Origin of the sequence: Priestia endophytica (assembly GCF_026790145.1) — a bacterium.
In the GTDB taxonomy this organism is placed as follows: Bacteria; Bacillota; Bacilli; order Bacillales; family Bacillaceae_H; genus Bacillus_I; species Bacillus_I endophytica_A.
The window spans coordinates 1-57,671 of record NZ_JALAMS010000054.1 but is presented as its reverse complement, the minus strand read 5'-3'; the positions used below and the strand labels follow the sequence as shown (position 1 = coordinate 57,671).

59 protein-coding genes, 1 pseudogene and 1 riboswitch (1 of these 61 running past the window's edge) are annotated in these 57,671 nt (G+C 35.3%); of the genes and pseudogenes, 27 read left to right on the top strand and 33 right to left on the bottom strand.

Translation table 11 applies throughout. The features are described 5' to 3' along the window. Both MOC86_RS25065 and MOC86_RS25060 read right to left on the bottom strand, forming a co-directional pair. Positions 1–838, bottom strand: partial view of an AEC family transporter gene (locus tag MOC86_RS25065; RefSeq protein WP_268586625.1) — the 5' portion only. Its footprint begins 65 nt before the window's first position; only the first 838 of its 903 coding nucleotides appear in the window; the start codon lies at positions 836–838; the stop codon falls past the left edge of the window. A 419-nt stretch (positions 839–1,257) separates the two neighbouring features. After that, positions 1,258–1,647: a hypothetical protein gene (locus MOC86_RS25060; RefSeq protein WP_268586624.1), complete on the bottom strand. Its 390-nt coding sequence runs from the start codon at positions 1,645–1,647 to the stop codon at positions 1,258–1,260. Between the two features lie 111 nt (positions 1,648–1,758). On the opposite strand from MOC86_RS25060, the gene MOC86_RS25055 reads away from it, so the two are divergent. After that, on the top strand, positions 1,759–2,172 hold the full coding sequence (locus tag MOC86_RS25055) for a thiol-disulfide oxidoreductase DCC family protein (protein ID WP_268586722.1): 414 nt from the start codon (positions 1,759–1,761) through the stop codon (positions 2,170–2,172). A 24-nt stretch (positions 2,173–2,196) separates the two neighbouring features. Further along, positions 2,197–2,676 carry a hypothetical protein gene (locus MOC86_RS25050; protein WP_268586623.1) on the top strand — a complete coding sequence of 160 codons (480 nt, stop codon included), beginning with the start codon at positions 2,197–2,199 and terminating at the stop codon, positions 2,674–2,676. 181 nt (positions 2,677–2,857) lie between these two features. On the opposite strand, the gene MOC86_RS25045 is transcribed toward MOC86_RS25050, so the two are convergent. The 4 genes from MOC86_RS25045 to MOC86_RS25030 all read right to left on the bottom strand — a co-directional run bounded on the left by MOC86_RS25045 (position 2,858) and on the right by MOC86_RS25030 (position 4,741). After that, on the bottom strand, positions 2,858–3,313 hold the full coding sequence (locus MOC86_RS25045; protein WP_268586622.1) for a hypothetical protein: 456 nt from the start codon (positions 3,311–3,313) through the stop codon (positions 2,858–2,860). Positions 3,314–3,684: 371 nt separating this feature from the next. After that, positions 3,685–3,954: a hypothetical protein gene (locus MOC86_RS25040; protein ID WP_419146683.1), complete on the bottom strand. Its 270-nt coding sequence runs from the start codon at positions 3,952–3,954 to the stop codon at positions 3,685–3,687. A gap of 179 nt (positions 3,955–4,133) precedes the next feature. After that, complete coding sequence (locus tag MOC86_RS25035; protein WP_268586621.1) at positions 4,134–4,319, bottom strand: M20/M25/M40 family metallo-hydrolase; 186 nt, start codon at positions 4,317–4,319, stop codon at positions 4,134–4,136. Positions 4,320–4,426: 107 nt separating this feature from the next. Beyond that, on the bottom strand, positions 4,427–4,741 hold the full coding sequence (locus MOC86_RS25030) for a contact-dependent growth inhibition system immunity protein (RefSeq protein ID WP_268586620.1): 315 nt from the start codon (positions 4,739–4,741) through the stop codon (positions 4,427–4,429). Positions 4,742–4,834: 93 nt separating this feature from the next. Here MOC86_RS25030 and MOC86_RS25025 point away from each other — a divergent pair, with 93 nt between their 5' ends. Continuing rightward, positions 4,835–5,113, top strand: a complete 279-nt coding sequence (locus tag MOC86_RS25025) for a tyrosine-type recombinase/integrase (RefSeq protein WP_268586720.1) — start codon at positions 4,835–4,837, stop codon at positions 5,111–5,113. A 73-nt stretch (positions 5,114–5,186) separates the two neighbouring features. On the opposite strand, the gene MOC86_RS25020 is transcribed toward MOC86_RS25025, so the two are convergent. Together MOC86_RS25020 and norA are read right to left on the bottom strand one after the other, a co-directional pair. Beyond that, the gene (locus MOC86_RS25020; RefSeq protein ID WP_268586619.1) at positions 5,187–5,540 is read right to left on the bottom strand and encodes a hypothetical protein; all 354 of its coding nucleotides are present in this window, start codon (positions 5,538–5,540) and stop codon (positions 5,187–5,189) included. 111 nt (positions 5,541–5,651) lie between these two features. Beyond that, the gene (gene norA / locus MOC86_RS25015) at positions 5,652–6,842 is read right to left on the bottom strand and encodes a multidrug efflux MFS transporter NorA (RefSeq protein WP_268586618.1); all 1,191 of its coding nucleotides are present in this window, start codon (positions 6,840–6,842) and stop codon (positions 5,652–5,654) included. Between the two features lie 586 nt (positions 6,843–7,428). Here norA and MOC86_RS25010 point away from each other — a divergent pair. From MOC86_RS25010 to MOC86_RS24995, 4 genes are all read left to right on the top strand, one after another. After that, positions 7,429–8,016 (top strand): TetR/AcrR family transcriptional regulator, encoded by a 588-nt coding sequence (locus MOC86_RS25010; RefSeq protein ID WP_113753979.1) that lies wholly within the window; start codon positions 7,429–7,431, stop codon positions 8,014–8,016. A gap of 22 nt (positions 8,017–8,038) precedes the next feature. Next, positions 8,039–8,383, top strand: coding sequence for a DMT family transporter (locus MOC86_RS25005; protein WP_268586617.1), 345 nt, complete (start codon positions 8,039–8,041; stop codon positions 8,381–8,383). Beyond that, on the top strand, positions 8,383–8,697 hold the full coding sequence (locus tag MOC86_RS25000) for a DMT family transporter (protein ID WP_268586616.1): 315 nt from the start codon (positions 8,383–8,385) through the stop codon (positions 8,695–8,697). Before MOC86_RS25005 ends, MOC86_RS25000 begins: the two co-directional genes overlap by 1 nt. A 682-nt stretch (positions 8,698–9,379) precedes the next feature. Then, the gene (locus MOC86_RS24995; RefSeq protein WP_268586615.1) at positions 9,380–10,585 is read left to right on the top strand and encodes an MFS transporter; all 1,206 of its coding nucleotides are present in this window, start codon (positions 9,380–9,382) and stop codon (positions 10,583–10,585) included. A 277-nt stretch (positions 10,586–10,862) separates the two neighbouring features. On the opposite strand, the gene gucD is transcribed toward MOC86_RS24995, so the two are convergent. Continuing rightward, positions 10,863–12,329, bottom strand: a complete 1,467-nt coding sequence (gene gucD, locus MOC86_RS24990) for an alpha-ketoglutaric semialdehyde dehydrogenase GucD (protein WP_268586614.1) — start codon at positions 12,327–12,329, stop codon at positions 10,863–10,865. A gap of 96 nt (positions 12,330–12,425) precedes the next feature. Beyond that, on the bottom strand, positions 12,426–13,304 hold the full coding sequence (locus MOC86_RS24985; protein ID WP_268586613.1) for a dihydrodipicolinate synthase family protein: 879 nt from the start codon (positions 13,302–13,304) through the stop codon (positions 12,426–12,428). Between the two features lie 471 nt (positions 13,305–13,775). Between MOC86_RS24985 and MOC86_RS24980 the strand changes: the two genes are divergently transcribed. Continuing rightward, the gene (locus tag MOC86_RS24980; RefSeq protein ID WP_268586612.1) at positions 13,776–14,321 is read left to right on the top strand and encodes a helix-turn-helix domain-containing protein; all 546 of its coding nucleotides are present in this window, start codon (positions 13,776–13,778) and stop codon (positions 14,319–14,321) included. A 133-nt stretch (positions 14,322–14,454) separates the two neighbouring features. Here MOC86_RS24980 and MOC86_RS24975 read toward each other — a convergent pair whose 3' ends face one another. From MOC86_RS24975 to MOC86_RS24960, 4 genes are all read right to left on the bottom strand, one after another. Next, entirely contained in the window at positions 14,455–15,675 is a 1,221-nt protein-coding gene (locus MOC86_RS24975; protein ID WP_268586611.1) for an NAD(P)/FAD-dependent oxidoreductase, read from the bottom strand. Continuing rightward, positions 15,672–16,004 (bottom strand): (2Fe-2S)-binding protein, encoded by a 333-nt coding sequence (locus MOC86_RS24970; protein ID WP_268586610.1) that lies wholly within the window; start codon positions 16,002–16,004, stop codon positions 15,672–15,674. The genes MOC86_RS24975 and MOC86_RS24970 overlap by 4 nt, the downstream gene beginning before the upstream one ends. Next, positions 16,001–16,273, bottom strand: coding sequence for a (2Fe-2S)-binding protein (locus tag MOC86_RS24965; RefSeq protein WP_268586609.1), 273 nt, complete (start codon positions 16,271–16,273; stop codon positions 16,001–16,003). The genes MOC86_RS24970 and MOC86_RS24965 overlap by 4 nt, the downstream gene beginning before the upstream one ends. Before the next feature lie 73 nt (positions 16,274–16,346). Continuing rightward, positions 16,347–18,008: a sigma-54 interaction domain-containing protein gene (locus MOC86_RS24960; RefSeq protein ID WP_268586608.1), complete on the bottom strand. Its 1,662-nt coding sequence runs from the start codon at positions 18,006–18,008 to the stop codon at positions 16,347–16,349. Between the two features lie 385 nt (positions 18,009–18,393). Here MOC86_RS24960 and MOC86_RS24955 point away from each other — a divergent pair, with 385 nt between their 5' ends. The 4 genes from MOC86_RS24955 to MOC86_RS24940 all read left to right on the top strand — a co-directional run bounded on the left by MOC86_RS24955 (position 18,394) and on the right by MOC86_RS24940 (position 23,311). Next, positions 18,394–19,569, top strand: coding sequence for an NAD(P)/FAD-dependent oxidoreductase (locus tag MOC86_RS24955; RefSeq protein WP_268586607.1), 1,176 nt, complete (start codon positions 18,394–18,396; stop codon positions 19,567–19,569). Then, complete coding sequence (locus MOC86_RS24950; protein ID WP_268586606.1) at positions 19,566–20,603, top strand: proline racemase family protein; 1,038 nt, start codon at positions 19,566–19,568, stop codon at positions 20,601–20,603. Before MOC86_RS24955 ends, MOC86_RS24950 begins: the two co-directional genes overlap by 4 nt. Further along, positions 20,600–21,553, top strand: coding sequence for a proline racemase family protein (locus tag MOC86_RS24945; RefSeq protein ID WP_268586605.1), 954 nt, complete (start codon positions 20,600–20,602; stop codon positions 21,551–21,553). Before MOC86_RS24950 ends, MOC86_RS24945 begins: the two co-directional genes overlap by 4 nt. Positions 21,554–21,811: 258 nt before the next feature. Next, on the top strand, positions 21,812–23,311 hold the full coding sequence (locus MOC86_RS24940) for an alanine/glycine:cation symporter family protein (RefSeq protein ID WP_268586604.1): 1,500 nt from the start codon (positions 21,812–21,814) through the stop codon (positions 23,309–23,311). A gap of 294 nt (positions 23,312–23,605) precedes the next feature. On the opposite strand, the gene MOC86_RS24935 is transcribed toward MOC86_RS24940, so the two are convergent. From MOC86_RS24935 to MOC86_RS24915, 5 genes are all read right to left on the bottom strand, one after another. Next, positions 23,606–25,231: a mannitol dehydrogenase family protein gene (locus MOC86_RS24935; RefSeq protein WP_326847762.1), complete on the bottom strand. Its 1,626-nt coding sequence runs from the start codon at positions 25,229–25,231 to the stop codon at positions 23,606–23,608. 39 nt (positions 25,232–25,270) lie between these two features. Continuing rightward, on the bottom strand, positions 25,271–26,701 hold the full coding sequence (uxaC, locus tag MOC86_RS24930; RefSeq protein ID WP_268586603.1) for a glucuronate isomerase: 1,431 nt from the start codon (positions 26,699–26,701) through the stop codon (positions 25,271–25,273). Positions 26,702–26,973: 272 nt separating this feature from the next. Next, positions 26,974–28,074, bottom strand: coding sequence for a mannonate dehydratase (uxuA, locus tag MOC86_RS24925; protein ID WP_268586602.1), 1,101 nt, complete (start codon positions 28,072–28,074; stop codon positions 26,974–26,976). Positions 28,075–28,286: 212 nt separating this feature from the next. Then, complete coding sequence (locus MOC86_RS24920) at positions 28,287–29,840, bottom strand: MFS transporter (protein WP_268586601.1); 1,554 nt, start codon at positions 29,838–29,840, stop codon at positions 28,287–28,289. Positions 29,841–30,334: 494 nt separating this feature from the next. Then, on the bottom strand, positions 30,335–31,006 hold the full coding sequence (locus MOC86_RS24915; protein WP_268586600.1) for a GntR family transcriptional regulator: 672 nt from the start codon (positions 31,004–31,006) through the stop codon (positions 30,335–30,337). Positions 31,007–31,344: 338 nt separating this feature from the next. Here MOC86_RS24915 and MOC86_RS24910 point away from each other — a divergent pair, with 338 nt between their 5' ends. From MOC86_RS24910 to MOC86_RS24900, 3 genes are all read left to right on the top strand, one after another. Next, on the top strand, positions 31,345–32,511 hold the full coding sequence (locus MOC86_RS24910; protein ID WP_268586599.1) for a Gfo/Idh/MocA family protein: 1,167 nt from the start codon (positions 31,345–31,347) through the stop codon (positions 32,509–32,511). A gap of 70 nt (positions 32,512–32,581) precedes the next feature. After that, complete coding sequence (locus MOC86_RS24905; protein WP_268586598.1) at positions 32,582–33,679, top strand: Gfo/Idh/MocA family protein; 1,098 nt, start codon at positions 32,582–32,584, stop codon at positions 33,677–33,679. A gap of 184 nt (positions 33,680–33,863) precedes the next feature. After that, on the top strand, positions 33,864–34,139 hold the full coding sequence (locus MOC86_RS24900) for a hypothetical protein (protein ID WP_268586597.1): 276 nt from the start codon (positions 33,864–33,866) through the stop codon (positions 34,137–34,139). Positions 34,140–34,233: 94 nt separating this feature from the next. Here MOC86_RS24900 and MOC86_RS24895 read toward each other — a convergent pair whose 3' ends face one another. Then, positions 34,234–35,424, bottom strand: coding sequence for an amidohydrolase (locus MOC86_RS24895; protein WP_268586596.1), 1,191 nt, complete (start codon positions 35,422–35,424; stop codon positions 34,234–34,236). Positions 35,425–35,799: 375 nt separating this feature from the next. Between MOC86_RS24895 and MOC86_RS24890 the strand changes: the two genes are divergently transcribed. Beyond that, complete coding sequence (locus MOC86_RS24890; protein WP_268586595.1) at positions 35,800–37,263, top strand: aldehyde dehydrogenase family protein; 1,464 nt, start codon at positions 35,800–35,802, stop codon at positions 37,261–37,263. Between the two features lie 113 nt (positions 37,264–37,376). Here the strand turns inward: MOC86_RS24890 and MOC86_RS24885 are convergent, their stop codons facing one another. Both MOC86_RS24885 and MOC86_RS24880 read right to left on the bottom strand, forming a co-directional pair. Further along, entirely contained in the window at positions 37,377–38,015 is a 639-nt protein-coding gene (locus MOC86_RS24885) for a spore coat protein (protein ID WP_243520799.1), read from the bottom strand. A gap of 120 nt (positions 38,016–38,135) precedes the next feature. Then, on the bottom strand, positions 38,136–38,858 hold the full coding sequence (locus MOC86_RS24880) for a DUF421 domain-containing protein (RefSeq protein WP_268586594.1): 723 nt from the start codon (positions 38,856–38,858) through the stop codon (positions 38,136–38,138). A gap of 419 nt (positions 38,859–39,277) precedes the next feature. Between MOC86_RS24880 and MOC86_RS24875 the strand changes: the two genes are divergently transcribed. Next, a complete protein-coding gene (locus MOC86_RS24875) occupies positions 39,278–39,745 on the top strand; it encodes a DUF2243 domain-containing protein (RefSeq protein ID WP_268586593.1) in 468 nt (155 codons plus the stop codon). Beyond that, complete coding sequence (locus MOC86_RS24870; protein ID WP_268586592.1) at positions 39,738–40,520, top strand: cytochrome c oxidase assembly protein; 783 nt, start codon at positions 39,738–39,740, stop codon at positions 40,518–40,520. Before MOC86_RS24875 ends, MOC86_RS24870 begins: the two co-directional genes overlap by 8 nt. A 358-nt stretch (positions 40,521–40,878) precedes the next feature. On the opposite strand, the gene MOC86_RS24865 is transcribed toward MOC86_RS24870, so the two are convergent. Continuing rightward, on the bottom strand, positions 40,879–43,050 hold the full coding sequence (locus tag MOC86_RS24865) for a Z1 domain-containing protein (protein WP_268586591.1): 2,172 nt from the start codon (positions 43,048–43,050) through the stop codon (positions 40,879–40,881). A gap of 129 nt (positions 43,051–43,179) precedes the next feature. On the opposite strand from MOC86_RS24865, the gene MOC86_RS24860 reads away from it, so the two are divergent. Further along, a complete protein-coding gene (locus tag MOC86_RS24860) occupies positions 43,180–43,968 on the top strand; it encodes a histidinol-phosphatase HisJ family protein (protein ID WP_268586590.1) in 789 nt (262 codons plus the stop codon). Positions 43,969–44,018: 50 nt separating this feature from the next. Here the strand turns inward: MOC86_RS24860 and MOC86_RS24855 are convergent, their stop codons facing one another. The 3 genes and pseudogenes from MOC86_RS24855 to MOC86_RS24845 all read right to left on the bottom strand — a co-directional run bounded on the left by MOC86_RS24855 (position 44,019) and on the right by MOC86_RS24845 (position 46,010). Continuing rightward, positions 44,019–44,897: an alpha/beta hydrolase gene (locus tag MOC86_RS24855; RefSeq protein ID WP_268586589.1), complete on the bottom strand. Its 879-nt coding sequence runs from the start codon at positions 44,895–44,897 to the stop codon at positions 44,019–44,021. A gap of 173 nt (positions 44,898–45,070) precedes the next feature. After that, a pseudogene (locus MOC86_RS24850) lies at positions 45,071–45,580 on the bottom strand (YbhB/YbcL family Raf kinase inhibitor-like protein). A 109-nt stretch (positions 45,581–45,689) separates the two neighbouring features. Beyond that, positions 45,690–46,010 (bottom strand): hypothetical protein, encoded by a 321-nt coding sequence (locus MOC86_RS24845; protein ID WP_268586588.1) that lies wholly within the window; start codon positions 46,008–46,010, stop codon positions 45,690–45,692. A 249-nt stretch (positions 46,011–46,259) separates the two neighbouring features. Between MOC86_RS24845 and MOC86_RS24840 the strand changes: the two genes are divergently transcribed. The 5 genes from MOC86_RS24840 (at position 46,260) to MOC86_RS24820 (ending at position 49,703) form a co-directional block, all read left to right on the top strand. Next, positions 46,260–46,565, top strand: a complete 306-nt coding sequence (locus MOC86_RS24840) for a hypothetical protein (protein ID WP_268586587.1) — start codon at positions 46,260–46,262, stop codon at positions 46,563–46,565. Positions 46,566–46,628: 63 nt separating this feature from the next. Next, entirely contained in the window at positions 46,629–47,591 is a 963-nt protein-coding gene (locus MOC86_RS24835) for a superoxide dismutase (protein ID WP_268586586.1), read from the top strand. A gap of 415 nt (positions 47,592–48,006) precedes the next feature. After that, positions 48,007–48,699, top strand: coding sequence for a hypothetical protein (locus MOC86_RS24830; protein ID WP_268586585.1), 693 nt, complete (start codon positions 48,007–48,009; stop codon positions 48,697–48,699). A gap of 101 nt (positions 48,700–48,800) precedes the next feature. Continuing rightward, positions 48,801–48,845: riboswitch (PreQ1 riboswitch) on the top strand. An 8-nt stretch (positions 48,846–48,853) separates the two neighbouring features. After that, on the top strand, positions 48,854–49,342 hold the full coding sequence (locus MOC86_RS24825) for a QueT transporter family protein (RefSeq protein WP_268586584.1): 489 nt from the start codon (positions 48,854–48,856) through the stop codon (positions 49,340–49,342). Positions 49,343–49,475: 133 nt separating this feature from the next. After that, on the top strand, positions 49,476–49,703 hold the full coding sequence (locus MOC86_RS24820; protein WP_419146682.1) for a hypothetical protein: 228 nt from the start codon (positions 49,476–49,478) through the stop codon (positions 49,701–49,703). 160 nt (positions 49,704–49,863) lie between these two features. Here MOC86_RS24820 and MOC86_RS24815 read toward each other — a convergent pair whose 3' ends face one another. From MOC86_RS24815 to MOC86_RS24800, 4 genes are all read right to left on the bottom strand, one after another. Continuing rightward, complete coding sequence (locus MOC86_RS24815) at positions 49,864–50,268, bottom strand: C1q-like domain-containing protein (protein WP_268586718.1); 405 nt, start codon at positions 50,266–50,268, stop codon at positions 49,864–49,866. Positions 50,269–50,532: 264 nt separating this feature from the next. Next, positions 50,533–50,745, bottom strand: coding sequence for a hypothetical protein (locus tag MOC86_RS24810; RefSeq protein WP_268586582.1), 213 nt, complete (start codon positions 50,743–50,745; stop codon positions 50,533–50,535). 608 nt (positions 50,746–51,353) lie between these two features. Then, positions 51,354–52,106: a TerC family protein gene (locus tag MOC86_RS24805; protein ID WP_268586581.1), complete on the bottom strand. Its 753-nt coding sequence runs from the start codon at positions 52,104–52,106 to the stop codon at positions 51,354–51,356. A 680-nt stretch (positions 52,107–52,786) separates the two neighbouring features. Continuing rightward, on the bottom strand, positions 52,787–53,098 hold the full coding sequence (locus MOC86_RS24800; protein WP_268586580.1) for a hypothetical protein: 312 nt from the start codon (positions 53,096–53,098) through the stop codon (positions 52,787–52,789). Between the two features lie 173 nt (positions 53,099–53,271). On the opposite strand from MOC86_RS24800, the gene MOC86_RS24795 reads away from it, so the two are divergent. Further along, on the top strand, positions 53,272–53,613 hold the full coding sequence (locus tag MOC86_RS24795) for a helix-turn-helix domain-containing protein (RefSeq protein WP_268586579.1): 342 nt from the start codon (positions 53,272–53,274) through the stop codon (positions 53,611–53,613). Positions 53,614–53,972: 359 nt separating this feature from the next. On the opposite strand, the gene MOC86_RS24790 is transcribed toward MOC86_RS24795, so the two are convergent. The 3 genes from MOC86_RS24790 to MOC86_RS24780 are packed head-to-tail and all read right to left on the bottom strand — an operon-like array spanning position 53,973 to position 55,960. Further along, positions 53,973–54,305 carry a hypothetical protein gene (locus MOC86_RS24790; protein ID WP_268586578.1) on the bottom strand — a complete coding sequence of 111 codons (333 nt, stop codon included), beginning with the start codon at positions 54,303–54,305 and terminating at the stop codon, positions 53,973–53,975. A 20-nt stretch (positions 54,306–54,325) separates the two neighbouring features. Then, on the bottom strand, positions 54,326–54,664 hold the full coding sequence (locus tag MOC86_RS24785) for a hypothetical protein (protein WP_268586577.1): 339 nt from the start codon (positions 54,662–54,664) through the stop codon (positions 54,326–54,328). 24 nt (positions 54,665–54,688) lie between these two features. Continuing rightward, the gene (locus MOC86_RS24780; protein ID WP_268586576.1) at positions 54,689–55,960 is read right to left on the bottom strand and encodes a polymorphic toxin type 50 domain-containing protein; all 1,272 of its coding nucleotides are present in this window, start codon (positions 55,958–55,960) and stop codon (positions 54,689–54,691) included. A 497-nt stretch (positions 55,961–56,457) separates the two neighbouring features. Here MOC86_RS24780 and MOC86_RS24775 point away from each other — a divergent pair, with 497 nt between their 5' ends. Further along, positions 56,458–56,796, top strand: a complete 339-nt coding sequence (locus MOC86_RS24775; RefSeq protein WP_268586575.1) for a hypothetical protein — start codon at positions 56,458–56,460, stop codon at positions 56,794–56,796. Between the two features lie 257 nt (positions 56,797–57,053). Beyond that, complete coding sequence (locus MOC86_RS24770; RefSeq protein WP_268586574.1) at positions 57,054–57,233, top strand: hypothetical protein; 180 nt, start codon at positions 57,054–57,056, stop codon at positions 57,231–57,233. Positions 57,234–57,671: the final 438 nt, after the last annotated feature.

Sequence of the window (57,671 nt, the reverse complement as noted above, 5' to 3'; positions counted from 1 at the left end):
CGCTTGAAACAAAATCAGGATCTGTATTAAACTGGACAGCATACATTGTCGTGTTAGCAGCTGTTGGCATTGCGGCCATAATGATGATAATTTGTTTCATCATCTCATCAAGGGGTAAAAAAAGGGTAAATATATAGGAGACACATGGAGAAATACAAAGTTTAATAAGAATAGAGAGAGTAACTTTGCTTTTTTGGATGCTCCGAAGCGAGATTTTAGCAAGCTGCATGCCTAAAATGATCATAACAGTAGGAATGGTTGCATCAGCCACTAAATCAACGGCTTTTGTAAGAGCGTCACCTATTGGAATATGGCAAATTTGAAAAAGCGTTCCTGCAATTGCTCCATACACCGTTGGCATGCGTCTTACCGAGCGAATTGCGAACTTTATACCATCCCCTTCTTCTCCGCCCTTTGCAGCATAATATACCCCGACTGTACACATTACAAGCTGCTGAATGACCATTAAAATAATAGCAAAGTCAAAACCAACCGTTCCAAAGAGCAGAAGCGCTACTGGAGTTCCGTAATTTCCGTTATTCATAAAAGAAGATGCTAATATCATCCCACATGTTTCGGCCCTCGAGTATTTTTGAACAAAAGCTATTATATACACGATAAGGATTAATACAAAACAAAGAGCAAACGTATATACCGTCAAATATAAATAGTCTAAGTTAAACTCTATTGTATAAAAAGTTCTAAAAACTAATAATGGAGACATTAAATATAGTGTCATTGTTGAAATCGTTCTCGTGTCAAAGCCAATCTTTTTCTCTCCGATAAACCCAATGAGAAATATGCTAAACACCGGTAATACAACTGTGAAAAATGTCATTTTATTCACCTTTATTATCATTATTTAAAGCTATGTAACAAGCTTTCCTAACACTTTAAAAGCAATCTACATTATTTATAGATTGCTTTGTGAATGAAATACGCTCTTTCTGTTTCAACCTATTTATTCTTTTCGAAAGCATCAATGAGTTTGCTAACATATGTAGCATCTGCTTGTGCTTCCCCATTTTCCCCTTATTCAATAACTTAATAAACAGAATATTAAATCAACTTTATTTAATATTATATTTCTCTCCTTATAAACAATCAACAGTTATCGTTTTTATTTTCATCAAGTGTATGAAAAGTGTTTCATTTTAAAACAAATTCACCAATCTCCATTTTCATATCAAAAAAACACCCTCAAACTGAAGGTGTTTTCTCATAGATAAAATCATTAACTTTCATTGTAACATAGTCTTACTTACTATTCTTTCCTCTTTCTATCTCCCATTCTCTTAAACGTGTGCGAATATTGTACGCCGTTTCTGTAGGATCTTCCATTTGAAAAATCACATATCTGTATTTTTTATGCCCTGTGAGCTCAATCATAACAAGCGGTTCTCTTCTTTCGTATGATAAGAAGTACCACTCATCTCGATATTTAAAGCTCCCCTCGCGAATACTCGTTCCAGGAACAGATGTACCAGGCATTCTCAGCATGATTTGTGGTGCTTCATAGTAGTCAACTAACACACTATCAATCATGTGATAAGGAATTCGCACTTTTCTTTTTAAACAAAAATAGCTTGTTAATCCTGTTAGCTCTAAAATAAGTTCATCTTGTGCAAAACGGATTTTTCTTCCCATGATTCTCTCCTCCCTTTGTATTTTTCTTACAAAAGTGTAAGATGTATTGTCATCTTCTATATCTTATAATCAAAATAGTGAAATTTTCAGGAGATGAGCGAGGTGATAGAAATGAAAGATAATCACGATATCCTTGTTCTTTTTGATGGTGTATGCAATATGTGCAATAGATTTGTACAATCTGTGATCAAAAGAGATCCAAAAGGTATATTTAAATTTGCTTCTCTTCAATCTAATACTGGATCTTCTATATTGAATCAATATGGATATAGGAAAGATTTGCATTCTATTGTTCTTATTGATGGAGATACGTTATATACCGAATCAACAGCTATTCTGCACATTATTTCAAATCTTACGGGGCCTGTAAGAATCCTCTCTTTATTTAAGATAGTTCCAAAACCGCTTAGAGATAGATTGTATCAATTCGGTGCTAAATATCGATATCGATTATTTGGAAAACAAACTTCTTGTATGATTCCCACAGAAGAAATCAAGAGTCGATTCATTGATCTTAACGAATAAACAATCAAGAAAGAAGGAAAATGAGTGAATAAAACCGTTTTTTTATACAAATTAAAAATGAGCACGATTACTACATTTCGTTACGTTTTAGCATTAGCTTTTTTTATTTACGGAGGAGCTAAGATTTATCCTGGCCAATTCTCTACAGGTGACTTTGTTTTCGATTCCACAAAGGATTCCGCTATGCAACTTGCTTGGCATTTTTTCGGATACTCTGACATTTATAATTTATTTATTGCAGGTGGAGAAATTACAGCAGCCTTATTATTGCTCATTCCAAGAACTGCAACTTTAGGAAATATTATTTACTTACCTATTACAGTGAATATTACTATTCTCGATTACTGTTTTAATATCCCTGCCCTTGCCATTAGCTCTCTTCTTACCTTTATGAGCATTTCTCTTCTTCTTTTTGAATATCAAAAGCTTAAAATGATTTTCTATAATTATCCATATATCGTAAAAAAAGAAATGTCACATCATGAGAAGGTGAATATTTTATGATTATTTTTGTCGCTTTATTTATTATCTTTTCTTTTTCTCTCTTCTATTATTTTGTAATTCAAAAAGATGTGTGATCGATTAAAAGCACAAAAAAGTTCTATGTTTTTTGTGCTTTTAAGTTGTTTTTAATACTGTGTTTTCCGTTCATTTTCCTGTTTTCACAATTCACTCTTCTTCTGTCTCATGAAACCTTTAACTTACTCTGAATTCCTTCCGCTTCACATCTTAATTGATAAAAATACTTGATTATACGATGTTCTTCTAATATAGATTCTTCAATTCTTAGTAATGTTCTCTTCCCTACGCGTCGATCTATCATACATAACATCTTCACAATAGAATTAGAGGAACGGAGAGCTTTTTCTATAGACAAACTAAAATACTCTTCAAGAGCGGAAAAGAAGTCATATTGAGCATAAATAGCATTTTTTTTAAGCGTTTTATATACTTCCTTCCAAATTTGCTCTGTTTCCTTTTCATTCTCAAAATCATATTGCTGTTCTTTTTTTCTTTGTTCCCACTCTCTAAGATAAAGCTGACTTTCTGTCTTAATTGTACATATGCTAAAAATCTCTTTCTGATCAACCATAATGACCGCTCTTCCTAATCCATCATGTGCTTTTCGGTAATTGATCATATGAAAATCCACTCTCTTGCGAAGAGACTTACAAAGAAAACTTAATAAATGTTTTTTAGCTTTGCTCCATTTTGGGCTATATAACGATGATGTATATCTCTCCCTTTATATGTCTATACGTTGATATATCCATATATTAACACAAAGTTATCCTTCCCTACTATATTCTCGATAAGAAAGAAGTGTTAACTTTACAACCATAAAAAAGAGCGTTCTACAGCTGATAGAATGCTCTTTTACATGAACTATTTGAAAACATCCTGATCTCTCAGATAACGGGCTCGATATTCTACTTCTTTTGATATAACAGGTTCTTTTTATTTTTATTCTTTAATTTAAAAAGAAGATAGCTCCTCTTCTTTCTTTTCTCATTATGAATCTAGTTCTTTAATATTTTTCAACTCTTTTTTAAAACTCTCATAATGCCAGTTAAGATGATCAAGTTCTGTTTCTAACTCAATTAGAAGGTCTATCATTTTTTCTTTCGTTATGTTAGTACTTACTATCTGAAGAACTAAATCCTGTATTTTAGGAGCACTTTCCAAAATATCATATAAGTCTGTTGCCACTATCTCTGTTTCTTTCTCTGATGATAGCAAAGACATACAGTGCGTTAGTCGATTGAAGTCTATCTCACCCACATTTGTTCCTCTTTTCATGTTTATTATGTAACTAAATTTCTCCTTTTTTCATACTTTTCTCCATTATATATAAAGAAGAAGTATAAATCAAACATACGTTCGCTTATCGTCTTTCTTTTAATAAAAAAGATAGTAGAGATCATCAACTCTTACTATCTTTCTATTTCCTATTCTATTTTTCATTTCAAATAGTTTAAGGCATATTGAGCAAGCAATGCTCCTCCATAAGGAAGAGCTTCTTCATCAAGATCAAACAATGGATGATGAAAGGGATACACAATTCCTTTGTTCTCATTTCGCACGCCTAATCTAAAAAAGAAGCTAGGTACTTCCCTTGTATAAAAAGCAAAGTCTTCTCCACCCATTGAAGGATTAACAGAGGAGGGGTATTCTCATGTTAATATATTATTCATCTTTTCCTTCAGGATACTGTTATATAAATACTCTATACTCCAAGTCCACCTATCAATGATCAACCTAAATCTACAGCCCTTTTTAATTCATCTTGTACTTGCTTCAACCATTTCAAAGGGGTAATATTGATTGCTGGAAAGTAGATAAAACAATTTTCTTCTATAAATTCTTCCTTTTCTTGATACGATAGTTCCGTTTCCAAAAATCGCTCTATCTCTTGAATTAGTATCAACATGTCGTCTTTAATAGCTTCATCTATAAACTCTTCCCAAGTACTTTCTGGGGATTCAATATCCTGGTGAAAAATCCCCCCTAAGAAGCTATTCAGGATCTTAAATTGTTTTCTTAGTAATTTCATTTCTTGATTTGACATTTTTCTACTCCTTACTTAACTGGGGATCCCGTTAAAATAAAACTTCCTTTTCCATCTTTTTTTAAAACAACTTTTGCGTTTGAATAATCTTCTATAATACCTTTTCCTGATGGCACTCTTTTTCGCCCGACAAAACTAAATGCTAGATTCAATTCTTATATTAAAATGTCTGGCGTTCCTAAAATTAAATTTCATGCTTTACGTCATACCCATGCTACTTTGCTTCTAAAAATGGGGGTTCATACAAAAATTGTTTCTGAACGTTTAGGTCATTCTAAAATCAATATAACATTAGATACCTATTCCCATGTTTTAGATGATATGCAAGAGGAAGTTGTTAAAGTCTTCTCAGAAAACCTTAAGATTTTATAATATCTATATAAATGTGGTCAAAATGTGGTCAATTTCAGTATTAAAGGTGCACAAACCCTTGTTTTACAAAGGGTCATGCACCCCATGGCATTGTTATATGCGCGTCATGACCACAAAGATGACCTTTTCCTTGAACTTTAGATGCATAAGAAGTTTCTTTTTCATCCTTAATAGGAAGAGCATCGATATCTGCTCTTAATGCTAGTGTTGGTCCATCACTTTCCCCTTCAATTAAAGCCACAATTCCTGTCTTAGCAACGATGTTAAAAGGAATATTCATTTCTTTTAATCTTTCTTGGATAAACTGCGATGTTTTCTCTTCTTCAAAACCAAACTCTGGGTGTTGGTGAATATATCTTCTCCATTGAACCAAACTTTCTTTTAGTTCTTCAGCTTTCTTTCTTAGCTCATTTATATTTTCACTCATCCCCCTCTTATAAAAAAAGAAAATGAAAACCTGAATTCCATATCAGTGTTTCATTTTCTTCTTATAATCTCCATTATAAATACGCTTAGAAAACATATACTATGTTTTTCTTTACGACTGTGATGAAAGCTCTTTTTCTTCACGCTGATGAGGATGTCTCCAAGTAAGCGTAATGGCTACCCCAACTGCTGAGAAGAGGGCAGCAAAGTAAAATGGATAATTTAGATTAATATCAAACAAAACACCTCCAACAATAGGACCGAATACATTCCCAAGACTTGTGAACATGGAGTTCATTCCTCCAACAAATCCTTGCTCATTCCCTGCAATACGTGAGAGATACGTTGTTAAAGCAGGTCGGATTAAATCAAATCCAACAAACGTTACCATCGTGACAAGCAAAACCATATAGTAAGAATTCACAATTGTAAGCAAGAAAACAATGATCGTTGAAAAAATGAGGCTGTAGCGCACAACGCCAATTTCACCAAACCATTTTGTTAAACGCTCAAACAATGCCACTTGCACAATAACACCAAGAATAGCTCCACCTGTAATCATAATTGCGATATCTTTTGGTGTAAAAGCGAATTTATGGTCTGCAAAAAGAGAGAAAAATGATTCAAACGCAGATAGTCCAAATGAAGAAATGAAAAGAATTAAAAATGCTATAAAATACATAGGCACAAAAATGCGTTTTAAGCGGCCTTGCCCTTTTACGATTTTTACTTCTTCATTTTCAGGGTTCCGCTGGGGTTCACGTAAAGCAACAAGAGAAAAAACAGTAGCAACTAATGCAAGCCCTGCGGCGAAAAAGAACGGCAACCGCGTACCAATTTCAGCTAAAAATCCCCCAACTCCTGGACCAACAATAAATCCCGTTGAAATAGCAGCTGACATATAGCCAAGCGCTTTAGCTCGAGTATTTAAAGTTGTAATATCTGCAATGAAAGCTGTAACTCCGGGCATAATAAAAGCAGCGCTTACTCCACCGAGCATGCGGGAAACAAATAATACTTCAACCTGCTGCCCTATTCCAAATAAAAATTCTGAAAGGCTAAAAATAATCAACCCAATAATAATCATTTTTTTACGTCCAAACTTATCAACCCACCGACCTGAGATTGGTGACACAACGAGCTGTGTAAGTGCAAAGGCAGCAACCATATACCCGACAATTGTTCCAGACAAATGAAGTTCATTCATGATAGTAGGTGTTACAGGAATTACAAGTCCAATGCCTAAAAAAGCGATAAATAGATTTGCTAATAGGATAAATAATGTTACATTCTGTTTTTCCATGGTGTTTCTCCTTTATTTTGATAAAGCTATAAACATTTAAAAGATAAGATGATTTTTACTTTTCGTTCCAAATATTGATCAAGATTAACGAGCTTTTCTTATCATAAAATCATTTAGCAAGTAAGAAACTAATCTAGACTCATCGTTTCCTACAATAAAGAACCCTATTCTTTCATAAAAGCGAATCTCACTATATCTTCTCTCAAACCTTCCTTTTATATTATTTTGAGCAAACCACAGCCTTCTTTAAGAAGTGTAGAGATAAACTTCTCGTATGAATCGGCACTTCACTACACATAAGAAACGTAGAAAGAAGATTTGTCGTAAACTTCTCTTTTTTGTTTTAACCTAGATTCCTCTCTATACCTACATCACTGTTATTGTTATTTCTCCAGTTTTCATTATTCTCCACCCATCATGCCCCTTTCTTATCTCTGCTTTGTAAAAGCTGCTAGTGTTACATTTTAAAAATCTTAAATTGACAGCTTCTTTTCCCTTTGAGATAATAACTAACGACCGTTAGGTTTTAAACAATACGAATGTATTATACTAGAAATTTCCTTCCAAAGAAAGGGGTTTAACTTCTTTGAGTTCTAAAAATTTAATTCTTACTTCTGCCCTTCATCATTTTTCAAAATATGGATTTGAAGGTGCATCCTTAGGAATGATTGCTGAAGATGCTAACATAAAAAAACCTTCAATTTATGCGCATTTCAAAAGTAAAGAAGATTTATTCATGAATGTCTTTTCCCTCGCTGAACGCGAAGTAAAAAAAAGAACATTTCAATATTTTATCGAACGGTACAATCGTCTAAATATGCGAGAAACATTAGAGGCTTTTCCTTTGTTTCTCATTCGAAACTACCAAGACGAACCAAGCTTTGGATTTCTGCTTCGCCATTCTTTCTTTCCCCCGGAAGCTTTAATGAAAGAAGTGATGGATCGAACAAATCCACTGCTTGATTCGTTTCAAGAATTATTGAGAAAACGTTTTGAAAGAATTCCGCAAGAAGAAATTATTGCATCCCCACAGGATGCTTCCATTGCGTATCTTACGCTTGTAGACGGTATTTTAATTGAAATGCTTTTTGCATGGGAAGAAAAAGCAATGCTTCGGATGAATGCTGCATGGCCCATTTTTTGCAGGGGCGTTTTTGCAGATGAAAAGAAATAAGATAAAAGGAGTTTTATGAAATATGAATAGGGATTGGATATACGTCATTGGAGCAGGAATTGTAGAAGTTGGTTGGGTAACCGGTCTTAAACATGCTTCAAACATTTGGGAGTGGCTATTAACGGCTCTAGCGATCATAGTGAGCTTCACGCTCATTCTAAAAGCAACGAACAATCTGCCGGTTGGCACGGTTTATGCTGTTTTCACAGGATTAGGAACAGCTGGAACAGTAGCATCTGATATGCTATTGTTTGGAGAACCTTTTCAGATTGCAAAAATATTATTAATTGCTCTGCTACTAGCGGGCGTGATTGGCTTGAAGTTAATTACAGATAAAGAAGATAAACAGGAAGGAGAGCATGCATAATGGCTTGGGGATTTTTAATTGTCGCTGGTCTTTGTGAAGTACTCGGCGTGTTTGGACTTAAACGTGTTACCCTTAGAAAAGATGTATTGTCTCTTCTCATTCTTATCGCTTCTTTTGCATTAAGTTTTACAATGCTTTCATTAGCGATGCGTGACCTTCCAATGGGAACCGCTTATGCGATTTGGACAGGAATCGGCACTGTTGGCGCAACCCTTGTTGGAATGTTCGTCTACAAAGAACCAAAAGAATGGCGACGCATTTTATTTATTTCAATGATTTTATGTGCTGCAATTGGATTAAAACTGTTAGGATGAATAAAGTGTAAATATATACCGACACAAGAAACCCGTTATTTATCACTATAATCAATTGGCATCCACTGTTATTTAAGATTTGAATATATATTAAAAGCATTTCTTAAGGAGACAAACACCGCTTCGGACGGTTTATTTTTAGAAGAAATACATTTATTTTGAAGTTCTTTTTAATTTTAAAAACAAGTTACATTTTTCTATGAAGATACATTGGAAATATCCATTATGCCAAAGGAACTTTGTCTGATTTTCTAGCTTTCTGACTTTCTAAATATTTTTATCAACACCATAATATTTAGAAAGATTGGAGGATAAATCAACTAGACAGAATACTATTTAATAATAGTTAGTCAAAACTTTATATTGAAACTTGTTTTTTAACATGCTAGTATAAATAACAATATGATATTGCCTTTAATACGGTCCAGTGAGGCCGAAAAGGATGGATTGATAATCTAGTAATGTTTGTTTATTAACATATCCATGCCCTTTTGTCCTCTTTTGACAGAAGGGCATTTATTTTTGTTTACATTTAATACAAAATTTTCAAAACCTCTTTTAAACGAAGTTCTGTGAGACTTCAAAAGAGAATGGATAAGATGCTGTAATCGGTTTTCTAATCCATTCCTTCAAAACAAAAAGAGCTTTTACTTCAAAGAATATTACTGGAGGGTGGATTAAGTTGAAGTATCGTAATAAAACAGTTGTGGCATCTGTAGCAGGTTTAACATTAGAAGGCATGGACATCATGTTTATCTCTTTTGCCATGTCACTAATTGTAGCAGATTTTAACATTGATTTAGCAACAGGCGGATTTATTTCTTCAATCACAAATATTGGCATGCTTATTGGTGGAATCATTTTTGGAATTTTAGCAGATAAATTTGGCCGGGTGCGAATTTTCACTTATACAATCATCTTATTTGCAATAGGGACAGCCTTAACCGGATTAGCAGCAAATATTGAACAGGTTTATTTATTTAGATTTATTGCAGGACTTGGAGCTGGAGGAGAATATGGAATTGGTATGGCTCTTGTTGCAGAGGCTTGGCCTAAGAATAAACAAGGGAGAGCTTCCTCTTATGTAAGTGTCGGTGCTCAATTTGGTGTTATTCTTGCAGCATTGCTTAGTGCCATCATTCTTCCTACCTTAGGGTGGAGAGCCTTGTTTATCATTGGAGTGCTTCCTGTTATTTTTGCCTTTATTGTTCGGAAAAATTTAAAGGAATCTCCAGAATGGCTAGCAGCAGTAAAGACGGAAAAGGTTGTCAACAAGCCAAAAAAGGTCAATTTACTTCAGCTATTTGACACTCCTAGAACAGCGATAACAACCATTACTTTAGTTGTTATGGCAACAGTTCAAATTGCAGGTTATAATGGATTGATGATTTGGCTACCATCTATGCTTCAACAATCCCAAGGTTTATCTGTTTCAGGCTCAGCGCTCTGGACTATTAGTACAGCTGTTGGAATGATTGTAGGAATGCTGACCTTTGGACGATTCATGGATCGATTTGGTGCAAAACATGCTTTTGGAGTTTTTCTTTTAGCTTCAGCATCGGCTGTATTCTTATATTCGTACGCTGAAGGTGGTGCAGGAGTGTTAATTGGCGGGGCAATCGTAGGTTTCTTTTCAAATGGAATGTTTGCTGGGTACGGGGCATTAATAAGCAGTTATTATCCAGTTCATATTCGTAGTACGGCCACGAACACAATTTTTAATTTTGGTAGAGCAATCGGAGGATTATCACCAATTCTCGTTGGATATATTTTGCAAAGCTACGATATGACAGTAGCTATGACCTACTTAGCAGCACTATATTGTCTATCTTTAGCCTTTATGCTTACTCTTAAGAAAAGAGAATTCAATAGTAATAATGGAGTCTAGTATCTAGTCACTCCCGGCATATATTCGAAAGTTCGATATAAGCGGGGAAGCAGTCTTTTGAGGGCATCCATTTAACAAGTATCACAAAAGGATCTTCGTTTGAAGATCCTTTTATAGTACCACCCTACTTTCAGTGCCCAACGCAAGTACTTATCTCGCCTTTACCTAAAATCAAAAAGAATACGTTGATACACTGTTTTCACCTTATAACTACCTATAATTTGGTGGTGAATTTATATTTTAGAAATTATCTTTATACCAGAACCACTAGCTTTATTTATCCTTTAATAAATACAGTTTTAATAGCAGTATAGAATTCTTTCGCTGCTTCTCCTTGTTCGCGTGAGCCAGTACCAGAAGCTTTCATTCCGCCAAATGGCGCTTGAAGTTCTACCCCTGCGCTTTCCGCATTGATTCGAACTAGACCAGCGTCAATATCATCAATAAATTCAAGTAAAGAACTAATATTAGATGTAAAAATAGAAGCGCTTAATCCATACCTTGTATTGTTGGCAACTTCAATGGCCTCTTCTAAATCGGTTGCTCGAAGAAGGGCAATAACGGGTCCAAAAATTTCTTCTTGAGCAATTTTCATTTCTGGTTGTACGTTTCCGAAAATAGCAGGCGTTACATAAAAACCTTTGTCAAATTCTTCACCAGTTAATGTCTCTCCACCAGTGATGAGAGTGGCACCTTCCTCTTTTCCCAATTCGATATATTTTCTCACGGTATTAAATTGGCTTTCACTAGCGCACGGTCCCATCCAAATGCCTTCTTTAAGACCGTCACCTACAGTGATTTTTTTTGTTTCCTGAACGAGTTTTTCTACAAATGAATCGTAAATTTGATTTTCTACAATGACACGACTTGATGCTGTACATTTTTGACCTGTTGAACGAAAACCACCACTAATTACTGCTTCAACTGCTGCATCTAAATTGGCATCTTTTGTCACGATGACAGGGTTTTTCCCCCCCATCTCCAATTGAAATTTAATACCACGTGATGACGCAGATTTTGCGACTCTCTCACCAACGCTTTCAGAACCTGTAAATGTGATAGCGTCTAAAAGTGGGTGATCAATCAACTGCTGACCTATTACAGATCCAGAACCTGTAATAAAGTTCAATAACCCCTTTGGAAGCCCTGCCCTATCAAAACATTCTACTACTTTTGCAGCTGTTACTGCTGCTTCGGTTGCTGGCTTAAATACGACTGTATTTCCATACACAAGAGCAGGAGCAATCTTCCAAATTGGAATAGCAACCGGAAAGTTCCAAGGGGTAATAATGCCAACAACACCAAGTGGAGTTCGTCTCGTAAACATAAGAGCATCCTTATCAGAAGAAGGGATAACGTCTCCATCTTTCCTCATCCCTTCACCAGCATAGTACCGAAGGATCGCAACACCTCTAGCTGTTTCTCCCTTTGCTTCGGGAAGCGTTTTTCCCATTTCCTTTGTCATCGTTTCAGCAATCTCATCCAAATTTTCCTCAAGAATGTTTGCTACTTTAAATAGAAATTGACCTCTTTCTGCCTGCCCCATTTTCCTCCAAGACTTTTTAGCTCCATGCGCTGCTTTAATGGCTTTTTCTAAATCCCCTTTTATTGATTTTTGAATATAGCCTACAATTTCGTTTTTATTAGCAGGATTGATACTCGCTTCTACTTGTTCATTTAAGCTACTTACCCATTCACCATTTATATGATTTAAATATGTTTTTACTTTTGTACTTACAGTCATCCTAATCATAACACCCTTTCTTGAAAAATAGAGAATGGGTACAACCTACTAAAGACCACTGTACCCATTCAGATAGATTTTATAGTTTTAAAAAAATCAAACAGTTAATCTCTTAGAATAATGGAAAGCCTCTTCTATTTTTTGATACTGTTCTTTGCTTAATGGTAAACGAGGTGGACGTGTAGGTCCTACTGGTTTACCAGCTAGTTCCGTCATGTATTTAATAGATTGAACTAGTTGAGGACTAGCATCATAACGAAAAAGAGGTAAAAGGTGCTTATACAGCTTAAGTGCTTCCTTTACTTTCCCTTCTCTTCCTAGATGAAATAATTCTACACCTTCTTTTGGTAAGGCATTTGGAACACCAGAAATCCAGCCCGTAGCTCCAACTAAAGCTCCTTCAAGAGCAAGATCATCTACTCCAACCATTACTTCAAGATCAGTTTTTTCTAAGATTTCTTGCATACGACGTACATCACCTGAAAATTCTTTGACACCAACTACATTTTTGAACTTCGAAATTTCAGCTAGTAAGTCAGGAGTTAAATCCGTAGGATAATCTTTTGGATTGTTATATGCAACGATTGGAAGCCCAACTTCAGATAATGCTTTGTAGTGTTCAATAATTTCATTCTCTAGAGGTTTATAGTTGATTGGAGGTAAAGCCATAATACCTGCTGCACCATGTTCTTTTGCATGCTGTACCCATTTTACAGACTGAGCAGTTGACGGTGCGCCTGAACCAACTAAAACAGGCACTCGACCATTAGCCGCTTCTATTACAGTTTCTACTAATTTTGCTCTCTCTTCAGCTGTAAGAGTAGCATATTCTCCTAAAGATCCCCCTGGAACGAGTCCGTCTACCCCTTGGTCAATTAACCAATTACATAGTTCTGTTAATCTAACATAATCTACCTGATAATCTTTCGTAAAAGGGGTAACAAGTGCCACATAAACTCCATTGAATTTTGCCATCATAAATTCCTCCTAATTGATCTGATTTCTTAAAGACTTAGCTTTTTTAAAAAAAGTTTTATCTATTTTTTTGATTTCATCTTGCAGAGACTGGACATTAAAGATCTTTTTTAGTTAATAATTCAAGAATAAAATGCACTTCTTTCTTGAAACCAAAAGATTTATATTCTAACGAATCCCTCCTCATCTTATTTCTAAAGTGCTAGTTAATAAAAATTGAAGTGTCACTTCATTTATATCGACCTTATCATATAATCTACTTCTTGTAAACTAAAATTTCTGAATATTTTTAAACCATTCTATATCGTTATTTATTTTGTTTAGTATTCTTAAGAAACCTTTTCAATTGTTTGATTTTGAATAAAATAAGATTATAATAAAATTAAAGTCACACTTTAATTACCAAACCAAAACGAGTTATATTATTGTAAACTACAATTTTTTATCATATATGTTAGAGAGGTATAAAGAATGGATGATTTAATCGGATCTAAAATAAAAAAATTGCGAAAAGATCGAAAACTAACGCTAAAACAAATATCAGAGAAAACCAATCTTTCTATCAGTTTTTTATCACAAGTGGAACGTTTAAAATCATCTATTACACTTGAATCATTAAAAAAGATTTCTGACGCACTTAATGTCAATCCAGGCTACTTTTTTTCAGAGTCAGAGAAAAAGACTAAATCGACCATTATACGAAACTCTTTAAGCGATTTAAATAGTAGACCGAGTAGCTTTATTTATAAAGACCTATCTGAAAATATAGAAAATCCACCTTTTGCTCCTTTGTTAGTTATGCTCAAACCAGGTGAAAATAGAGGAAGTTCGTACTCACATCAAGGCCAAGAGTTTCTTTACGTTTTGGAAGGTACTCTTACTGTCCTTATTGACGATGAAGAACACGATTTACATCCTCTTGACTGTATTTATTTAGACTCAACTACCCCGCACAATTGGATTAACCACACTGATGCCGATGTGAAATTTTTATGCGTTTCCTCCAATCCTATCTAATATGCAAAAATTTTGATTTGAAGTAAAAATGCCATACTAAGTGAAGTTAAGATGAGTTAAATACTTAAATTAGCAGATTCACCATTAGGGTGAACTCTGCTCAAACTCGTAAAAAGTTTATTTATAAATCAAACTATCTTTGCGTCGAAAAATAGAGACTCCCCCATAGCTCCCGCATTTTATTCCTCCCGCTGTCAATCTTAGGATTGAATTGGATTGTAGCTTGCCTCCGAACAGTGCGAACATTTTGTATTGCTTGTTGTAGTTGCTGATCAATTGTTTCTGACTTTTTTCCAGCATATTTGGCAATCGACAAGCCTGCAGTTGTTCCTTGGGCCATAGCAATTTTACCACTTTCAATACCGGTGATATTACCCGCTACAAATAACCCAGCAAGAGGGGTTTCCATCGTCTCTGAATGATGGGGCACATGGCCGCCAAGTTCTGGAATGTATTGAAATGGACAACCAGCCACAGCAGCAAGCTCTGCCAGCGGATATAAGCCTCCTGCTATACAGACAAAATCTGCCTCGTAAATCGTCTGGGACCCAGCAATAACATTACCATTAGCATCAATATCAGCGGCACGAACTCCTTCCACCCTATCCTTGCCTATGATTTCAAGTGCCGCTTTACGGAGCTGGAGGGGGGTCCCGTTCACTTTCATGCCGTTTTTGGGATAAAAGTTCAAACCGATTTTTCTCATTCGATCATTTTTCATGAAATGACTCCCAATGCGTAATAATGGCGATGGAGCTAGATGAGCTGCGTTTAAAAGGGATTTCATAACCTCCTCTGGTTCACCTGCTTTTTGGCTAAGGGGACTTTTTTCCGGAAGTATCACTCGATCAACCTTAATTCCGGCTAGTTGTAATTCATTTAAGATCGCAAATGCTAAAATATTTGCTCCGATAATGATCCCTTTTTTGCCGACTTGGACGCGGTGGACATTCGTCATTACTTGAGCCGCACCGATCGACATTACACCGGGAAGAGTCCAACCCGGGAGCGGAATAGGGTATTCGGCGGCTCCAGTGGCTACTAATACAAATGGTGCTTCCAGCGTACCTGAACTTGTATGCACATTCCATAGGTGTTCTTCTTTTTCTAAATTATAAACGGATACACCACAACAGATATCGACCGATAATCTTTTCGCTTCTTGATGGAGTCGTTCTGATTCTTTAATGCCATTCCACCATTCACCAGAAGGTTCTTGATGAAGTTGTCCAAGCAAACGGCCACCTGGCTTTATAAATTCATCAATAACTTTTACTTTGAGACCAAAGCTCGCACACGCAATAGCTCCTGCTAATCCCGCTGGCCCTCCTCCAATTACAATCACATCAATCATTGCTTTTCCACCATTTCTCTCACAATATTTGGATGACGTTTTCCACTTTCAACAATCATGTCTTTTTCTACAGTTGTTAAGCAAGCTCTGACGTTTTTTTGATTATTGACTGTTACACGACACTCCAAGCAATGACCGATGTTGCAATAAATACCTCTAGGTGTTCCGCTATCTTCGTGAACACGGAGTTTTCTAATTCCGTTCGCTAAAAGAGCAGCAGCAATTGTTTCATTTTCGTAGGCTTCATATGTAACTCCATCAAACCGAAAAGAAATACGTTCTCTACTATCTAAACTGCCTAGAATAGGATGATCCAATATTCTACTCATTGATTTTCACCTACTGTTCCAAACGTTACCGGTCGAATTGGTGGCTGGTATTTTAGTGGAATTTCACTAGAGGAAACATTAGGAATGACACTTTCGATAATCTTATCTAATGTTAGCCTGCATGTACGACCACCACAAAAACCCATCCCTGCCCTTGTTCTTAATTTCAATTCTCTTGCTGTGCATGTATGTTCATTTGCTGTTGATCGAAGTTGCTCATAAGTAACTTCCTCACAGCGACAAATAACAACGCTCTCTTTGTTAGGCATTTGTATTCCTCCTCTAATCTCTTTATATAAAAATATTATGCAAGAAACGTGCCAACTTAGAGATGAACGAGGATTAATTTATACCAAGCCGCTTCAATCGATTGTATAAAGTAGCTCTTGTAATACCGAGCTGCTTAGCGCATTCTAATTTGTTTCCATCTAAAATTTGTAACGCTCTTTCAATTATTTTTTTCTCATGTTGATTCATTTCTTCTTGGAGCGGTAGTATTGTAGAGTCATTTTCTTTAATTACAATAGATGCATTCTTTGGAGTACTTTCAAAGCTGATATTACTTGTATTAAAGGGCAAATATTCTCTTTTTATTACGCCATCTGTTGCAAATACGATAAGCCGTTCAACGATATTGCGAAGTTCGCGAATATTGCCAGGCCAATCATAACGAAGCATTTCCTGTATTACCTCTGGAGGAAATTCATGAATAGGTCGTTGATAGCTTAATGAAAAATCATTTAAAAAATAGTGAGTCAATTCAATAATATCTTCTTTCCGCTCCCTTAAAGGAGGGATGTTTAGACTGACTACATTTAAGCGGTAATATAGATCTTCTCGAAACTTCCCTTCTTTCATTAGTTCATGTAAATCACGATTTGTAGCCGCAATGAGACGAAAGTTGATATCAATTTCTTTCTCTCCCCCAACACGATAATATCTCCGCTCTTGAAATACCCGTAGAAGCTTTACTTGCATTTCGAGCGGCATTTCACCTATTTCATCAAGAAATAATGTACCTCCTTTTGCTAATTCTATTTTTCCTTTTTTCCCTTTACTGTTAGCCCCTGAGAAGGCGCCGCGCTCATACCCGAACAATTCACTTTCAAATAAAGATGCTGGTATTGCACCGCAATTAATTGAAATAAAAGGTGCGTTTGGCTCTTCACTCGCTTCATGAATAGCTTTAGCGAACACTTCTTTCCCCACACCACTCTCCCCTAGTATTAAAACTGTAGATTTAACAGAACACACCTTTCTAGCCAAGTTCACTGTTCTTTGTAAGGCAGAACTCTTTCCTTTAATGGAATGAAAGGGGTCAGATGAATCCTTATACTTCGCTACTTCTTGTTCTAAACGATGTACTTCGTTGGACATGTTAAATAACTTTTCATTAAGTGCTACTTGATTCGTGACATCTGTTTCTAAGACGACTGCACCGATAATCTCTCCCTCTAAATAAACAGGATTAGAGTTAATTAAGACAAATAAATCAGATCGAGGCTGATGGTAATGACCTACAATACTTTTTCCTTTATACAGTGATTGCAAAATTTCTAATTTTTTATAGTCAAAAAAGTCAGTAATAGGCTGCCCCATTATATCTTGATGGGTAACCGAGAATATCTTTTCCGCCCCTTCCGTCCATGTGCAAACATTCTCCTTAGCATCAATAACCGTAACTGAGGCATCTGAAGTTTGAATAATAGTCTTATAAAATGCTTTCAATTGATTGTAGTAGTTATAAAGAAAACGAATCATTCGGGAGGCTGTTATACAGCCTACAGGGTTTTTGTTTGAATCTAGAATAACAACTGCAGAATGATGGGTAAATGCTTCTAACAATGTAGAGAATGACTCATTCTCATCTACGGTCTTACATAGAAGTTCAGCTGTTTTGGCTGTTGAACGATAATAAAACTCGCCATTTTTTCGTTCAATGTGACTCCTATCAAACGATACATTCATCATTAGTTCTTTTACTGACGGTAATGAAAATACCATAGTGTTCCCCTCCTAAACTGTAAAAAACAATCAACACTGTATAAAAAATTATACATTTGTTCATAAAATGTTCAAAATATTTTTACAATCAATTTTGTTATTAGTTAAGAGGCAATCAATATTATATTTTTTAAAATTAAGAGAACCAGATTGAATCAATATTTAATAAATGTCTAGTTATATAAATAAAATGTCGCACTTTCTAAAAAAATAGTGTTTTCCCTTATTTTTGCTTCGCACCCCTTCATGTTCTTTGGTCTCTGTCAATTAGATCTAACATCAGAAGATAGAAAAACATTCTCTATATGCAGAAATTTGAACTAAGTTGGCACATTAATTGCAATATTTAACGATGAAACAATTTCACCGAGGGGAGAAAAGATATGTGAGACACTGTGACGTTTTAGTAATTGGTGGAGGAATTATTGGCTGTTCGATAGCCTATTATGCTTCTAAATATGGTAGAGATGTAACCATAATTGAAAAAGGAGAATTTGTCAGTGGCACGTCTTCACGATGTGACGGCAATATTTTGGCGATTGATAAAGACCCGGGTTTTGATAGTCAAATGTCGTTATTTAGCCAGGAGTTAGTGGATACATTAAGCAGAGAATTAGAGCACCCTTTTGAATACCGAGCTCCAGGAAGCATTCTTGTTTGTGAGTCAGACGAAGAGATGGAAGCAGCCCAAAAATGGGTCGACCGTCAAAAAGCCGCTGGTTTACCATTTCGAATGCTTGACCGACAGTATATTAAGCAGGAGTCCCCCTTTTTTGCAGATGACTTATTAGGCGGATTAGAATGTGCTACTGATTCCACGGTTAACCCTTATCTACTAGCTTTTTCTCTTCTCAAGGAAGCAAAAAAATTAGGAGCCAAAGCCTTCAAACATACTGAAGTTAAGGGGATAAAAAAGCAAAATAGCCGTTCATTTACTGTAGAAACGACTAACGGAGTGTTTACTGCAGATCATGTCGTCAATGCAGCTGGGGTATGGGCTCCTCGAATAGGAAAAATGCTCGATCTTTCGATACCGATTGAACCGAGAAAAGGACATATTATCGTTGCCTCAAGACAAGAACATGTAGGAGCTCGGAAAGTAATGGAGTTTGGTTACCTAATTTCTAAGTTTGGGGGACAGCGTCGTGTTGATCCACTAACTGAAAAATACGGGGTAGCACTTGTCTTTGAACCAACGGAAAGTCAGAATTTTTTAATTGGAAGCAGCAGAGAATTCGTTGGTTTTAATACAAAAGTAAACAACAAGATCATCAAATGTATTGCTAACAGAGCAATCCGCTTTTATCCAAAAATGGCAGATATGATGGTAATTCGTTCGTATGCAGGGCTGAGACCATGGACGGAAGACCATTTGCCAATCGTTTCACGGGTGGACAAGATTCCAAACTATTATATTGCAGCTGGTCATGAAGGTGATGGAATCAGCTTAGCAGCAGTAACAGGAAAAATAGTTGAAGAATTAATTAATAAAAAAGAAACGTCTATTCCTATTGAACCGCTTAGCTTTAATCGTTTTAAAGAAAGGGTGTTGGGTCGATGAGAGCACAAAAAGTCTTTACAACAATTGATACACATACAGGTGGCAATCCAACGAGGACGCTGATTAGTGGTCTTCCGGAACTAGTAGGAAAAACCATGTCGGAAAAAATGCTTTATATGCAAAAGAAGTATAACTGGATCCGCAAGCTTTTAATGAACGAACCACGGGGTCACGATGTTATGTCTGGTGCTTTGTTAACCGATCCGTGCCATCCAGAAGCAGATATTGGCGTGATTTACATAGAAACCGGTGGATATCTACCAATGTGTGGTCATGATACGATTGGTGTATGTACTGCTTTAATTGAATCGGGATTAATCCCTGTCCAAGAGCCTGTTACTTCATTAAAGCTAGATACGCCTGCTGGACTCGTTGAGGTGGATATTTCCGTTGAAAATGGAAAAGCAAAAGAAGTTTCTTTTTGCAATATTCCAGCATTTCTTTTAAAGAAAGTTTCTGTTGATGTCGAAGGAATTGGGCGTATCAATGCTGACATTGCATATGGTGGGAATTTTTATGCGATTATTGATGCTAAATCTGTTGGATTGGATTTAATTCCAGAGAATGCTTCCACCATAATCGAAAAAGCCATCAACATTCGAAACACCATTAATGAAAAAACAGAAATTATTCACCCACAATATTCATTTATTCGAGGGTTAACCCATGTTGAATTTTTCACTGAACCAACTCATGAAGAAGCAGATGTAAAAAACACAGTGATTGTCCCTCCAGGAGGAATTGATCGTTCTCCATGCGGAACAGGTACCTCTGCTAAATTAGCCGTGCTATATAGTAATCAAGAAATTTCAATTGGCGAAGATTTTGTTCATGAAAGTATTGTTGGTTCCCTATTTAGAGGACGTATATTGGAAACAACAGATGTGGAAGGTCATGAAGCTGTAGTGACTAGAATCACAGGATCTGCTTGGTTAATGGGGTTGCATCAATTCTTCTACAACGAAAAAGATCCACTTAAAGAAGGGTTCTTACTTATTCCCCCTATGCAACATGAAACGGAGGACGTAAAATGAAGATTCAAAAAATGTACTCAACAATAGATGTACACGTAGCTGGTGAAGCTTTTCGTATTATCAAAGACGTACCTTTCATTCATTACCAAAACTTGAAACAATTAAATAAACAGCTTTCGCATGTTTTTCTAGAAGAAATCAACCTTTTATTAAATGAACCACGAGGGTTCGCAGGCATAAATGGCTGTCTTATTATTCCGCCGGTTAATCAGGAAGCAGATGCTGCAGTCATATTTTTAAATCATGAAGGAACAGTCCCTCTTCATTATGGTGGCATTGTTGCCGTGATTACAGCTTTACTGGAATGCGGCTATTTAAAACCAAGGGCGTCAAATAAATACAAAATTGAAACAGTCAGTGGTGTGATCCCAGTTACTGCTACTATAGAGAATGATGAAGTCGTTTCGGTTCTGATAGAAAGTGAACCATGTCAAGTAACCCACGTAAATATTCCATTACCTTATGAGCATTTAAATTCCCGCTTCTCTCTCGTACAAGCCGATCAATTATATGCTGTGTTTGAAAAATGTGATACTTCTGCAGAAATTCGTATTGAAGAGCTTTCCGAATTGAAGAAATGGGGAAAAACAGTCCTTCAGTCTCTCAAATCAAAAACACCTGTAAAAAATATCATTTTAATGGATACTTCCCATCTAGAAGAGAAGAGAATTAAAACGCTCACTTTTCGTAATGATGAGTATATAGTTCGTTCCCCTGGCTTTGGATCAACAATGACATGTTATACAAGCTTGCTTTCTAATAGTAGATTGTACATGGAACCACCATTTGTAAATGAAAGTATTTTTGAGAGCTCTTTGACTGTACAATCTGCCAAACAAACAGAAAGTGGATATACGTTTACGTTGGCAAGCCGTGGCTTTATTACAGGAATACAAAAATTTATATTAGATTCGACAGATCCTTTACCAACTGGTTTCTTATTAAAATAATTCACATAAAAAAAGCAACTAATAACTCCATTTGGCCTAGCTGCAGGTGTGTGATCAAAAAAGTATGGAATTATAAATTAATGATTACAATATAAGCACCGCAGCCCCATTTGGTAGCTATAAACACTCAGACATCCAAAACGAATTGTCTCTTATGCACTTAAAAACTGGTACTAACAGCACTTTATTTTTCTGAATATTTAAATAATTAATATCTTTTTTCTTGAACATACAAACATTATATTAGGGAGGAATTGGATGGAAAAATTAGTGGAATGGTTAGTTGGACAAGTATGGAGCCTCGGATTAGTTGTCTTTGCCCTTGGAGCAGGATTATTTTTCTCGATTACGACCCGCTTTCTGCAGATACGCTATTTTAAAGAAATGATTAAATTGCTGTTCGAAGGCAAAAGTTCTGATTCAGGAGTATCATCTTTTCAGGCTTTTTGTATGGCTCTAGCAGGACGTGTAGGAATTGGTAATATAGCAGGTGTAGCGACAGCGATTGCCTTTGGAGGACCAGGGGCGGTGTTCTGGATGTGGATTATGGCTCTATTAGGAGGAGCCAGTGCTTTTATCGAGTCCACTCTTGCCCAAGTATACAAAAGTAAAGTAGGCAATGAATACCGAGGAGGTACACCCTACTTTATTGAAAAAGGTTTAAAGATAAAATGGTTTGCTTCGTTAGTCGCTATCGTTGTTACTATTTCCTATGGATTCTTATTGCCCGGTATACAATCAAGTACTATTGCTGTTGGATTTGAAAATACATCCGGCATAAATAAGGACATCACTGGAGTTTTATTGGTTGTTTTGCTTGCAACAATCATTTTTGGTGGTGTTAAGCGGATTGCTAATGTCGCAGACAAAATAGTTCCCTTCATGGCTGTAGGATATGTGGTCGTTACATTCATTATTTTATTTGCAAATATGAAGGAAGTTCCCGCTATGTTCGCCCTTATATTCTCAAGTGCATTTGGTGTGAATGAGGCCTTTGGTGGGATTGTTGGGGCAGCGATTGCCTGGGGGGTTAAAAGAGCCGTGTTTTCAAATGTTGCTGGTGTTGGGGAAGCAACATATAGTTCGGCGGCAGCTGAAGTTTCCCACCCTGCCAAGCAAGGGTTAGTCCAAGCATTTTCAGTCTATATCGATACAATTGTTGTATGTACAGCGACGGCTCTTATGATTCTTGTAACCGGTATGTATAGCGTTACTCCAGAAGGAAAAGAACCCATTGTGAAAACGATGGGAAATATTGAAGCTGGCCCCATCTATACTCAGGAAGCAGTAGACACTGTATTACCGGGATTTGGATCAATATTTGTATCTATCGCTATTTTCTTCTTCGCCTTCACCACCCTAATGGCTTATTATTATATTGCCGAAACGACCCTTATCTATCTTGATAAAAAACTAAAAATGCAGTGGTTGAAAACGATTCTGAAAATCGTATTTTTATTCATGGTTTATATTGGAAGTGTCGAATCAGCATCTTTATTATGGGCTCTAGGGGATTTAGGTATAGGCAGCATGGCGTGGCTTAATCTTATTGCTATTTTACTTCTAACAAAACCAGCTTTAAAAGTATTAAAAGATTATGAAGTTCAAAGAAAAGCAGGAAAAGATCCAATTTTCGATCCAAGCAAAGTAGAAATAGATGGAGCGGATTTCTGGGAAGAAAAATACAGAGAGATAGAGAGTGAGGCTTCCAAAGATAAAGTGTCTACTGGTGGACCAGGGACAAAAATAATGCAATAAAGCGATAGAATATCAATCCCCTCACGAATAACTTGTAGAGAGTATATGAAACTTATACTGGTAAAGAACCACCCCTAGTAACTAGAAAACGATTTCCTGTAAGAGACTGACTTATAAAGCTAATCCAAACAATTAACGGACAAGTTCTTATTGATTTTGAAAAGACATCCTCCTTCTTTCGGGATAGGCAGAATTCTTAACTAAGATTATGATATGAGGTTTAGAAATATATATAAGGCCAAGACTTTTTAAAAAAAGTGCTTGGCCTTTTTTATTCCTTGCCTCAGTAAACATCTAAGGCATTCTCACCATGTTATGCAAGGTTGTTCTTACTGCACCTGGTGCTTTAATTAGGAATTTAAAAAATTCTTCTACTTTTCCTCCCAAACCGATTTCATATAAATCTACCCCAAAGATTTGTGCATTTGTTAGTATAGGTTTTAAATGATTACGAACGGAATTTGGATTTCCAAACTCTATCTTTTGAATATGTTGCTGTACCTCTTCTAGCAGAGGATCTGGACTAAGCGTGAATACTTCACCATCATCATTAATTCCCATTAAATAACGACACCAAGCTGCAATTGTTAATGGAATAAAAGTTAAGTTGTTTACATCTAGGTCGTCTCTTTCTACATATAATTTTAATGTTTCTCCAAAACGAATGCTTAGCTTTTGTGAAGTATCTGTTGCGATTCGTTGTGGTGTATCTGGGTTGTTCGGATTCGCAAAGCGTATTTCAATTACTTCTTTCAAAAATTCCCTCGGATTAATAACCCCAGGATCCACCACTACTTTCATACCTTCAACATACCCAATTTTCTCTACTAATGCCTTCAAATCTTTATCCTTCATCTCGGCAGCAATCGACGTATAATTAAGCAAACAACCGAATATGGCTAATGCTGTATGCAGCGGATTTAAACAAGTGCATACTTTCATCCTTTCTACGCGATCAACAACTTCTCTTTCCGTAAAATACACGCCAACTTTTTCTAAAGACGGTCTTCCATTTGGAAAAGAATCTTCAATAACAAGGTATTCAGATTCTTCAGTATTCACAAAAGGCGCTATTGTTGGTCCATTTTTTCGCGTTTGAATTAAATCTATACTTCCGAATCCTATTTCTTTCAATTTCTCTTGTACATCTAAAGAAGGATTCGGGGTAATTTTATCAATCATACTCCATGGAAACGTAATAACCTTCTCATCATTTAAATACTCAATAAACCCTTGATCTACAGTATTCATTTCCTTCCACATAGAAGCTACTGTCATAACAGCCTCTTTTAACTTATCCCCATTATGAGAAAAATTATCTGTACTTACCAATGCTAATGGTACTTTCCCATTCTGATATCGTTCAAATAAAAGTGCTGTTAATATTACTATTGTATGTTTTGGGTTATCAAGTCCTTGCTCAATTTCTTTTTGAATAGAACTCTGGATTTTCCCATCAATATCTTTTAAATTATATCCTTTTTCAGTAATTGTAAGTGTTATAAATTGCAGAGAAGGATTCCTGAAGATTTCCTTCAACCTTTTCCAAGATGAAGTTTTAGAATCTGCTGTGATACTTTCTGCAACACTTGCTATGACTTCCATATCCAATGTTCCATCTACCTTCATGGTAACATCTAAACACAAATTATCGTAAGGATGATAAGCTTTTTCTATCTTGCCATCATTGCTAGTTGAAACAACAATAATTCCCTTATCAGCTTCTTTTAATTCTATTAAATGATGTTGTAAGACCGAGTGGAAGGCTCTAAACAAATTTCCTCCTCCAATGTGTAACCAAAGGGGCTCTTTTTTCGTAGCTTCCCAAACTTCCTCAAAGTTATATTCCGGTGTTTTGATTCCTATCTTCTCAAAGCAATTTTTTTTATTTTTTAATTCTTCTTTTCCTAATCGCAGCATTTGTACACCTTCTCCTAACTCCTACATTATTATTTATCTTTAAGACGGGGAAATGATGGCTTCTTTCAGTTTAATTTCAAAATACTCCGAAGCATTGTTGTAGGATATATCCTGGACAATTTGCCCTAGCCATTCTAAATCATATGGATATTCGCCATTCTCAACCCATTCACCTAAAATATTGCATAAGATTCGTCTGAAATACTCATGGCGACTGTATGATAAAAAGCTACGTGAATCCGTTAACATTCCAATAAATCTAGATAATACTCCTACATTGCCAAGTGTTTTCATTTGAGCAACCATACCATCTATATGGTCATTAAACCACCAAGCAGAACCAAATTGAACTTTTGAAGGTGTTCCCCCTCTTTGGAAATTCCCTGCTATTGTTGCTAATAATTCATTATCCTTTGGATTTAATCCATATAAAACTGTTTTAGGAAGTTGTTGAACTTTATCTAATTCGTCAAGCAACTGACATAAAGGGATAGCAATAGGGTCATCTTTCATAGAGTCACAACCTATGTTTGAACCAATATTATAGAATAGATGAGAATTAGCATTTCTTAAAGCACCAATATGATATTGCATAACCCATTTTCTCCGACTATAAGACTTTCCAAGCCTTACTAGCAATTGCGTTAGAAACTGATAGATTTCCTTTAATGAAAGAGCTTCCCCATTTAACCTCTTTTCCACAATCGTATCTAATTCTTGTAGGGTGGCTTTCTCAAAAACAACTGTCTCTAAACTATGATCAGCCAATTTACAGCCCATGTTCTGAAAATAATCCAGCCTATTCTCTAAGGCATCTATCAGTTCTGTAAAATTGGTTATGCGAATTCCTGCTACATCTCCTAAATCTCTGACATAATCTGTCCAAGATTCATGTTGAATAGACATAACTTGATCTGGTCGAAACGATGGTAAAACAGTTGTAGAAAAGTCCCTATCCTCTTTCAATAGCTTATGATAATGTAAATCATCCATTGGATCGTCTGTCGTTCCGATGAATGTTACGTTTGAGCGTTTAATTAACGCCCTTGCTGAGAAATTTTGCTCCTTTAGCTTCTCATTACATATATCCCAAATATCTTTTGCTGTAGTTCTTTTTAAAATAGTTTCTACATTAAAATATTGTCTTAATTCCATATGTGTCCAATGATAAAGTGGATTTCCTATTAATTTCTCAACCGTTTCAGCCCACTTTTCAAATTTTTCATATCCGCTAGCCTCTCCAGTAATATAATATTCGTCTACACCATTCGCCCTCATTGCACGCCATTTATAATGGTCTCCCTCTAACCATAATTCTGTCATATCTTTATAAGTTCTATTTTCATAAATTTCGCGTGGATCTAAATGACAATGGTAATCATAGATTGGCATTTTAGAAGCATAATCGTGGAAAAGTCTTTTAGCTGTTTCAGTTTGAAGTAAAAAGTCTTTATTCATAAATGGTTTCATTTGTTTCATCACTCCTATTCAAAAGCTTTTGTATAAAGGAATTCATTTTTTGTATCATTCATTTGTAGTCCTATATCTTTATAAATGGGAAGCACTCATAAAAACCTTTAGCTTTCAATTAACCTATCAGTGTTCCATAACTTTAGTCATATCCCTAGTTTATAAAGGGGATTTTTACTAGTTACAATCATCCTTATTTGTCTATTCGTAAATAAAAACGAATAAAGCGCTTCCAAGTCAAAAAGCATTTTTCAAAAAAATCAGGGAATATATTAAGTGTTTTGAACATGTATGTTTTCAAAAATGCCCTTCCTTAACGATACATTGGCATCCCATGCACCTTGTAAATACATAGCGCCTAAAGCTCGATCATACAAACCGTATCCAGGTCTACATACTTCATCCCAAATATGTCTTCCATGATCAGGACGAGCATAACCTTTGAAGTCATGTTCAAATAACGTATTGACGATTCCTGTAATCGGTAGAGATCCATCTTCGTTTCGATGAGAAGATTCAATGAAACTGCCATCTTCAAAATGTTTTACATTGCGGATATGAGCGAAAGGAACCCTGCTAATAAAGGATCTTAAAATATCAATTAAATCATTGTTAGGGTTTGCCCCTAAAGAACCAGAGCAAAATGTTAACCCATTCGAAGGACTATTGACAGCATTTAGAATTGCTTGAATGTCATTTTTATTCTTTACAATACGGGGTAAACCAAAGATTGAGAACGGTGGATCATCCGGATGAATAGCTAATTGAATACCACATTGTTCAGCAATCGGGCAAACTTCTTCTAAAAAGTAAGTTAGATTATCTAACAAATGTGCTTCTGTTATGCTTTTATATTGATTAAAAAGATTTTGTAAATCTTTTAATCTTTCAGGCTCCCAACCAGGAAGAGTAAAATTATTTGAATTCTCTTCCATATTTTTCACGACTTGTTCAGGTGTAAGAGCATGGACTTTTTCAGCATCAAAAAATAGGGCTGTACTGCCATCTTCCATTTCTTTAAATAAATCCGTACGAAGCCAGTCAAATACAGGCATAAAATTATAGCATACAACTTTGATGCCAAATTTGCTCAAATTTTTCAATGTTTCTTTATATGCCTCTATATATTGATCTCTTGAAGGTAGTCCAAGTTTTATGTCTTCATGCACATTAACACTTTCAACAACATCGGTATTTAACCCGTATTTTTTAGCTTGGTTCACTACTTCTTCTATTCGTTGAACAGACCAAACCTCCCCTACTGGTACATCATGAAGTGCCCATACAACTCCCTTCATTCCAGGAATTTGACGAATCTTAGCTAATGTAATAGAATCATTTCCTTCCCCATACCATCGAAATGTCATTTGCATAGTATCTATCTCCTCTCCATTATTTAAATCCAGCGTATAAATATACTAATTCATCTCTTTAAGTAAAAGGTTTTAACTAACAGTCCCCCTTTCTTTATTCATGAATCAACTTTTAAAAGTAAATCTAACATACTAATATGGTAGCTTAGCTATTATTATATTTTATTTTCATAATATTTCAACTTTATTAAATCTCCTAATAAAAAATTGTATTAATTCAAGTCTTTTTGATTAAAATCAGACTTTCTAAAATTGGTGGATGGGTGCTGATACCCCACATTATTATTTCCCCAAAGATTTTCATATTCCCACCCTGTTAACGCTTTCAATGTCATGCGTGTTTGTTCATCAGCTTGTTCCATTGTTCCATTGGCTTTTAATCGATTAATTTCTGCAAGCATAATAGAGTGAGTCTTCTTAGATAGTTTGAATCTAAAAGCTACAATTAAACTAATAATAATAAGTCCAATTGTTCCAAAAAATAAAATACTCGTAATCCCATTTACCGCTGTTGTTGATTGGGTCGTTGCATTTGCGTTAAATCCAGTCTCTTGCAAAATAACCCCTACTAAGAAAGTTGCGAATGCTGTAGTACTTTTACGTGTAAAGGTCATAATACCTGCAAATATGCCTTCTCTTCTTCTTTGGGTTACCATTTCATCTACATCAGGAATAAACGTGTAAATATTCCATGGAATATAATACAGGCCACTCTTCCCAATTCCTAACACAGTAGAAAGAATGTACAAGGCAATAATCATATAAGTTGGCTGTGTAAAATATAAAAATATGTAACCACTTATACTTATCATAATCGCAAAATAAGATATTTTCAGTGATGGGGCTGGTCCAATTTTAATAACAAGCCATCCAAACAATAATGTACATACCATTTGAAGGAGCGATCCAATAGATAATAAATCAGATGCTAATACAGCATCTTTGTTCAACGAAAAGACGATAAAATAGACAAAAACTGCATTTAAAATATCCATTGCTGTAAAAGAGCAAATGTACATTGTGAGATGTTGACGAAAGCTTTTAATTCTTAAAGTAGATGATAAATCAATGATGAATTTTTTTGTAGTTTCCATAAGAGGCAATTTTTCGGTTGCAGAAGGTTTTGTAATATCTTCTTCTATATTACGTTCCCATGTTGTTCTATGTGTGATTAACAGCGAAGCCATAAAGATAAACGTAAAAATAATCCCATTATAAAGAAAAGCTTGTGGTGAGTCCTTCCCAAATATCTCAAATAATCGACCAGGAATAAAAGTAGCTAAAAATGTCCCTAATCCTGAATAGATTAATCTGATAGTTGAAAGCTTTGTTCGTTCATTAAAATCATCTGTCATTTCAGCTCCAAGAGTTTCAAATGGAATTAACACCATTGCTGCCAAGAACTCTAACAAAATGTATACTACCAAGTAATACCAATAGCTCATATCAGAAATCCAAAGTAGAGAATAAATAACCATTAAAGGAGCTCCAAGTAATAGAAAAAACCTACGTCTTCCAAACTTCTTTCCAAGTTTTGTGCGTCCAAAATTATCAGTGATATGGCCCATAAGTGGACTTGCAATGGCATCAACAATACGGGCGATGGCAATAATTGACCCTGCTTCAACAGGAGTAAGGCCACAAAAGGTAATATAAAAATATAACATCCATGCTCCAATAATTGCGAAGGCTCCACCTCCAAATAAGTCCATTGTTCCATAACCAATAAAATTCTTCATTGTTAATTTTCTATTTGCAAACTTCATTCTTTCTCTCCTCTCAAATATGTCCTAAGAGATTACTTTGTGAATAGTATAAGAATAGTAATTTTTTTTGGTTGCTCATGCTCAACTCCTTTCCTCCTTTATTTATAAGTCATAGGCAGCTTGAAAAGAAAAGAACTAAAATTACACTAACTCTAATTAATAGTTATACTTATTATGAAACCTGATAGGTAAAGTCATCTTCCACCACCTCCTTTTTCGTATTAAAATGGTCTTTTTTAATACGAAAAGATAAGCCTACTGTTTATTACAATAAACCGTTCTTTTGAATGCGTTTTCATTTTAGTTTTTACTGTTCATAAAAATGTCTATAAATCTACTCCCCTTCTAGGAGGAATTTTATAAATAATGTTTTATTCATAGATTAACAAGCTGAACGTAAGGATTAATAGATAAGGAGCCCATGTAATAGAGATCCCTATTATATGGGCCAATATTTCAAGTTAGGGGAACATTAGCTAATACAAGTTCAGTTTTTATTTAAAATAATGTGGATGCTCTTTCTTTAACAATTCTCTGTCTATAATAACAAGTTTTAAATGCTCTTCCATTAGTTGTTCCGCTTCTTGTACATCTTGGTTTTGTATCGCTTTAAAAATACTTTCATGTTGAAGCAAAATACCATCCCAGTTATAATCTGTTACTAGTCTTAACATACGGCTTCTATTAAAATGAACATTCATCTGTTGGATAATTAACCATGTTTTTTCTTTGTTACATCCAGCAAAGATTGTTCTATGAAATTCCTCATCTAACTCAAACATTTTTTTATAGTCTTTTTCTTTAATACATATTCTTTGCATATTTAAATTCATTTCTAAGGCAATCATCGTATCTTTAGGAAGACACTCACAGGCTAACTTAATAATAGCCTTTTCAAGGTGTTCCCTCATAAATCTTGCTTCTTCTACAAGATCTAAATCAATTAAAGAAACAAAGGTCCCCCGTTGAGGATAGATGTCTAGCAGCCCTTCTTGTGACAATTTTAAAAAGCTCTCTCTTACTGGTGTACGACTAACTTGAAATTGCTCTGAAATCTCTTTTTCAGAAATATTGGTTCCAGGAGCAAGTTTAAGACTTAATATTTGATCTTTTAACATATGGTAAACTTGTTCTCTAGTCGAAATACTTTGATTTTTTAAATTCATATTTATCATCTATACTCCTTTCACTAACATACTACCATACAAGTCCACTAAAGCAACATATATTTTTTGACTCTTCTGTTTTTTACTCTATTAAAATCTCGAAATGTTTAGAATTCCTAAAAAGATTTTTACGATAAAGATCACCATGCCTCAAAAATAAAAAACTAAAAAAGTATTTAAAATTCAGAATATTTATATTATAATACGGTTTGTACTACCATACTAGTATATCTATAAACTATCAAAGTACCTTTTAGAGACTGAGTTAATATTTTTTGAAAGCGCTATCTATGCCTTTGCCTTAAAAAACTATTTTCTTACAGAAAGGAAAGATTCATATGACCAACATTGCCATTATAGGAACTGGCTCTATTTCAACATCACATATTGAAGCTTATCTCGAAATGCCTGAAATTTGTACAATTGTAGCTATGTCTGATATTTATCCTGAAAAGGCTGGAAGTTTGGCAAAGAAATATAATTTAGAAGTCAAAGTTGTTGCTGACTACAAAGAGTTACTACATGATTCTAATATTGATGCGGTGTCTATTTGTACCCCTCCTTATATGCATGCGGCTATTGCTATTGATTTTCTTAAAGCAGGAAAACATGTTTTAGTAGAAAAACCTATGGCCTCTTCCTTACAAGAATGTGATGAAATGATAAAAGCAGCTATTGAGAGTCAGAAACTTTTATCGGTGATTGCTCAAAATAGGTTCTTAACGCCCATTATGAGATTAAAACATGTACTTGATCAAAAAATGATTGGAAAAGTTGCTCATGCTCAAGTTGATTCGTTATGGTGGCGCGGCCATAGTTACTACGACTTATGGTGGAGAGGCACGTGGGAAAAAGAAGGTGGAGGTTGCACACTAAATCATGCAGTACATCATATTGACATGTTGCAATGGATGTTAGGATTGCCAACTGATATTTTTGCCGTAACTAGCAATGCTCTACATGATAATGCGGAAGTTGAAGACTTATCTGTTGCTGTACTTCGTTATGACAATGGCAGTTTAGCGCAAGTAACAAGCTCTGTTGTTCATCACGGAGAAGAACAGCAACTTATTTTCCAAGGTGAAAAAGCAAGAATATCTGTTCCTTGGAAAGTAACAGCTCAAATATCTAAAGAAAATGGATTTCCTCAAGAAAAAAATGATGAAAATTTAGAAGATCAAATTCACGAAGCTTTTGATCAATATCCAGAGCTACAATTTGAAGGTCATACTGGACAAATAAACAATTTCTTAATGGCTATTAATAAAGGTGACAAGCTTTTAATTGATGGAACAGAAGGAAGAAAGACGCTTGAACTTATTACAGCTATCTATAAATCAGCCAACTTAGGAGTAAATGTAAAGCTTCCTCTTTTATCAGACGATCCTTTTTATACACGTAAAGGAATGCTAGCCAATGTTAAACACTTTTATGAGAAAAAAAGCAGCGTAGAAAATTTCTCAGATGATACGATAACAGTCGGAAGAGATTATAAAGAGAGATAAATATAATCATTTAATGTCATGTATCTAAACCTTATCACAAACTCTAAAATGTTTTTAAGGAGGAAGAATGATGAAAAGAAACGATGGAATGAATTATGCTCCTAAAGGAAAAAGGGCTCCTGTTGTTACAGAGGGACAATTTATCATTGCAGCTATCGGTCTTGATCATGGACATATCTACGGGATGTGTAATGGATTAATTGAAGCTGGTGCTACATTAAAATGGGTATATGACAAAGATTCAAAAAAGGTAGCAGAGTTTTGTAAAACTTATCCTCAAGTACAGCCAGCTCAAAATGAAAAAGAAATTCTTGAAGATCCTGATGTAAAACTTGTAGCAGGAGCAACGATTACATCTAAGCGTTGTGATTTAGGATTACGTGTATTAGATCATGGTAAACACTATTTTACTGATAAATCCCCGTTTACAACATTAGAACAATTAGAGTTAGCACGTAAGAAAACCGCTGAAACAGGACTTAAATGGGCTGTTTATTATAGTGAACGGTTACATGTAGAAAGTGCAGTATTTGCTGGGCAATTGATTGAACAAGGAGCCATTGGGAAAGTAGTCCAAGTTCTTGGAACTGGTCCACATCGTAGTAATGTAGAAAGCAGACCAAACTGGTTTTTTGAGAGAGAATATTATGGTGGGATCCTATGTGATATTGGTAGCCATCAAATTGAGCAGTTTCTCTTCTATTCAGGTGCAAAAGATGCAAAAGTCGTACATAGCAAAATTGGCAATTACAAACATCATCAGTATCCTGAATTTGAAGACTTCGGCGATGCAACTTTAATCGCTGATAATGGAGCTACAAATTATTTCAGAGTAGACTGGCTTACTCCTGATGGACTTAAAACTTGGGGAGATGGACGTACAACTATTCTTGGAACAGACGGATATATTGAAATTCGCAAATATATTGATATAGCTAGAGACGAAGATGGAGATCACTTATATCTAGTGAACCATGATACAGAGCAACATTTTTCTTTAAATGGAAAAGTAGGCTTTCCTTACTTTGGTGAACTCATATTAGATTGTTTAAATGATACGGAAAATGCTATGACTCAAGAACATACCTTTAAAGCTGCCGAACTGTGCTTAATTGCACAACGAGACGCCATCTATGTAAATAATGAATTTAAAGTAAATAGAGTTTAAAAATTAAGAGTTATTTTAAACTTTGACGCGAAAACTTCCAAACAACTACTTAAATCAAATATTCTAGTTCGTCTTTGTGCAAACATCCTGACTTTCTCTTGAAGCTACATGTTTTAAATTCCTTTGGACATACTGTTTATGTATCTTTTATACCAATGACAGTATATAACAAGGAGGAAGAAATATGTTAAATGAAAATCAGTCTGTACAGGAGAAAATGGAAAGCTTGTGGCACACAACTTGTGGAACGTGGGAAAACTGCAATGAATCTACTGTTCAAGCCTTTTTATCGGAGTGTGAACAACATAGCATTGATCCTCAATTTTGCATGAAGTGGATTCAGCAGAACAAAGATAAAATTCCGAACTGGTCCGCTGTTTCGGATACAACACGAGATTGGGTCAATGAACATACTTCTACTGGTTCTCCTATTTCTATGTCAAATCAAAATGATGATTAAATAAAGAAGAGAGTCTTAAGGCTCTCTTTTTTATTTAAGAAAATGAAAAATATGGGCTGTTATTTCTTTTGATAAGACAATCAATAGCAATTGGTTATTCATTAATTTGATAATAACCGCAAATAACAGTCCCAACTGCTTTGGCTGCTACTAAAAGGGCATCTTCATCAATATCAAATTTCGGATGGTGATTGAAATAAGGTTTTTCTACGCCTTTAGGTGTACAGCAAATATAAAAGAAACAAGCTGGAAACTTTTTTGCATAATGGGCAAAGTCTTCTGATGGCGATAATTTAGGAAACTCTTTTACTTCTTTAATATCTCTATCATTTGTATTTTTCAAAGCAGTTTCCACCATCTTGGTTAGTTCTGGATTATTATATAGCGGTGGATAGTCAGGCGTATAAGTTAACTCACATGTTACATTAAATTCCTCTTCTATTCCTTTTGCAATACGACAAATTTCTTTTTCAATTAATTCCCGCGTTTCTTCAGTCATGCCCCTGACATCACCTTCAAGTTCCACCTTATCTTTAATCACGTTGAATGTACCTTTGCCATCAAAAGAACCGATTGTGACAACACCCATGTCAAACGGATTTAATCGTCGACTAATAACGGTTTGAACAGCTGTGACAAAATATGCACCAGCTACAATAGCATCATTTGCTAGATGGGGAGAAGAACCGTGCCCTCCTATCCCTTGTACTTTTAATTTAAAGTATGCTCGCCCAGGAAAAACGTATCCACTATTATATCCAACTACCCCTGCAGGCCCTAGAGGTAGTAAATGAACACCAAAAATATAATCTAAATCATCAATTAAACCTGACTCAATCATACCAATTGCCCCACCAGGCGGTTCTTCCTCAGCTGGTTGATGAATAATTTTTATTGTTCCTGGGATCTCATCTTTTAGCTGGATTAAACAATCGGCAAGGATCATTAAATATGCGGTATGTCCATCATGTGCACAGGCATGCATAACCCCCGGATTCTTTGACTTGAATGGTACATCCGTTTCTTCTTGAATAGGAAGAGCATCAAAATCTGCCCGTAAGCCAATCTTTTTTCCTTCTTTCTCTCCTTTAATCGTTACAATAATGCCATATCCTCCACCTACATTTGTTTGTATCTCGACGTTCTTTCCTTTATAAAACTCTACAATATACTGACTAGTTTTCTTCTCCTGAAATGATAGTTCCGGATTTTCATGGAGGTACCGTCGGATGTTAATCATCTCATCTTTGCGATTTTCTAACATCTTCATCAATGTTTCTTTCATCTTAGTGCCCCTCTCTACTAAATCTTTTAATTATTGAGGTTTCTCCTTCTCTGCTTTATTAATTTTTTCGTAATCACGACATGAACAAACTGACTATGAATACTACTATTCCAAAGATTGCATTTACAATGGTGCCGTATAATAATAACTTCTATACTGTTAATTTTTTACACAAAAATCAAGAAAAAATTTTTATTTTTCCTTTCGAAAATGTACCACACTCTATAGAAGTAAGAAGAATCTTTCATATAACTATTGAAGAAACATTTGAGTGTAAAGGTAACTTTTATAATCTAGGGTAAAATGCTATCCTATACATAAACCATACTGAAAAGGTGAAAAATACAAAAATATTTGGAAAGAGGTGGATAGTAAGTGAATGATTTTAAAAATAAGTACAATAAAAACTATATTAATGGAGAGTGGATTGATGGAGATACAGAACGTACAGAAGATATTATGAATCCATATGATCGTTCAGTCATAACCTCTGTTAAATTAGCCTCATTACAACAAGTAAAGGATTCATTTAAAATAGCAGAAGCAAGACAAAAAGACTGGGCACATTCATCTGTCAATGATAGAAAAACGATATTCCGTAAGACAGCTGAATTCCTTCAGAATAATCGTAAGGATATTATTCAGATTATCAGTCAAGAAACAGGAGGAACCCTACTTAAATCCGAATTAGAATTGAATCTTTCCATTGATGTACTAAAAGAAACGTTTAAATATATGGATGCTGTTGATGAAATAATAGACATCCCTTCGACAATCGAAGGAAAAAGAAATAGAGTTTATCGTCAACCACTTGGCGTCGTGTCATCAATTTCCCCCTTTAACTTTCCAATGAATTTATCACTGCGTTCTATTGTTCCAGCTATTGCGCTTGGAAATACAGTTGTTCATAAAGCAGATTTACAAGTTGGATTAACAGGGGGTTCTATTATTGCACGAGCCTTCGATTATGCTGGATTACCGAAGGGCGTATTTCAGTCTATCCTTACGACTCCTGATGAAATCAAGGACGAAATGTTAGAAAACCCAGTGATACAATTAATTGCTTTTACAGGTTCTACTGGATTTGGAAAACATATAGGGAAAGTAGCTGGAGAAAATCTCAAACGTGTTGCATTAGAGCTTGGTGGAAATAACCCCTTTATCGTTCTTCAAGATGCAGATGTTAATAAGGCTGTTGATGCAGCTATTTTTGGGAAGTTTATGCATCAAGGACAAATTTGCATGTGTATCAATCGACTTATCGTACATAAAGATTTATATGAAGACTTTGCGAATAAATTTATGGAAAGAGCTTCAAAGCTACCATACGGAGATCAAACAAAGCGGGATACAGTAATTGGTCCGCTGATTAATGAAAAACAAATAGAAAAAGTCCTTGAATTAATTGAAAAAGCTGAGAAAAGTGGCAACAAACTAGGGCTGAGAGGTAAACGAATAGGAAACGTGTTAACCCCATTTGTATTTGTTGATGTAAATAATTCTGATGAAATTGCTCAGTCAGAATTATTTTCCCCAGTAGTTTCAATTATCAAAGCTGAATCCGATGATCATGCAATTGAATTAGCTAATGACACTATCTATGGCCTAAGTTCTGCTATATTTACTTCCGATTTAAAAAAAGGCGAAGAATATGGATTGAAAATTGACAGTGGGATGACCCATATAAATGATCAAACTGTAAATGATGCATCTAATATACCGTTTGGCGGTAATAAGCAAAGTGGTCTAGGAAGGTTTGGAAACCCATGGATAATTGATGAATTTACAAAGTTAAAATGGATCTCTATCCAAGATAAATATCGAGAATTTCCGTTTTAATCGGAGGAAGAATAGCCTTCATTCCTTCCCTTCTTATTGTTTAGTCATACGCAAAAATAAAACTCATGGAACCAGTAAAGGTTCCATGAGTTCTCGTCATTAATAGATAAATATTAATGAGTTGTATTATTATTTGGCATGTTTTGCTGTCCTTGAGCAGGTGCATATGCATTTAACATTTGTTGCATATCTTGTTGCGCAAGTTGTGGTACTTGATAATAATGATGTTTGTTTTGATAAAGAGAAAGCTCATATGCCATTTCAATACTATTTGGGATAGAATCTGCAAGCACACGGCGCACAACTGGATTAGTTGTTTCAAGAGCTGCTGTTGTTTTCATTGTTGCACATGACTTTACAGAGCCAAGCATACAGCTTGAAACACATTCATCTGTAATTTCATTTACAGATTGTAAAGGCTTCTTAGGTTGAGATGGTTTAAGACCATATACAAAGTCATTACCTTGCTTCATCTTATAACTCTGCGTTGGTTTGGAAGGATCTTGGCCACTTTTAAAACATTCTACTGTTGTATTGTACTCATCTTGAATAAATTGATATTGGCGTTCCAAAATATCTTTTAATTCAGGATCTTGTACATGTTGACGTAACAACGTATAAGAATTTAGAGTACCAATTGTTCCTGATAATACTTCTTGCACATCAAAGACTTCATGTCCACCATGATTCATGTGTTGTGGAATATTCCCCGTGTGCATGTTTTGATGTGTTTGACCTTGTTGATTTTGCATCATTTAAATCTCCTCCTTTTGGAACCATATTTTCGCAGTTAGTATAAAACAACAAACAAAAATTATTCCTTATAAAAATAATGGTATAGGTAAGATGATTTTTTTAGTTTTAAATGGTGGTCAATGAATAACATCTGGCTTAATAACTGGATTCGAGTCATAAAGTGAAACATACATTTCATTTCGCTCATTAACAGAAGCTAAGAAAATACGATTTATATCTTTAATCCCCTTCTTTTCCAATTCTTTATTTAACCATTCTTCTGTCAAATGGAGGTCTGTTAGTACCTTTCTATATACTTTCCCTTCAATCACAACAGGATAAGCAATTCCATCAAGACTTTTTTCAATACCTAAATCATTTACCGTTACAACATCGTTAGCAGGATGTTTATAAACAGTTAACTTCCCGTTTGATTCAATAATACCAAGATGAACATGTGTTATATCAAAAACTCCGTTTTCTCTTAACATTTGCAAGATATTATCAAGTGAATAGCGTATCTTTTTTATATTAGTTCTTGATATTTGACCATCTTTAATGACAACCGTTGGGTCAAATGTAATAAGCTTTCCAAATCTTCGAAATGAGATGGCCGACTTTGCGATAATACGTTGAAGAAAAGCAATTAAAACAATAGCTATAGATGTATGAATATGTTCAACATTCGGATCTGCAATATCCGCTCCAACAACAGATCCTAATACAAGAACAACAAGAAAATCAAAAACAGGAAGTTCTCCAATTGCCCTTCTTCCCATTACAAGCGTTACAACTAAAAGTAAAGGGATAATTGTGACTATTCGCCCAAAGATAAGCATTAGCTCTTTTAAAAGTTCCATTTCCCCTCCTGCCTTTTCTGTATAAATATATATTTACTTTTTCCGTAAAGAAAAGGAAACATGTATCATACATTCTAGAATTTAATAAGTGTGATGTTTAAGCACGTTCTCTATTTGATTCATTATTGGATCATAGAGATTTAGTCGTTCTTTTTTATACCATTTATATATTCTAGCTAGACTTTTTCTAAACGGTTTTGCAGAGCATACACCATATATTCTTTTAGTTTTGCACTGTCTAAAAAAAGCGTAATATTTCTGAATGGGAAAATAAAATTCTCTTTTTAAGAAAAAGTAAAAGAAAAGGACGAGAACAATGAGAATAAGAATTGGCTTTTTTAGACTTTCTTTTAATCGTTTACAGAAAAGATGAGTTGGGAAAGTGGTATGTAGTACCTTTTTTAGAAAGGAATGATAAAATGGGCAAAGCATCGTTAAACTATGGCAAACGAAATGTATTTTCAGGTATTCTTATTGGAATTGGTTTTGCTGCTTTTATTGATGAAGTTTTTTTTCATCAGCTTTTACAGTGGCATCATTTTTATGATGGTTCAACAACCAAAATTGGCATCATATCTGACGGTTTCTTTCACGCCTTCAGTTGGTTTGCCACAATTGGAGGTTTGTTTCTATTTGCCGACTTACGCCGCCGAAATGCTCTGAAGTTTAAAAAGTGGCACGGTAGCTTTTGGATTGGGACAGGAGGATTTCAGCTTTACGATGGACTTATTCAACATAAGCTTATGGGCCTTCATCAAATCCGCTATGTTGATACCTTATGGATATATGATACTATTTGGAATGGATTAGCCCTTCTGATGATTGGAGCTGGAATTGTATTACTACAAATAAGCAAAAAGAAACAAGGACGTCATTCTTATGAATAATATGCATCATCATATAGTTAGAGAAGATTTCATCTTAGCTGCTCCATTTCTTATCGCATTGTTCCTTTATCTTTTTTCTGTATTTCATTCTAATTCTCGCTATAAAACATGGCCTTTTTCTAGAGTAGTTTTGCTTGCTTTAGGTATTCTTTGTGCAGTAGGCTCTGTTAGCGGTCCAATTGCGGAGGGAGCTCATTCTAATTTTGCTCTACATATGGTTGGACATTTGCTGCTTGTCATGCTCTCACCGCTGTTGATTTCTTTATCTTTTCCAATAACGCTTTTGTTGCGTACGCTTCCTAAGAAACGAGCTAGAATGCTTTCTGCCTTTTTAAAAAGCAGATTTTCACGTTTTTTTACTCATCCTGTTGTGGCAACATTGTTAAATGTTGGCGGGCTTTGGTTGCTTTATACTACAAATTTGTACAGTATGATGCATGAACATGTTTTATTGCATGTTTTCATTCATGCTCACATGTTTATAGCAGGCTATCTTTTTACAATTTCTATGATTTATTTTGATCCTGTGTCACATCGCTTTTCTTATCTGTACAGAACGATTGTCCTTATTTTTGCACTAGCAAGTCATGGAATTTTATCTAAATATATTTATGCACAACCGCCTAATGGAGTACCCGTTCATGAATCTGAACTTGGCGGCATGATAATGTACTACGGGGGAGATATCATCGACGCATTGCTTATTTTTCTTCTTTGCTTACAATGGTTTAACTCTACAAAACCGCGAAAAAGTCCTGAAGCACATTATGCTTAGTTCACTCACCTTAAACAACATTGAGATAGAATAGATAAGCAAAGAAAAAAAGCAGGAGATTTATATTTTAAACGTTAACAACACTACCTAGATGATTGTTCCGCTTGTATGCTACAAAATAGGTTTTGTTATTGCTTTTTTGTTAAAAGCTAAGGATGAAGAATTTACATTCTTCATCCTTTTTTCTCTTTCTTTTATGTTGTTCATTCACAAGTCTACAGTGTCTTTCGGCTATGGAGAAAGAATATTAAGCAACTTATTTCAAACAGGCGGATCCTTTTTCCTTACACCACCAAATAAATTCCTCATAGTCACAAATCGCCTTCAATTAAAACAAGTGAGACATATCATGCCTCACCTATTCTAATACTCCACCTGTAAAGATCGTTGTTTTTGTATTTTTTGGCGCCACAAGTATAGGCCACCAAAAAGGACCGCCTCGCCAGCCGTTTTCTTCTTTTCCATTTTGACGAAGTAAAATCAACACAGGTGTATCAATAGCAATACGTTTTGCAAGCATTAGCTCACTTTCTTCATTTGAAGCTGTGTCTGGTGCATCTTCATAGCGATGATTGCTTCTTATCCGGCTCATGTTACGATTTTCTCTTACAATACATAATACATTGCCACTATATTTAGAGTTCAAATTTTTAGAAAGGTACGTGAGACTCGAAAGAAAAGCTGCATCATCCCAACTTTCTCCTTCTTTCTCATCATGTGTTAATTTAATTTTCCGGATCACTTTTACAGCTTCTGCAAGAGGAAATAAAAAGGGCTTTCCATCCTTTCTTTTTCTCCTTTCTATGATTTGATCAATCTCTTTTACATGTTTTTCAATATTTGATTTATAACCTGTTTGAAAACCAACAGGCAACAGGCGCTTTAATGGTTTTAGCGCTACAGTTTTAGACAGTAAGATTTTGTTTGGATTGCAAGGAACAAGCTTTTCATCTTCATCACGTCTTATAAATACAACACCTCTTTCATAGCTCTTCTTTTCAAAAGATTCCCGTAGTGATGTATCAAATTCGTGAATTTTTTTCATCACCTGATAAATTTCAAGCGTTGTATAAAAGCGAGTGACCGCTAAATCTTTCTTGAATCTGTAACCAAACATTCGAGAGTGCTGTAAAACGGTATCCTGCTGAAATGTTCTTGGATTTCGTCCATAATAAAAACCAATTAAATTTTGTACGGTAATTCCGCGATCTAAAATTTGTCCGCCAATAAAAATATTAAGAGGTGCTCGAAGTTTCAGCTGTCCTTTATCATCTAAAAACTCTGATATTTCTTTTTCTGAATTTACTTTTGTCACAAGTACATAATCGTTTTGTAAGTAAAAATATGTTTCATACTGAACATCTTGAAGCGTTGGAATTTCCCCTTTTATTCTTTCTAATGATTTTTTTAAGTTAGCATAAATAGGCTTAATGAGTTTATAAAGAACAAGAGGCTGTTCAGCTGCCATTTGTTGAAGCTTTCGTTTCATCTCAACCACAATCGTTTCTTGCCATTCGTGCGCTGCTTTTGCTTGCTCAGTATGGACGATAAAGCTGTATTTCATCTCTCTTTTTCTCATTTGCCGCTGCTGTAGCCTTCTGATAATTCCACCAACGATAAATTGAAGGAGCGCTGTGCGAAGCGATTCAATCCTTTTACTTGTTAACGCTTCTTCTAGTTTGAACCGCCTTCTATCTGGTTTCTTTAAAATAGCAAGCTCATGCGATGGAATCGCTTCATAGAGATAAGAAGCAAGCGATCGTTTCCTTGTGCTCTCTTCGAAATAATACTCTCCTCCAATATAGCCGTCAGATACAGGAACAAGCTCTGTGAATGAAGGCTTCACAGGTTGAAACTCCTGAATAGAGCCATCGATTTTCAAATGTTCAGGCTGAAGGTAAAGAGAATATGGTGTTGCTGTCACTTGTAAAAAGGAAATATTGTCAACTTTCTTCCGGAACTGATCAATCTCCCCTGCGATAACTCTTATTTCATGAGCTTCTTTTTTTGTTTTCAAGAAACCGACACTAGCAAAATCTGCTTCATCATCAATTAAAAGAATCTTTCGGTTCTGAAGAAGCGGATATTGTTCAAAAAAAGCTTTATGAAGCCTTTTTAAATTGTGAATTTCTTTCTTCACAACAAAAATGAGCTTTTGGTTTAGTTCATATTGAATGAGATTGTCTGGAAGATTCATAATGTCATAAATTTGTATTTTATCATGAGCCTGAAACGAAGAAAATTCTTCTTTCAAACGTTCGTACGTTTGCCTTGTAAGAGCTTTTGTACCTTTTGTAAGAACAATTGCAATATCATAATTGTTATCAAAAGCTAATCCTGTAATTCCAATAAACGTTTTCGTTTTTCCGCTTTGGATTTTCCCAAGCAGCATCCCTGGCTTATTTGCCGTTGTCTTTTTATTTTTCAATCCTTTGAGCGCATTAAAAATGCACTTCTCTGTTTCCGGGGAATAATCATTCTTCTTCAACAGTCCTTTATAGAATAGACCCCGAATAAGCTGTTCATTCATGCTGAATCTTTTTCTCCTCTTTCATCATAGTCTTTGCTCATTGTATCACAACATCCCCTTTTTCACGTTGCACAATCTATGCCATAATAAATAAGAGAAGGCTTCATTACATATAAAGGGAGGAACATTATGTTTACGGACTATCATACACATACGAACCATTCATTTGACTCAAAAGCGATCATGATGGAAACATGCCAAAAAGCGCTTGAGAACGGAGTAGAACAAATTTGCTTCACCGAACACTTCACGCTAAACCCGAACATTCCAACTTATGGACATATGAAATGGGAGAAGTACAGTCAAGACATTCAAACTTGTCAAGAAGCTTTTAAAAATCAGCCTCTTCACATCTTAAAAGGAATAGAACTTTGTGAACCACATAAGTATACAGAAGAATATAAACAGCTGTTTCAAAAAGAGCACGTTGATTTTATTCTTGGTTCTGTTCACAATATTAAAGATATCGGCCTTCGCAAAACGTTAGCAAAATACTCACGGCTAGAAGCGTATGACCTTTATTTTAAAGAAATGCTCTTACTTATCGAAAAAGCGGACATTGACTGTTTAGCTCATTTTGATCTTATTAAGCGCTATTCAAAAGAACCGTTTAGTAAGGACGACTTCGAAAAATTTGAGCCTCTTATAAAGAAGATACTTTCTAAAGCCATTGAACGAGGTATTGGAATTGAAATTAATACTTCAACAGTAGAAGCATTACAAGAACCAATGCCTTCACACTATATTTTGTCTTTATATAGAGAGCTCGGCGGACGCATTTTAACCATTGGTTCGGATTCTCACTATTCAGAGCATATTGGTCGAGGCATTAAAGAAGCGTATGCTCTTGCCAAAGAGTGTGGATTTACAGAAGTGAGTGTTTTTGAAAACCGACGTGCAACATTTGTTTCTATTTAAAAAAGCAGGCCTTCCTTGGCGGAAGCCTGCTTTTTTATAAATCTTTTTCTTTAAAACGCTTCTTTTAAAGATTCTGCTCCTTCTTTCAACGCTTCTCTTGCTTCTGGAACAAATTCAATAAAGTTGGCAAAGCCGTGGATTAAATCATCATAATTTTTATAAAAAACAGGAACTTCGTTTTCTCTTAGCTTTTCTGCGTAAAGCGCGCCAGAATCACGAAGCGGATCATATTGAGCAGTAAGGGCTGTTGCCGGAGGAAGGTTTGCTAAATCTTCTGCAAGTACAGGGGATGCATACGGATGCTTCCAATCTTCTTGTTTATTTACATAATGTTCTCCAAACCATTCCATAAGCTCACGAGTGAGAAAATAGCCTTCGCTGTTTTCTTTCATTGAGGGAAGCTCATAATCACGACCTGTTGATGGATACAGTAAAAACTGATGAATAATGCTTGGTCCTTCTTTCTCTTTAGCGATAATGCTTGTAACTGCAGCTAAATTTCCTCCTGCGCTGTCGCCTCCAACAGCAATTCGATTAACATCAATATCAAATTCCTCCCCATGATCGCTAATATATACAAGAGCGTCATATGCATCGTGAACACCAGCAGGAAATTTATGTTCAGGAGCTAATCGGTAGTCTACCGAAATGACCGTACATTGCGCCATATTTACAATTGCTCTGCACACGCCATCATGACTATCAATATTTCCTAACACCCAACCTCCCCCATGGTAGTAAACAAGAGCAGGGAACTTTCCATTGCCTTCTGGCTTGTAGACTCTCACTCGAATATCTCGATCTTTTAATGGAAGCATCTTATCTTCTACTGCTCCTACTCGTTCAACAGTTGTCGGAGCTTGTCTCATTTGTTCTTGAAGCGCTCTATATTCTTTAGGAGTAATCGTTTTCAAATCTAGTTTTGGCATACTATTCAGCTAATCAAGCATCATTTTAACTTTAGGATTTAAAGACAACCAAAAAACCACCTTTCTTACATCATTTACTACCTTTAGTATACCCCTCTTTTATAGATAGTTCAGCTTTAAAGCTTATCTCAATAGGCTAAAAAGAGCTATCAGTCTCGATAGCTCTTTTTAGCCTATTCTCGTCCAACAACTGCGATTGTTTTTTCTTCGATTACATGACCTTCAATTGCTCTATAAAATTCATTAAGATAATAACCGTCTTTTAAATCAAGCTCTGTGTCTAGCGCATATACCACAAGCGTATAGTCATGATCTTTATCAGGAGGTGTTGGTCCCCCGCACTGCTGGGTAATTTTTGGGTCTTTATGGCCCGCTACTGGAGAAGCATAGCTTGTGTTCCCTTGAACAAATGGAAACGGCTTTTCATCACTCGCATTTTCCGGAAGCTCTTTGACCTCTGCTGGAATATTCGCTACAAGCCAATGAATCTATGCGAAATTACAAACTGGTACTGAATCATAATCAATAAAAGTCAACGCTAAACTTTTAGCATTTTCAGGCACATTTTCAAATGAAATTGGAAAAGAAACGTATGGAACACCATCTCTTAAATATTCTTCTGAAGCTTGCTTTCCATACTTGTCTGCTAAAGATCCGTTTTCCGTCGCTACGTGAACTTTCATCATAAATCATCCCTCATCTCTATTTAATACCCAATTTTGAATATATCTATGATAACTTATCTTTATAAATTCGCTCAATTTTTAGATACTTTCATTTTACTTTGTTGGTTTATATGTAATGTAGTATCCTTACTCTCAGCTGTCCAACATATAATCTGACAGATTTATAGTTTGTATTTTCGTCTACATTGCTTATATCTGCCTCTCCCTCTTGCAGTTTGTAGGCATGTCCAGACCAAGGACCTGTTGTTACTTGCTGCTCTGAAGCTTCTAATATTCCATCATAAGGGAGCGTTCCATACTTCGTTGTAACCCTATTATCCTTTAAATTAAATGTCACTTTATCAAAAGAAGTTGTTTCACTCGCTTTTAATGTTAACTTATCTTTATCCCTTGTAACCTTAATACTTGTATTTTTTCCTTTTACCATTTTCATATTGCTCTGTGAATCTAGTAATGTTTTATACTCATCTTCTAAAACCCTTCACAACTATAGGTTAACAAAAAACTTTCTAAATAAGGAAAAAGAATCAATCCAAACTAGTTCTTTAGTATCTAAATTTAGAAACTAAAAGAGAATCCATATTCAACACTTTTTCTTTTTTACTTTTTTACTATAATAGAGAGAAATATGGTATTCTACTTTTATTCTCTCACTTTAAAAAGGAGTTTTTTTAACATGAATTCAAAAGAGATGGAACAAAAAATTATTCAAAATTATCAAAAAGACGAAGAAATGATGATTCTTGTTTTTGCACAATGGTGCGTTAACCATGATTTAGATCCTTTTGAGCTATATATACGCGCATACCCTAACCAAAAAGAGAATGCTGCATTAAAACACGCGCTCTCCCTTACTGTACCAAAGAATGAAGCTGGGGAGGTTGGGGATAGCACGCTTTTAGGTGTTTTATCCCTATTTGGAAATGATGATTTAGCATTTGTGGTAACTGAAGAAATGAAAAAGATGAAAGAGAAAAATTAATGAACCTTTTTTTCCTCCTCTACATATAGTGACCACAACGATGTAGAAGGAGGCTTATGTACTATGGATAATGAGACAAAGGATTATAAAACATACTTAGAAGACTGGGCTAACGATTTATACAGCCATTGGGACTCTCTTTCCTCTCACGGAAAAAATGAAGAAGAATGGCACCAAAAGTGGAATGAATTTGCTCATCTTTTAGAAGAAAATCACGATCAAGATATGCCATATGCTTGTTTTGAACGAGCAAAAGAGCTTTACCTTTTGTGGGAAAACGCCTATGAAGAGAAAGAGCGAGATGGAGCAATTCATCACGAGGAAGAGAACCACCACGATGAAGAGGGTCACCGTGACGAAGCAAATCATCATGATGAAGAGTCTCGCCCTGCTTTTAATCCTGTACCGATTGGAGGACATACTTTACCTCCTTTACCATATCCGTATGAAGCACTCGAGCCTTATATTGACCGCGAAACAATGAGGCTTCATCATGACAAACATCATCAAACATATGTTGATGGGTTGAACAAAGCAGAGAAAGAAATGAAAAAAGCGCGAAGCAGTGGAGATTATACGCTTATTGCCCATTGGGAGCGAGAAGCCGCTTTTCACGGTGGTGGACATTATCTTCATACGCTGTTTTGGAATGTAATGAGCCCAAATGGTGGGGGAAAACCAAGAGGTGAAATACGAAAAGCGATTGATAGCACGTTTGGAGGATTTGAACGATTTAAACAACAGTTTACAGAAGCCGCAAACAAAGTAGAAGGATCTGGGTGGGGTATTTTAGTATGGGCTCCCCGTGCTCATCGTTTGGAGATTTTACAAGCTGAAAAACACCAAAACTTAAGTCAATACGATGTTATCCCTCTTCTAGCCCTTGATGTATGGGAGCATTCTTATTATTTGAAATATCAAAATGACCGCAGGAAGTATATTGAGAACTGGTGGAATGTTGTCAATTGGGCACATGTTGAAGAACGTTATCGTGAAGCAACGAAAGTGAAATGGAAGCCATTTTAATATAATATAAATATCGCTCTTTTTTAGTTGTGGAACACCTTGCCTTGGGGTATAATGAGACTATCTCTTACAATGGAAATGTGAACAACAGATTCATTCCTCATAAAAAGGAGCGATATGTTTATGAATATTACGATTTATTATGGAAGTCACGATGATAAAACATTACATACAATGGACTGTTTTGTAGAAGATGAAACAGATGAAGAAGGTTCAAACCTTGCATAATCAAAGCATTGATGATACTGATCAATGCTTTTTTTGTTTCCTTTTTTATTATACTAGATGAAAAATAAGAGAAAATCTTCCTTCTCTCTCAATTTTTCCTCTTCTTTTTCTTTACTTTTAGAGAAAAGTGCTGTAATATAGGGGTACAGAACATCTGTTCGCGTTACTAATGCAAGGAGCTGAGCTTATGGCAAGAATGACAAAACATAGTCGTAAAAAAACCTCTTCCCCTACTCTTTCAAATACTGGTTTCATTGGGGCAACGTTCACAGACTTAGATGATTTAACGAAATACGAATACTACTTCTCTCGTAAAAAGCTGCAAATTACACATCACGTGCTTGATGGGCTATTGCAAGGAAGCAGCATTTTATTTTCGCAGCACGGTATTCCTGCGCACATCTCCTGCATCTATTTACCAAAACAAAAGAAAATTGGTCTTGTTTTATCTAAGACACCCTTCCGCCGTAAAGAAGGAAAAAGTTATTTTATTAACTACCTACGTGAAGTTGGACATTTAAGTGAAGAGGAAAAAATAAAAGAACATGAAATTTTTAATACAGGCTTTATTGGCGTCATCTTTGCAGATCTCTCTAAAGTCGAACGTTTTACATTTCAATTTGAGTTAGAACTTCTTTCTCAATTTTTAAAAGGCTTAATCATTCCTGCAAAAGAGCTTTTCCTTCGTCATAACATTCAAGCTTATATCTCTTCTGTTGAACTTACTAATGAAGGGAAAATTGGTTTCGTTCTTTCAAAGAAACCATATGATGAAAGAAAGGAAGCAGACCTTTATTTCATTGAATACTTAAAAGAACGTGGATTATATGAAGAGGAAGAAGAATTTATTCCTATACATAGTGAAAAGACTCTTTTTTAAAAAGGAGTCTTTTTTGTAGGACTAGCCAGAATGTTTTTATTTTTTCTCTTTCCTTATCTCTTTATTGACGAAACGTGCGCCCTCTTGTATTATTTTTTAGTATTACCGTGGTTCGTAACCCTCCCACGCTAAAAAACTAAGGAGAAATAGATTGATGAATATTAGAACAATGAGTATTAACGCCCTTGTAGCGGCTTTATATATCGCCGTATCTCTTTTAATTCAACCATTTGGCTTTACGAACATTCAGTTTAGACTTTCTGAGATATTTAATCATCTTGTTGTATTTAACAAGAAGTTCATTTTTGGCATCGTTATTGGAGTTTTCTTAACGAATTTACTATTCTCACCGCTTGGAGCATATGATCTTGTATTTGGCGTCCTTCAATCTCTTATAGCTCTACTTGTTACAATTGGAGTAGGCCTCTATATAAAGAACTTATGGGCTCGTATGATGGTGAATACAGCTATTTTTACAGTAACAATGTTTATTATCGCCTTTGAGCTGCACTTAGCATTAGGACTTCCCTTCCTTTTCACATGGCTCACAACTACTGTTGGTGAATTCGTTGTGATGTTTATCGGCGCTTTTATCATGATGGCTTTGAATAAAAAAATATCTTTCAAAACGCTCTTGAATTAAAAGAGAAAAGGCAAAAGGCTTCCTTATGACAGGAAGCCTTTTTATTATGAGAACCATTATATAAAGTCCTCACAAGATTAATTAATGCGCATAAACTAGGATTGTGATATTTAACTATATTTGAAAGGATGTAATGACTGTGTATCCTCTTTATACTCCCTCACATCATCTCAAACAAGAAACTTTATTAAAGGTTAACCCATGGGTACAATATGGTTTAAATGAAGCTCAAAAAACATCTATCCCTCATGCAATGATGGAAATAGCAGCTATTACTTATTTGATGGGTAAAGGATATGATCCACGAACAGCACATCAAATTGTCGAGTCATGGGAAATTAATGAAACGTTTTATCTGTAATAAATAAACAGATAAATGATTATGTTAAAAATCTTGTTCAATATGTGAGTTATAAATACACAAAAAGAGCAAAAAAACGACTTTTTTAAAGAAAAGGTCGTTTTTCTTATCAACAGATTAAATATTAGAGGTTAGGTACTTAATGGGTGCCTAACCTTGTTTATGTTGCTGGGGAAGAAACTCTAACTGCTGCAAATTGTGTACTTGGACTTGCTTGGATTGCACCAGCGGCAGTACTTCTCATTGCTACCTGCACCTGATCTCCAGCATTTAACTGAAGTATCTCAGTAGTCGTTAGGATTGCCGGGATATTACCTGTAAAAGTTTCACTGTTTCTTCCCTCAATTACATCGCTATTTATCAGGAAAACCATTTCTAAGGTAAACTCACCAATAATATTCGGTTGAAACTCAACAGATGCAGTGAGCGAATATACACCATCCGTTTGTGGAATAAATGTAGATGTATTTGGGTTATATTCATTCGCTAAATCAAATTGTTCATTTTGAAAAAAAACTTGACTAGCAGCGTTTGCGGGAAGAGATTGATTAGCAGTATTATTGATAGCTCTGAATGCTGATAATATTACGCTGCCACTTTTATGATTAGGTACCAGACTTGTGATTTCTTATAAGGGTAATGCGTACTTATTTTAATCACTCCTTTAGATTTTAAGACTCTCTTTTTAAGGTAGAATTAAAAGGGGAAGAAGCTGACAACCAAAAGTTCACTTTCACAATTTTTGGGGTCAGCTTCTTTTTATCCATACTGAGAGATGATTCAAAGCATAATCTATTTAACAATATGAAAAGGTATAAATATTTTCATATTACTTATATTTTTTCTTGCGGTCGCAATCATGATCTTCTTTGAAGTAAAGATATCCTTTTAGAACAAATTTCTTTTTCTCATCTTTATCTTCGTATTTACGACGATCTTCTTGCTCTTCACAATAACATTTTACTTTTTTAAATTTATCATGTTTGTCATGTTTATCATCACAAGAGTCTTTTCTATCATAATCATATTCAAATTCATACATAGACGTGTTCACCTCCTCACATCTTAAATGATCAAAATTATCTTAATAGAGGGTTTTATCTATTTATTTCTAATAAGAACCATTTCAACTAATAGGAAAGATATCGAAGGGAATAATAGGTTATTTTGTTATATTAAAAAGAGGTTGGGTAACTAGACGCCGAACCCTTTTCAATGCTTATAATTACGTTATGTTAACTAACTTTACATAAAAAGAAAACAACTACCTTCGTAAGAAGATAGCTGTTTTCTCCTAACAATATGATTTGTAGTCAATGCCTTATGGCGTCTTAAGTAGTTCACTCAAATGAGCTTACCGCTTCCCATACACTCTTTTAAAGGTAATCCGCCATTTCTTAAACAAGTGGATAACAGGACTCCCCCCATTTCCCTAACGCATACAATCAACTTCTTATATTTAATGAGATATATTTAAGTAAAAAAGCTCTTATCAATGTAATAAGAGCTTTTTTACTTAAAGGTTTTTAGTTAATCTACAGGTTGCGTATTTGTCAAAATGGATTCTTAGCTTTTATTGTCAAATAGGAATTCGTGACATAGTTTTAATCAAATTTTCTTTCAAAGCTACCGTTTAGGATTTCTCTGAAATCACGTTTTTCTCGGTGCAAACCAACCAATTAAGGCAATACCGACTAATACTCCGTAGAAAATCAACGTCCAAGCTGTACTGTGAGGAAAATCATGCTCTAAGAACCCAATATCCTCATGGGCAAGGGTAATGACAGCAAGTTTGACACCGACCCAAGCAACAATGACATATGCGGTTGTTTCCAATGCTGGACGTTTTGCAAGAAGCTGCACAAACCAGGTTGCTGCAAACTTAATTAAGATAAGACCAGCAATACCGCCAAGAAGAACAACAATAAACTGCCCTCCATCCATACCACCAAAATCGCCGAGCGGTGAATCTGGAAGACCAAGGGCAAGAGCAACCGCAGCTAGTATCGAATCAATGGCAAAAGCAAGGTCAGCTAGCGCAATCTTTGCTACTGTCGGCCAGAAACCTTTTCCAGCAGCTTCCTTTTCATCGTCCTTATGAATATCTTTATTCTTTTTTCCAAAACGTGCTTGAATAACATGTTTTAAACCTAAGTAAAGAAGATAAGCTGCTCCTATCGCCTGTATCTGCCAGACGTTTGCGATAAAAGAAATGGCAAAAAGAGCAACAAATCGAAAAACAAAGGCCATAATGATACCATAATTTATAGCTTTTCTTTTCTCATTTTCGGGTAAATGCTTGGCTATAACTGCTAGTACAAGAGCATTGTCAGCCGATAACAATCCTTCTAATCCGATTAGAATTAACAATGCCCAAGCATACTCTAGCCATATTGATTCCATCCCCTTCTCCCCTTTCTAAAATTAAAATATCATTTAAAAGTTCCACTAACATTAGACTTTCCCATTAAACCATAGGTAATTCTATAAAATACACTTTAATGGTTTTGATCGTTCTTTCTCTTCCTTTATGTGAAATCTCACCTCTTTATGTAGAGATTGAACAACTAACATAAGAAAAGCTCTGTTACAAAACCTCTTACTCCTCATCCCCATGCCTCATTTCTAATTGAAAGAGAAATAAAAGAAATACAAAAAATTTCGGGCCATAGTAATATCAACATCACTATGAACATCTAAGGTCATATGACGAAAAATTTTTAAAAAAGAACTTCTCACAAATTCGGTCAATTCATGAAAAGTCTCAATGAAAACCACTTTGTATATGTTGATACATCAGTCTTTTTAACGGTTTTTGGCTCTTTAGCAGGATACCTAATATAGAGAAATCCAACAACTTCTCCTCTTTCTGATAAACCAAAAGACTGAGCAATTTTAGGATGATAACAAATATCCCATTTTTTGCTTTTATAGATTTCTGCTCTTTTCTATAAAATCTTTAAGAATCTTCACTCATAAGAAGAATAGAGCTTTTTATATTTTTTAGGTTCTATAAACATCTATGGATTTCTATAAAATTTGTGGTTGTTTGCGTGGTCATGTGGTCGTTTATGTGGTCGTTTTTAGTAATGAACCAAACTATGCAGAATAGCCTTTAGTAACATAGGGAAAAGTTGAATACAGACATAAACAAGTGAAGTGGTCGTCATCCACTTTATACATTTATCTCTCATTCCAACAATGAAAAGGAAACCAGCTGTCGTAAGGATGATACTAGCAATCGGTTGCGACATAACAAGCACGATATCCAGGAACGGATTTATCATGTTGTAAATTGCATCTACTCCATGCTCTTTTGTCGTTTGAATAGGATGTAGCAACCAATTTAAAAAAGACAGGCTAGGAGCTGTATTTTGTACAGCTCCATTGCTCATACATAAATTCATTCACACTTATTGTCTGTATTCTCACTAGTACAATAATCCCTCCTCTCTTTCTCATAAAATTAATAACATGTAGCTAATTTTATGTAAGCGGTTTACACTTGAATATCATTTCATTTTTTATGATAATAATGGATAAAAAACAGGAGGATTGTCATTCTTATATGAAACTTTTTAAAAAAGAGATTGGTTACAGAATTAAATCACTACGTGAAGAAAAAGGACTATCTAGAGAAAGTTTGGCTGAGAAATTAGGCACTTCCCGCATGTCTGTTTATCATTGGGAAATAGGATATGCTACTCCTACATACCGATTTGCTATGAATTTGGCTGAGGTTCTTGATGTACAGTTAGATTATTTGATGTGCAAAACTGAACAGAAAGAAGATGATATTGAAGAGTTTGTAAAAAAACTGAAAGGATCTGTGCTTGTATGGGAAGGAAAAAAAATAAGCACAGAGGAATTTCATAAGATTTTAATTGATAAAACTCTAAAAAGTCGATAAGAGTATAAAAAGCGGTTGGATAAGATTCCAACCGCTTTTTTATCATGTTTCTTTTTCTAAAGGACATTCAACGCGAATTTCTTCTCCGTCATCATCAAAATCAGTATTTGATGGAGCACTTACAACCAATGTAACCTTTTTGATTTTCTCAACGTCTTTCATATCAAAACCAACGCGACCTTCTTTTGTTAAATTACAAGCTTCCGCAGTTCTAATAATTTTTCATGCTCCTCACTTCCCTCTCCTGTTGTTTTACTTTTTATCCAGAAGTAACCTCCTGCAAGAACTGATGTAAAAAGCCCCTATCCAATAAAGGATAGGGGTGTATCTACATATTTATCTACTAATCCTCTTGTCTTCTAGCTTGATTCAGAGTCCTGCCAGATAACTGTTTCATCTTCTAAACTGATTCTTTTTGGGGTATTGCTATATAAAGAAGTCTCAAATAGCTCATGTTGTTGTATCCATCTAAACAGTTCATCGTCCTTAGTTAAAGGAGGATGAATAATATATTCAAGCTTTACAATTGCAGCTATATACTCTTGAAATCCTTCATCATCATCTTCTAATCCATTATCTGTTTCAGAAATAGTATCCAGTTTACCGGCTAATTTTAAACCACTTTCCCACTTTACAATCAAATTTTCTCTAGAATGACGATCAAAAGCTCTAATTAAAGGATCATATCCCATCTTATGCTACCTTCTTTTGTTTATTTATCAGTGTCGATTTTCCATACCATTTTTCCGTCCGTTAAAAATATGACACTTGGTGGATCATCATAAAGAGAAATTTCGACAAGGGAACTTTTCTTTTGTTTCAACCAATCATATACGCTACCTTCGTTACTAGAGGGATGAGATAAAATTTGACTTACTCTGAATGCAGCTGCATGATATTCTTTATAATTGATATCATCATCTTCTAATCCATTATCTGTTTCAAAGACTGTGTCTAATTCACCTATTATTCTTAGTCCGCTTTTCCATTCTAATATCATCTCACTATTTTCATACTTTATTAATATTCCTATTAAAGAATCGTACCCCATATTTATCCTCTTTTCTTATGGTTCTTATGGTCTCGCCGGTACTATATGAGCACCATGTTTTCCGTAATGTATCATACCTTTAGTAGTTTCTATATATTTACCAGTATCCAGTTCATAATATTCACCTATTATTTCACCAAAGTCCACTCTTTCCCTACCATTTTTCAACATTTCACCTTTACCAGCAAATTGATCAATCAATTCTTGAGCCTTTTTATTATCTCCATAAAAAATACTTTTGTTTTTACCGTTTGCTAATTCCTGTTTATAATTTGGTGTATCGGGAATATGTTTTTCTTGGGCTCCAGCTTTAACTTTTATTGAATATCCATTTACTTCACGGTATGGTCCCATAGGTACCGAACCCTGACCGTAAGCAGGTACACCTTTTCCTTTAGCAAAATTCCAATACATATCCTTAGCATTTTGTAGATAGCGACCCAGATAACCCGTATCTAGAGCATTAACAGGAGGTCTTCCCCCTGCAAACGCAGGTTGCAAGGCGGGCATTCTTTGATTTATGGTTACTTTATGAACGTCTTTCATTCCCTTCGCTGTTTTGGCTACAGCACTTGCTCCTTTAGTAGCTAAACCTGCCCCTTTGTCGCCAATTGCCGCAAGTCCAATTTCTGTACCTGCATAGGAAAAGAAATGACTTCGACTATAGGCATCCCCGTTAATAATTTTTTCATCTACAGCAGTGACAACCCCATCTTTGACCGCATTATAAGTACGAACCGGATGTTTTCCTGCCTCATATACTCCTTTAGCCGTATTAACCGTACTATCCACAGGATGGTGAGCAAATGAAACAACCCCATCCCATGTTTCTGAAAGAGCATCCCCTGCCCCATCTTTAATCCCTCTTAATGATTGTGTAAAAGTATTTCCTTCTTCTTCCTCTTTTTTCTTCTTACTTGCCCCTTCTACTTTTCCTTTAGAAGTTTTTTGAGGAACAATTTCACTATCTAACTCTAATTTACGGAGAAGAGCCTCATCTGCTGCTTTCAATTCATTTTTTGTTTTGACAATGTGTTGATAAGCCTCCCCCAACTCATCTACATAATCTCGCATACTTTTTTCTAATTCTTGTTGTAGACCTTCTAATTCTGACATCCATACCCCACTTAATTCAGATAAGACACCAGAAAGATTCCAACTTAGCTGAGCTGGCACAGCCTCACATTTTGCCTTTGCTAACTTTGTTTTCTCGGCCAGTTGATTGAGATCTTCTAGGTTAGCTTGAGTTTTCCCCATAACCAGAACACCCTTTCCATGTTTACCATCAACTAACATTTTTCAACTTCTTAAATAGAAAGAAAGCAAGAAATGAAAAATAAACTAGTAGAACTGTATCAAAAGTACTAAGCTTCTTAGAACCTTCATCACATACAAATAAGCCCCTATCCACTGGATAAGGGCTCTTTGTTTGGACAAACAAAACGAGGAATGTCCTTGTTGTCTTAATATTTACTAAAACTAATGTGTTTATACTTAATAAATTTTATTTAAATCCAGATTTGCATATTTATCTTCTTTGTTATCCATACTACTGATGACTTCCAATATCAAACTGTTGACAATCACACAACGAAGTCGAACTCAAAATGCCCCTTACTCGTGACAGTGGGGGCTTTTTTATTTATACAATCTACATAAATTTATATATCGTTCAAAACATTGGAGATTATTCCCTTCAATAAAAAAAAGAAATATTTAATTGCATAAAAAGAGATAAAACAGAAAAGATATAAAAGCATTTTAGAATTTAATAAGGAAGGAGTGAGACAAAAATGAAGGAATGGTTATTAAAATCATTAGGGGGACTATTTGCTATCACGCTTATTACAGGTTGTACAGCCAATGATAATCAAGATTCGCCTCAAGAAGATGAGCAACAAAATGAAGAACAAGCTCCAAATGATGAAGGTGGAAATGACACAAACAATGAAAATAATCAGGATGCAGACGATATGAACTTTGAAAATAATCAGGATAGAAATGAGAATGCCCCTGGTGTCGATGAAAATGATACTCTAAATAAAGATGATGAAAAAGATAGAAATCCAGATCCGGAAGATCCAATTGAAGATCCAGAAGATATGCGTGATAAAGATAATAGAGATGATTAATCAAAAGGGCTGGTTCTATTCAAAGGAATCAGCCTCTTTTACTTTTCGCTAAGAAAGTACCTCCTCCATAAATGATCTACTATTTCCCTTTTTAGGCATGTTTCTTTTGAATTAAAGTGTGATCCCACATCCTCCCTCTTAAAGAAAACAGAAAAATATCCTCCTCCCTTGGAAGAATCTAAACGGAATAGAAAAGAGAAAAAAACAGAAGATAGGTGAGAGATTTTAAAACATGATAAAAAAGGAGATGATAGATCATGAAAAACAACATCCAAGTGTTACCTGTTGTTGCTTCTATTGGTATTGGAGCTGCTGCTTACAGTATGATGACAGGACGCGGGGGACAGCTTCAAAATATGATTCCACTGTCTAATATGAGCAATCAAGGAAACAATCAAACGATGAATCAACAAACTAATCAACAGCAAAGTCAATAATACTTCCCTTCCGATTTCAATCTTCCTCCAAAGATCGGAATCCTCCTTCTCTCTTCACTTTTGAAGAAGAATAAAATGCCCCCATTCGCCATGAGTAGGGGCATTTTCGTTTAGTAAAAATGAATAAAAAACCCTCTTGCGATGATAAGAGAGCGAAATTTAGTTTAGGAGTAAACGCGTTGTTCCAGCATAATGAAAGTCCATTCGTGACATTAGTGACATTCGTGACATTATATAGTATTACCTGAATAAATGTGCAAGGTCCGTATATAAACGGGATATATAGTCCATGCTATAGATAAGACAATTTCATACTACCTTTCCAATGAAAAAAAGCCCCCGCTCACAATGGGACTGACCCCATGAAGTGAGACAAATAAAAAACACCTTTTCGTTAAAGATCGGATACAAATGACCGAACTATAACGTGGAGGTGTT

What these genes read in the sequence shown, in the direction of transcription:
- MOC86_RS24940 (WP_268586604.1), top strand. Translation starts at nt 21,812, where the DNA reads ATGGAAAAATTAGTGGAATGGTTAGTTGGACAAGTATGGAGCCTCGGA.
- MOC86_RS24920 (WP_268586601.1), bottom strand. Translation starts at nt 29,840, where the DNA reads ATGAAGTTTGCAAATAGAAAATTAACAATGAAGAATTTTATTGGTTAT.
- MOC86_RS24845 (WP_268586588.1), bottom strand. Translation starts at nt 46,010, where the DNA reads ATGGTAAAAGGAAAAAATACAAGTATTAAGGTTACAAGGGATAAAGAT.
- MOC86_RS24985 (WP_268586613.1), bottom strand. Translation starts at nt 13,304, where the DNA reads ATGGCAAAATTCAATGGAGTTTATGTGGCACTTGTTACCCCTTTTACG.
- MOC86_RS24840 (WP_268586587.1), top strand. Translation starts at nt 46,260, where the DNA reads ATGAATTCAAAAGAGATGGAACAAAAAATTATTCAAAATTATCAAAAA.
- MOC86_RS24790 (WP_268586578.1), bottom strand. Translation starts at nt 54,305, where the DNA reads ATGGGATATGATCCTTTAATTAGAGCTTTTGATCGTCATTCTAGAGAA.
- MOC86_RS24860 (WP_268586590.1), top strand. Translation starts at nt 43,180, where the DNA reads ATGTTTACGGACTATCATACACATACGAACCATTCATTTGACTCAAAA.
- MOC86_RS24835 (WP_268586586.1), top strand. Translation starts at nt 46,629, where the DNA reads ATGGATAATGAGACAAAGGATTATAAAACATACTTAGAAGACTGGGCT.
- MOC86_RS24770 (WP_268586574.1), top strand. Translation starts at nt 57,054, where the DNA reads ATGAAAAACAACATCCAAGTGTTACCTGTTGTTGCTTCTATTGGTATT.
- MOC86_RS24970 (WP_268586610.1), bottom strand. Translation starts at nt 16,004, where the DNA reads ATGAGTAGAATATTGGATCATCCTATTCTAGGCAGTTTAGATAGTAGA.
- MOC86_RS24880 (WP_268586594.1), bottom strand. Translation starts at nt 38,858, where the DNA reads ATGGAACTTTTAAAAGAGCTAATGCTTATCTTTGGGCGAATAGTCACA.
- uxaC (WP_268586603.1), bottom strand. Translation starts at nt 26,701, where the DNA reads ATGAAACCATTTATGAATAAAGACTTTTTACTTCAAACTGAAACAGCT.
- MOC86_RS25020 (WP_268586619.1), bottom strand. Translation starts at nt 5,540, where the DNA reads ATGAGTGAAAATATAAATGAGCTAAGAAAGAAAGCTGAAGAACTAAAA.
- MOC86_RS24825 (WP_268586584.1), top strand. Translation starts at nt 48,854, where the DNA reads ATGAATATTAGAACAATGAGTATTAACGCCCTTGTAGCGGCTTTATAT.
- MOC86_RS24885 (WP_243520799.1), bottom strand. Translation starts at nt 38,015, where the DNA reads ATGCAAAATCAACAAGGTCAAACACATCAAAACATGCACACGGGGAAT.
- MOC86_RS24820 (WP_419146682.1), top strand. Translation starts at nt 49,476, where the DNA reads ATGACTGTGTATCCTCTTTATACTCCCTCACATCATCTCAAACAAGAA.
- MOC86_RS24810 (WP_268586582.1), bottom strand. Translation starts at nt 50,745, where the DNA reads ATGTATGAATTTGAATATGATTATGATAGAAAAGACTCTTGTGATGAT.
- MOC86_RS24805 (WP_268586581.1), bottom strand. Translation starts at nt 52,106, where the DNA reads ATGGAATCAATATGGCTAGAGTATGCTTGGGCATTGTTAATTCTAATC.
- MOC86_RS24855 (WP_268586589.1), bottom strand. Translation starts at nt 44,897, where the DNA reads ATGCCAAAACTAGATTTGAAAACGATTACTCCTAAAGAATATAGAGCG.
- MOC86_RS24865 (WP_268586591.1), bottom strand. Translation starts at nt 43,050, where the DNA reads ATGAATGAACAGCTTATTCGGGGTCTATTCTATAAAGGACTGTTGAAG.
- MOC86_RS24905 (WP_268586598.1), top strand. Translation starts at nt 32,582, where the DNA reads ATGAAAAGAAACGATGGAATGAATTATGCTCCTAAAGGAAAAAGGGCT.
- MOC86_RS25060 (WP_268586624.1), bottom strand. Translation starts at nt 1,647, where the DNA reads ATGGGAAGAAAAATCCGTTTTGCACAAGATGAACTTATTTTAGAGCTA.
- norA (WP_268586618.1), bottom strand. Translation starts at nt 6,842, where the DNA reads ATGGAAAAACAGAATGTAACATTATTTATCCTATTAGCAAATCTATTT.
- MOC86_RS25035 (WP_268586621.1), bottom strand. Translation starts at nt 4,319, where the DNA reads ATGGGTGGAGAAGACTTTGCTTTTTATACAAGGGAAGTACCTAGCTTC.
- MOC86_RS24965 (WP_268586609.1), bottom strand. Translation starts at nt 16,273, where the DNA reads ATGCCTAACAAAGAGAGCGTTGTTATTTGTCGCTGTGAGGAAGTTACT.
- MOC86_RS24975 (WP_268586611.1), bottom strand. Translation starts at nt 15,675, where the DNA reads ATGATTGATGTGATTGTAATTGGAGGAGGGCCAGCGGGATTAGCAGGA.
- MOC86_RS24800 (WP_268586580.1), bottom strand. Translation starts at nt 53,098, where the DNA reads ATGAGCAATGGAGCTGTACAAAATACAGCTCCTAGCCTGTCTTTTTTA.
- MOC86_RS25000 (WP_268586616.1), top strand. Translation starts at nt 8,383, where the DNA reads ATGGCTTGGGGATTTTTAATTGTCGCTGGTCTTTGTGAAGTACTCGGC.
- MOC86_RS24795 (WP_268586579.1), top strand. Translation starts at nt 53,272, where the DNA reads ATGAAACTTTTTAAAAAAGAGATTGGTTACAGAATTAAATCACTACGT.
- MOC86_RS24960 (WP_268586608.1), bottom strand. Translation starts at nt 18,008, where the DNA reads ATGGTATTTTCATTACCGTCAGTAAAAGAACTAATGATGAATGTATCG.
- MOC86_RS24870 (WP_268586592.1), top strand. Translation starts at nt 39,738, where the DNA reads ATGAATAATATGCATCATCATATAGTTAGAGAAGATTTCATCTTAGCT.
- MOC86_RS25030 (WP_268586620.1), bottom strand. Translation starts at nt 4,741, where the DNA reads ATGTCAAATCAAGAAATGAAATTACTAAGAAAACAATTTAAGATCCTG.
- MOC86_RS24830 (WP_268586585.1), top strand. Translation starts at nt 48,007, where the DNA reads ATGGCAAGAATGACAAAACATAGTCGTAAAAAAACCTCTTCCCCTACT.
- MOC86_RS24945 (WP_268586605.1), top strand. Translation starts at nt 20,600, where the DNA reads ATGAAGATTCAAAAAATGTACTCAACAATAGATGTACACGTAGCTGGT.
- MOC86_RS24895 (WP_268586596.1), bottom strand. Translation starts at nt 35,424, where the DNA reads ATGAAAGAAACATTGATGAAGATGTTAGAAAATCGCAAAGATGAGATG.
- MOC86_RS24980 (WP_268586612.1), top strand. Translation starts at nt 13,776, where the DNA reads ATGGATGATTTAATCGGATCTAAAATAAAAAAATTGCGAAAAGATCGA.
- MOC86_RS24910 (WP_268586599.1), top strand. Translation starts at nt 31,345, where the DNA reads ATGACCAACATTGCCATTATAGGAACTGGCTCTATTTCAACATCACAT.
- MOC86_RS24780 (WP_268586576.1), bottom strand. Translation starts at nt 55,960, where the DNA reads ATGTTAGTTGATGGTAAACATGGAAAGGGTGTTCTGGTTATGGGGAAA.
- MOC86_RS25005 (WP_268586617.1), top strand. Translation starts at nt 8,039, where the DNA reads ATGAATAGGGATTGGATATACGTCATTGGAGCAGGAATTGTAGAAGTT.
- MOC86_RS24950 (WP_268586606.1), top strand. Translation starts at nt 19,566, where the DNA reads ATGAGAGCACAAAAAGTCTTTACAACAATTGATACACATACAGGTGGC.
- uxuA (WP_268586602.1), bottom strand. Translation starts at nt 28,074, where the DNA reads ATGCAAATGACATTTCGATGGTATGGGGAAGGAAATGATTCTATTACA.
- MOC86_RS24935 (WP_326847762.1), bottom strand. Translation starts at nt 25,231, where the DNA reads ATGCTGCGATTAGGAAAAGAAGAATTAAAAAATAAAAAAAATTGCTTT.
- MOC86_RS25055 (WP_268586722.1), top strand. Translation starts at nt 1,759, where the DNA reads ATGAAAGATAATCACGATATCCTTGTTCTTTTTGATGGTGTATGCAAT.
- MOC86_RS24775 (WP_268586575.1), top strand. Translation starts at nt 56,458, where the DNA reads ATGAAGGAATGGTTATTAAAATCATTAGGGGGACTATTTGCTATCACG.
- MOC86_RS25045 (WP_268586622.1), bottom strand. Translation starts at nt 3,313, where the DNA reads ATGATCAATTACCGAAAAGCACATGATGGATTAGGAAGAGCGGTCATT.
- gucD (WP_268586614.1), bottom strand. Translation starts at nt 12,329, where the DNA reads ATGACTGTAAGTACAAAAGTAAAAACATATTTAAATCATATAAATGGT.
- MOC86_RS24915 (WP_268586600.1), bottom strand. Translation starts at nt 31,006, where the DNA reads ATGAATTTAAAAAATCAAAGTATTTCGACTAGAGAACAAGTTTACCAT.
- MOC86_RS24875 (WP_268586593.1), top strand. Translation starts at nt 39,278, where the DNA reads ATGGGCAAAGCATCGTTAAACTATGGCAAACGAAATGTATTTTCAGGT.
- MOC86_RS24900 (WP_268586597.1), top strand. Translation starts at nt 33,864, where the DNA reads ATGTTAAATGAAAATCAGTCTGTACAGGAGAAAATGGAAAGCTTGTGG.
- MOC86_RS24785 (WP_268586577.1), bottom strand. Translation starts at nt 54,664, where the DNA reads ATGGGGTACGATTCTTTAATAGGAATATTAATAAAGTATGAAAATAGT.